Here is a 56,081-nt window from a genome sequence, read left to right on the forward strand (position 1 = left end):
ACCTGCGACCGCGACACGCGCTCGGCCGGCAGCGGCATCTCGCGCTTCGTCGAGGGCAGCGGCGGCAGCCTGCAGCGCGTCGACTTCCAGCTGCGCCCGACCGGCCTTGCTCCCGTCGCTCAGGACGCCCTGCCGATCACGCCCGAGGATGCCGGCATCGCTGCGGGCAATCGCACCGACTGGCTCGACCGGGCCGAACCGGGCATCGCCTTCCTCTTCCCCGAGATCGACCACAACCCCCGCGCCCCCGCGATCCGCGTGGTGATCCGTCACCTGCCGGGCCAGCGCGTCGCGCTCACCATCGATGGCAAGCCGGTCGACGCACTCAGCTTCGACGGCACCGACACCGATCTCCCGCGCGGCGTCGCCGTCTCGCGCTGGACCGGCCTGCCGATCGTCGAGGGCGACAACCGCCTCCAGGCCCGCGTGCTCAATGCCGATGGCAGCGTCGCCGCCACGCTCGACCGCACCGTCCATTATGCCAACACCCCTTCGCGCGCGGTCTACGCCCCGGAAAAGTCGCGCCTGACTGCTGACGGTCTCGCCCGGCCGCTGATCGCGGTCCGCGTCACCGATCGCAGCGGCCGCCCGGTCCGCGCCGGCACCATCGTACCGTTCCGCGTCGACCAGCCCTATCAGGCCGCCGTCGAAGGCGCCGCCCAGCAGGGCCGCCAGCTCGCCGGTCTCGAACGCACCCAGGCCACTGCACAGGTGGTCGGCGACGACGGCATCGCCTTCATCGCGCTCCAGCCGACCCGCCAGTCGGGCATGGTCCGCGTCACCATCACGCTGGCCGACCGCGAGCGCGAGCAGGTGAGCGAGGTCAAGGCCTGGCTCGCAGCGCCCGCACAGGACTGGGTCGCGGTCGGCTTCGGCAAGGGCACAATCGGCTACGAGACTCTGTCCGGCGCCGAACGCCTCGACGCCGGGCAGGACCATGAAGTCATCACCGATGGCCAGCTCTCCTTCTATGCCAAGGGCCGGATCAAGGGTTCGTGGCTGCTCACCATGGCCTATGACAGCGACAAGGATACCGAGCGGATGCGCGAGCGCGGTATGCTCGGCAATATCGATCCGAACCGCTACTATACCGTCTATGGCGACGGCACCGAACAGGGCCTCGACACGCCCAGCCGCGGCAAGCTCTATGTCCGGCTCGAACGCCCCGAATTCCAGGCGCTGTACGGCGACTACGAGACCGGCTTCGTCGATACCCGCCTCGGCCGCTACAGCCGCACCATGAACGGTGTCCGCGCCGAATATACCGGCCGCACGCTCAGCTTCTCGGTCTTCGCCGCGAACGACGACAGCCGCTATGGCCGCGACGAGATCCAAGGCAACGGCCTGTCGGGTCCCTATCGCCTGTCGGCCCGTGACATCGTGCCCGGCAGCGACAAGATCATGCTGGAAACGCGCGACCGCTTCCGCTCCGAACTGGTGCTGGAAAACCGGCTGCTCACCCGCAATGTCGATTACGATATCGATCCGCTGGCCGGCACGATCCGCTTCCGCGAGCCGATCCTCAGCCGTGACGAGAAGCTGAACCCGGTCTTCATCGTCGCCGAGTACGAGACCCGCAGCGGCATCAACGCGCTGGCGGCCGGCGCCCGCGCCACCGCAAAGCTCGGCCCGGCCGAGATCGGCGCGACCGTGCTGCGCGACGAGAGCCAGGGCAACGCCACCGTCGCCGCGGTCGACCTGAAGGTCCATGTCTCCGACACCACCGAAGTCCGCGCCGAAGCAGCCACCGGCGGGCGCCAGGGCATCGAGCATGGCCGCGCCTGGCTGGTCGAAGTCGAGCATCACTCGTCGAGCGCCGATCTGCTCGTCTATGCCCGCCAGCAGGACCGCGTGTTCGGTCTCGGCCAGCAGAACGGCGCCGAAGCCGGTGCCCGCAAGATCGGTGCGGACGGCCGCCTCAAGCTCGGCTCGCGCTGGAGCCTGGTCGGCTCGGCATGGCACCAGCAGGACCTGACCGGCCCCGCCAGCCGCATCGCCGCCGATGCCCGTATCGAATATCGCCGGACCAGCGGCACCCTCTATGCCGGCGTCCGCATGGCGTTCGATCAGGGCGTGAGCGGCGCCGAGCGCAACTCGCTGCTGTTCACGCTGGGCGGCACCCAGAAGCTGTTCGGCAACCGCCTCGAACTGACCGCCGAGGCTCAGCTTCCCATCGGCGGCAAGGACGACAGCACCGATTTCCCGGCCCGCCAGCATCTTGGCGCGGCATGGCGCTTCAACGACTGGCTGCGCCTGATCGCCGATGTCGAAGTGGCCAAGGGCGACAAGTTCACGGCCCAGAATGCACGCGTCGGCTTCGATGTCGCGCCCTGGGGCGGCGCGCGCCTGCTCGCCACCGTTAATCAGGGCGAGATCGGCGAGAATGGCCGCCGCACCTTCGCCCAGTACGGCCTCAGCCAGTCGCTGCCGATCGGCAAGCGCTGGACCGTCGACGTCACCCTCGATTCCGCCAGCACGCTGTCGGGCCATATCCCGGCCGCCGAGGTGGTGAACCCGCTCCAGCCCGCATCCTCGGGCGGCTTCCTCGATCGCAGCGGGCTGCAGGAGGACTTCATCGCCGTCACGCTGGGCGCGACATATCGCGGCGAGCGCTGGAGCTGGAACGGCCGCGCCGAGTATCGCGCTGCGGGCGAAGAACAGCGCCTCGGCCTCACCTCGAACCTGCTGCGTACCTTGGGCGAAGGCGCCACGCTGGCCTCGGGCGTCCGCGCCTTCCGCCTGCGGGAAGAGAATGGCTCGGTCTCCAGCTCGGTCAACGCCGATCTCGCCTTCGCGCTGCGCCCGATCGACAGCCGCTGGTCGCTGCTCGAACGCTTCCAGCTGCGCCACGAAAGCGCGAGCGGCGCGACCAGCCCGACCAACAGCCTGGGCATCCCGACCTTCGCCAACGGCACCCTCGCCACGCTGCGCCTCGTGAACAATCTCGCGGTCAACTATCGCACCGGCAGCGAAGGCGCGGGCCATGGCTTCGAAGCCAGCCTCTACTACGGCATCAAATATGTCCGCGGCCGCTATGCCGACGAACGGATCGACGGCCTGATCGATGTGCTCGGCGTCGAGGTCCGCAAGGACGTCACCACCCGCATCGATATCGGCGCACAGCTGGCGATGCAGCACAGCTGGCGCAGCGGCGCGGTGGCCTGGTCGTTCGGCCCCTCGATCGGCTTCTCGCCGGTCCGGAACCTGTGGATCACCGGCGGCTACAACATCGCCGGCTATCGCGACCGCGATTTCGAGGGCGCCCGCTGGACCCGTCAGGGCTTCTACGTCACCGCGCGGATGAAGTTCGATCAGGAAAGCCTGAGCGACCTCATCTCGCCACTGCTGGAGAGAGGGCAATGAACAAGGCGATCCGCTTGCTCCCCCTGGTCCTGCTGATGGCGTTCGCGCCGCTGACCATCGTCAAGAGCTCCGCCGTCGTGTCGGACCCGCAGGGCAATCTGCTGCCCAAGCGCGTTCCCGGCTCGCTGGTCGATTACACCGTGTCGATCACCAACCCGAATAGCGCGCTGACCACCGTCAACGGCGTGACCTTCACCGATGCGATCCCCGCCAACACGATCCTGCGCGTTGGCGATCTCGGCCTGCTCGCCGGCTCGGGGCCGGTCGTCTATACCGACGGCCTCGTCCCGCCGAGCCTGCTGACCTACAGCTTCACCTCGCTCGGCAGCACCACCGACCGGCTCGACTTCTCGAACGATAACGGCGCGACCTGGACCTACACGCCCAGCGGCGAGTTCGACGCGCACGTCACCAATATCCGCGTGCGGATGGGCGGCAATCAGGTCGCCGGATCGTCGTTCACCCTCCGCTTCCGCGTGAAGGTGAAGTGAGTCTCAATCGACGCTGAAGCAGTTGGCGATGCGCATGTCGCGCTCGACCACGCGCGCGGTAAGCCGCAGGATCAGGTTCTGGGCCTGCTGCCAGGCACTCGCCTCGCCATCCCACCCTTCTTCGACGAAGCGGCTGCCCCAGCCCTCGGCCAGCGCCAGCACGCGTTCGTCCAGCGCACCCGCATCCGCGCGGATGATCACCGATGGGAAAGGCAGCACGATTCGCGGGGCGGCGAACTTGTCGCCCTCGTCCTGACGCCCCTGCGGCGCGAACAGCAGTGCACCGGCGACGCGTGACACATAGGGTGTCGGCGACAGGCGGGCCCACCATGCCGTCGCGTTGCAGCTCTCGCCGCTGGCGACCAGCAGCACGGGCTTCTCCGCGCGCTTCACGGCTTCGTCCATGCGGACGGCCCACAGGTTGCGCTGTGCGGGGGTCTCCGCGTCATAATCGACATGATCGTCGCCGAATCGCGGCCAGTTGAGCAGCGACTTCCACGTCGCGGCGCGGGCATCGCGACCGGCAGTGGTCACGACCGAAAACAGATCACCGGCGGGCAGAGCAAGGGACGTCATCGCGCATCTCCATCTCAAGCAGGCTCACGGTTATTCCTACCGCGTAACTATGCAATGGAGTTGCGCCAAAGGGCCGTCAGGCTGCGACGAGTGATTGCCGACGCCCTGGCGCGCGCAAGATTCGCAAAGCCAAAGCCGCACATCGCCGGACCGGAACCGGTTTCGAATGACGATGTGGGGAAATGGCGCACCCGGAACGATTCGAACGTCCGACCCTCAGATTCGTAGTCTGATGCTCTATCCAGCTGAGCTACGGGTGCTTGGGAGTGGCGCTCTTAGAAGCCCCTCCGGATCGGCGCAACCCATTTTTCCAGCTTTTTACGCTTTTGCTCAAGCGAGTTGCCACTCTACCCGCTCGGGCATAGACCAGCGCCCATGCGAGCCCTTGCTTTCCCCCTTCTCGCGCTGGCCGTCAGCGGCTGCGTCGATGTCGACAGCAAATATCCGTCGCTGCTGCCGCGGCCCATCGAATCAACCGGTACCGCGGAGCCGCCCGCTCGCCCCGAGCCAGTCGCCACGCCCGATCCCGTGCTCGACAAGCGGATCGCCGATATCGTCGCCACGCTCGACAAGGCCCAGCGCGACTTCACCGTTGCCTCGCAGGATGCCGAAGCGCGGATCGCGGTCGCCCGCGGTCTACCGGAAGGGTCCGACCCTTGGCTCGACGCCCAGTCCGCACTGACGACGCTCGGCGCCGCTCGCGGCCCGGTGTCCGAAGCGCTGGTCGATCTCGAACGGCTGGCAGTCGATCGCGCACAGGAAGGCAAGCCGCCCTACCCTGCGCTCGACGCCGCGATCGCACGCGCGTCGAAGCTCAACGACGACCAGAGCGCGCGCATCGGGCTACTTGAGGGCGCGCTGAAGCCCTAGCACCGACCCGCTTGAAATGTTGGATATCGCCTGTTGAAGTCAGGGCACAGCCCTAGTCGTCGCTGTCCCAAGGCATCTTGGCGGGCCGCAGCACCGGCACGATCGACGCATAGTCGTCGGTCCAGCCGGGCACGCCGAACTCGGGCACCAGCACCTTCCACTCGCCACCGCGCGCGACCAGCCGGTCGAGGACCTTCGGATCACGCGAAAGGGCGATCCAGTCCGACGCGCCCGCTTCGTCGACCAGTTCCTCGTCGGGGCTCGGATTGTAGTAGAGCCGCTCGGCATACCAGCCGCCACGCCGCGCCGCTTCGGCCACGATCGGATCGAGCGCCAGGTAGCGGTTCGAGATATGGACCATCAGCAGCCCGTTGGGCGCCAGCACCCGGCCATAGGTGGCATAGGCTTCGGCGGTCATCAGGTGCATCGGCACCGCGTCCGACGAAAAGGCGTCGAGCGCCAGCAGGTCGAGGCTGTTCGCCCCCTGCTCGGCCAGCCGCAACCGGGCGTCGCCGATCACGATGTTCGCGTTGGGCAGGCACTGCGACAGGAAGGTGAACTTCCCCGAATCGCGCGCGATGCGCACCACTGCGGGGTCGATCTCGTAGATCCGCCATTGCTGGCCCGGCTTCGCGTAACAGGCCAGCGTACCGGTCCCGAGTCCGACCACGCCGATGCGGGCATGCGGGCCGTACAGTTCCGGTGCGGCGGCCATCGCCAGCCCGACGCCGGACTTGGTGAAATAATAGGTCGTGGGCTGGCGCGATTTCGCGCCCTTCAGCTGGATGCCATGCAGCGTCGTCCCATGCGCCAGCCGCACCTGATCGGGCAGGTCGGTGATGGTGTAGACCCCGAAATAGCTGCGCGTACGGTCGCCCCCGGCCGAAACCTGGATCGCCTGATAGCCGCCATAGAGGAACATCGCCGCCGCCAGCGACGCGAAGAAGGCCAGCGGCTTGCCGATCGAGAGCAGCCCGAAGATCGCGACGCCAAGGAAGGCGAACTGCACCGCGCTAGGCCCCATGCCGAACGGGTCGCGGATCCCGGCCACCAGCAGCAGCGACACGACCAGCGCGACCACCAGCACCTTGATCCGCACGATCTGCGTATCGCCGCTCCACAGCTTGCCGATGATCGGGAACAGGAACACCTGCGGCACCAGCGCGCCGGCGGCGAGGATCAGCAGCGGATATTCATAGGTCCAGTCGAAGACGATCGGCGCGATCAGCGCGGAGAACACACCGCCCAGCACACCGCCGACCGACATCGCCAGATAGAAGCCGGTCAGCCGGTCCGGCGCCGGCCGCAGCGCATACATGCGCGCGTGGCAGGCGACGGAGACCACGAACAACAGCATCACGCCGATGAACGCGTTCAGATAGGCATATTCGTGATGGCCCGAGATCAGCGTGGCGCCGAACAGCAACAGGCAGATCGGCGCGAACTTGCCGAGCAAGTCGGCCAGGATCCGGCTGTCCGAGAAGGCGACCGAGAAGCTCAGCAGGTACAGCCCCAGCGGCACGACCCACAGCAGCGGCACCGCAACGATATCGGTGGTGAGGAAGGTCGTCGTCGCCAGCATCAGCCCCGAGGGGACCAGCGCTAGCACGATCCAGTGCAGCACCATCCGGCGGCTGGGCGGCTCGCTGCTATGCACGACATGGGGCACGTCCGCCGACTTGCGCGGCAACAGCAATGCGCATCCGGCCACCAGCAGGAACACCAGCGCATAGCCGCCGGTCCACATCCAGCTCTGGCTGCGCAGCGCCATGTTGGGCTCGACCAGGATCGGATAGGTGATCAAGCCGCCAAAGCTGCCGATGTTCGACGCGGCATAGAGTGCGTAAGGATCGCGCCCGCCGCTCGCCACGCTATACCAGCGCTGGAGCAACGGCGCCTGCGCGGCAATGGCGAAGAACAGCGGCCCGATCGACGCGACCAGCAGCCACGGCACCCAGATGGTCGGCTCGGCATCGGCGGGCAGGTTCATCGAGATCAACCCGATCGGTAGCCACAGGGCCGCAACCGCCAGCACGCCCAGATGGATCGCCGCCTGCCGCCTCACCGGCACCCGGCCCAGCCAGTGCGCATAGGCATATCCACCCAGCAGCAGCGCCTGATAGACCAGCATCGCCGAGTTCCACACCGCCGGCGCACCGCCCAGCTTGGGCAGCGCCATGCGCGCGACCATCGGCTGGACGAGGAACAGCAGGAAGGATCCGGCAAGGATCGCGAGGACGAACAGCTTGTGCGTGACGCCGGAGGCCTTGCCCTGCGGAGCCTCTGCCATCTCGTCCACCTGATCCGTCATCAAAATCGTCCTCCCCGTAATACGGGATTAGGGCTGTATGGTTTCCCTGCGATTAACCACGGCAGCTATTTGGCAGGGCGGGCAATCCGATAGGTGATATGCGGGATCAGGTCACCCACCGCCTTGGGATGATCGAAATCGTCGTCCGGCGCGCGGGTCATGCCCAGCCGTTCCATCAGTCCCCAGCTGTTGGCGTTGCCCGGCGTGGTGATCGCCGCGACGCTGCCCACCTCCAGATTGGCCCATACCCAGTCGAGGCTGGCCTGCGCCGCTTCGCGGGCATAGCCCTTGCCCCAATGCTCGTGCGCCAGCCGCCAGCCGATCTCGATCTCGCCTTCGATCGGCGTGTTCTCGGCGCCCGGTTTCACGCCGCAAAAGCCAAGGAACGCGCCATCCTCGCGCCGCTCGACTGCCCAGAAGGTGTAGCCGACCGCCTCGCGGATGCCGTCGATCCGCGTGATCGCCGCTTCGGTCTCCTCCCGGCTCATCAGCGGACCGAGCGTCGCCATCACGCGCGGGTCCTGCCCCATCGCCGCGAACGGATCGAGATCGCTGTCCTTCCAGCCGCGCAGGATCAGGCGTTCGGTCTCGATCATGCCGACCTCTCGATGGCGTAGACGATCATCGCGCCGAACGGATCGCCCGCCGCATAATCGGGATGATGGAAGTCCAGATCGGTCCGCCGCGCCATGCCCAGCCGCACCATCAGTCCCCATGACGACGTGTTGCCGATCACCGTCCAGGCCGAGATGCGCGGACGGCTGGTATTCGCCCAGCCCCAGGCGATGCTCGCCTGCGCCGCCTCGCGCGCGATCCCCTGCCCCCAATGCGCCTCGCCGATGCGCCAGCCGACTTCGAGCTCCTCGGGCACCGGCGTTCCGGCATGCCCGCCGATCCGCACCCCGCACACTCCGGCCAGTTCGCCGCTGTCGCGCTTCTCGACCGCCCACATGCAATGGCCGTCGCGCGCCTGCAGCGCCATCTGGCGATCGATCAGCAAATCATGTTTCTCGCGCGTAGTCGGCCCGCCGAAATGCGCCATCATCGCAGGCGTGTTCACCAGCGCGTGAAAGCCCGGCTTGTCCGCCTCGCGCCACGGACGGAGCAGCAACCGCCCGGTCTCGATCATGTAGCAGGGCGTTCGATCACGAACATCACCGTGGTGCGCAGCCGATGCCCCTCGGGAAAGCTCGCGCTCTGGAAGGTCCGCTCGGGCAGACGCTGCATGCCCAGCCGCTCCATCAGCCCCTGGCTCTTCACATTGACCTGAGAAGTAATCGCATAGATGCGGCCGGCGTCGATCCGATCCCACACCCCATCGAGGATCGCCGCCATCGCTTCGCGGGCATAGCCATGGCGCCACCACGGCTTGTCGATGATCCAGCCGGCCTCGACCTCGTCCTTGATCGGCGAATGCGGCTCGCCGCGCTTTAGCCCGCAAAAGCCGACCACCACGCCATCCTCGCGCCGCTCGACCGTCAGGAAGCCCAGCCCCTCGCCACGATATTTGTCATGCTTGGCCAGCACCGCGTCCGCCCCAGCCTCGTCCAGCCCGGGAAACAGCTCGGCCATCACGTCCTGATCGGTGAACATGCCGACCAGCGCATCCCGATCACGCGGTTCGGGCAGGCGCAGGATCAGGCGTTCTGTCTCGATCATCCGTTCAGCAGTCGCGCCGCCACCGGCGCATGATAGGTCAGCACGCCGGAGGTGCCTGCCCGCTTGAACGCCATCAGCGTCTCGAGCACCAGCGCGTCGCGCTCGCCAGCGCCGGCCGCAACCGCCGCCTCGATCATCGCATACTCGCCGCTCACCTGATAGGCGAACACCGGCACCTGGAACTCGCTCTTCACCCGCAGGATGATGTCGAGATAGGGCAGCCCGGGCTTCACCATCACGCTGTCCGCGCCTTCGGCCAGATCGAGCCCGACCTCGCGCAGCGCCTCCTCGGCATTGGCCGGGTCCATCTGATAGGTCTTCTTGTCGCCCTTCAGCAGCCCGCGCGATCCCACCGCATCGCGGAACGGGCCATAGAATGCCGAGGCATATTTCGCGGCATAGGCCATGATCTGCACATTGACGTGCCCAGCGCCTTCCAGCGCCTCGCGGATCATGCCGACGCGGCCGTCCATCATGTCCGAAGGCGCAACGATATCCGCACCCGCCTCGGCCTGCACCAGCGCCTGATCGACCAGCACCTTGGCAGTCTCGTCGTTCAGCACATAGCCCGCGGCATCGACCAGCCCGTCATGGCCGTGGCTGGTATAGGGATCGAGGGCGACATCGGTCAGCACGCCCAGATCCGGCACCGCGTCCTTGATCGCCCGGATCGCCCGGCACATCAGATTGTCCGGATTGAACGCCTCGCGTCCATCGTCGCTGCGCAGTTCGTGCGGGGTGTTGGGGAACAGCGCGACGCAGGGAATGCCCAGCGCCGCCGCTTCCTTCGCCCGATCGACAATCCCCTTCACCGACCAGCGCGACACGCCCGGCAGGGTCGCGATCGGCTCCTCGTTATCACCTGACGTGACGAACAGCGGCCAGATCAGATCGGCCGGGGTCAGCACGGTCTCGGCATGCATCCGCCGGCTCCACGCGGAAGCCCGGGTACGGCGGAGACGGAGCGCGGGATATTGGGACATGGCTTATCCTAGACGCGCCAGCGCGGCGCTCAAGCGCTCGGCCTCGGCAGCCTTTTCGGCATGGTCGGCACGAGCCTTCTCGACCGCCTCGGGCTTGGCCCGCTCGACGAAGCTCGGGTTGTTCAGGCGTCCCGCGAGACCATCGCGTTCCTTCTCGGCCGCAGCGATCGCCTTCTTCAGACGCTCGCGCTCGGCTTCGAGATCGACCACGCCCGCAATCGGCAGGACGAACGTCGCCTCGTCGACCACGATCTGAAGCGCGCCACCTTCCGGGGCATCGCCGCTCGCCTGATCGACACGCGCGAGGCGAGCAATAGCCGCATCCTGCCGCGACAGGCGCGCGACCGTTTCCGCCGAAGCGTCACGGACATGCACCGGCAGGCGCGCGCCCGGCGGCACGTTCAGCTCGGTCCGCGCAGCCCGGATCTCGCTGACCAGCCGGATCAGCCAGTCGATCTCCTGCGCCGCCGCCGGATCGAGCGCGCGGGCGTCGGCCATCGGCCATTTCGCGACGATCAGCTCATGTTCGCGCGGACCCATCTTCGACCACAACTCTTCGGTGATGAAGGGCATGAACGGGTGGAGCATCACCAGGATCTGGTCGAGCACCCATCCCGCCACCGCGCGGGTCTCGTCGGCGCCCTCTGCGCCTTCGGTCTGGAGCACCGGCTTGATCAGCTCGAGATACCAGTCGCAGAAGCGGCTCCAGGTGAACTGGTAGATCGTGTTCGCGGCCTCGTCGAAGCGCAGATCGGCCAGCGCCAGATCGAGCGCCTGCACTGTCGCGACCGTCTCGGCGATGATCCAGCGATTGACCGCCAGGCTGGCCTCGGGCGCTTCCAGCGTCGCCGAAGCACCGATGCCGTTGGACTGGGCGAAGCGCGCGGCGTTCCACAGCTTCGTCGCGAAGTTGCGGTATCCCTCGATCCGCTTCTCATCCATCTTGATGTCGCGGCCCTGGCTTTCCATCGCCGCCATGAAGAAGCGCAGCGCATCGGCGCCGTAATTCTCGATCAGCCCCAGCGGGTTGACGACATTACCCTTCGACTTGGACATCTTCGCGCCATCGGCGGCGCGGACGAGGCCGTGGAGATACAGGGTCTTGAACGGTACCGCCTGCGGCAGCGGCAGCTTGCCCTGCTGGCCCATGAAGTGGATGCCCTGCATCATCATCCGCGCATCCCAGAAGAACAGGATGTCGAAGCCCGAGATGAGGACGTCGTTGGGGTAGCGGCCCGCGAGCGGATTGGGCTGGTCCGGCGGCAGGAATTGCGCATCGGGCCATCCGAGCGTGGCGAAAGGCCACAAAGCGGACGAGAACCAGGTGTCGAGCACGTCCAGGTCACGCTTGACGTACAGGGTCTGAAGCCCGTCGGCGTCTTCAACCAGACGCGGCTGCTCGTCATCGGTGCATTCGATGATCTGCTCGGAATCGAAGAAATCGCCCGAGGCGGTGGTCCAGTTCTCGATATAGTTGGCGATCGCCTCTTCGAAGGTCTCGCCGACCAGAATCAAGCCGTCCGGTCCGAACCATGCCGGGATGCGATGCCCCCACCACAGCTGGCGGCTGACGCACCAGGGCTGGATATTCTCCATCCAGTTGAAATAGGTCTTTTCCCAGCTCTTCGGCACGATCTTGGTCGCGCCCGAGCGCACCGCTTCGATCGCGGGCTTCGCCAGCGTCGCGGCATCGACATACCACTGATCCGTCAGCCACGGCTCGATCACCACGCCCGAACGGTCGCCGAACGGCGTCGCGATGGTGCGCGGCTCGGCGTCATGCTCGTTGCCGTCCTTGTCGATATGCGGGATCAGGAAGCCCTGTTCCTTCAGCAGCGCGACCACCGCCTTGCGCGCGGCAAAGCGCTCCATGCCAATGAGGTCGGCGGGGATCAGTCCGTCACTGGTCTGCGCGATGTTCGCCTTGGCATCGAGCATGTTGAGCATGTCGCCGGCCTTGATGCCCGAGCGCTTGCCCACTTCGAAATCGTTGAAGTCATGCCCCGGCGTGATCTTCACCGCGCCCGAACCCAGCTCGGGATCGGCATGCTCGTCGGTGATGATCGGGATCAGGCGGCCGGTGATCGGCAGGCGCACCTGCTTGCCGACCAGCGCGGTGTAGCGCTCGTCGGTCGGATGCACCGCCACCGCCATGTCGGCCAGCATCGTCTCGGGCCGCGTGGTCGCGACTTCGATGAAGCCCGAACCGTCCTCGAGCGGATAGCGGATGTGCCAGAAGCCGCCCTTCACATCGGTGGTCTCGACCTCGAGGTCGCTGATCGCGGTGCCAAGGCCCGGATCCCAGTTCACCAGCCGCTTGTCGCGATAGAGCAGCTTTTGCCGATACAGCTCGACGAACACCTTGAGCACGGCCCTCGAGAAGCCTGGGTCCATGGTGAAACGCTCATTGGCCCAGTCCATCGAGCAGCCGAGGCGGCGGAGCTGCTGCGTGATCTCGCCGCCGCTTTCCTCCTTCCACTCCCACACCTTCGCGACGAACTCGTCGCGGGTGAAGTCGGTGCGCTTCTGCTGCTTGGCGTTGAGCTGGCGCTCGACCACCATCTGGGTCGCGATGCCGGCGTGATCGGTGCCGACCACCCAGCGGGCATCCTTGCCCTTCAGACGGGCATGGCGGACCAGGATGTCCTGCAACGTATTGTCGAGCGCATGGCCGATATGCAGGCTGCCGGTGACGTTGGGCGGCGGGTTGACCAGCGTCCACGGGTCCGCACCGGGGCGTTCGGGGGCGAACAGGCCCTTGTCCTCCCAATGGGCGTACCAGCGGGATTCGATTTCGGCGGGGTCGAAGGTCTTGGGAAGCTCGGTCATGGCGCTCGCCTTAGCGGCGTGCCCCCTTCCGGGTCGATGAAAAAGTAACTTTGCGCTACATGGAGTCGATACAGGGGAGGAACGATATGTTGCGCATCGAAAATGCCGTGCTGGCCTGGGGCTGTGTGCTGGCCTTCATTCATATCTTCGGCACTGCCCAGGTGCGGACGCGGCAATATGGCGCGAAGTGGAACATGGGCGCACGCGACGAGGTGCTCCCGCCCGCCTGGCCGGTCGTCGGCCGCATGGAACGCGCGCAGGCGAACTTCTTCGAAACGTTTCCGATCGTGATCGCCGCGGTCGCGCTGCTGGGCATCACCCAGCTCTATTCGACCAACACCGCGATCGGCGCGCTGCTGTGGCTTGCCGCGCGGGTGCTTTACCTGCCGATCTATGCCGCCGGGGTACCGGTGGTGCGGACCTTCGTATTCCTGGCAGGCCTGGTCGGTATCGTGATGATGCTGTGGCCGGTACTGAGCGCCGGGATCGGTACCTTCGGTACGCTCAGCCTCTAAGACGTTTCCGCCGCCCCCGGACGCTGGGTCCGCGGGCGGCGGAGAACCTCAGTTGCTGGTCTTGCCGGTATATTTGCCGAGCCAGCCCAGCACTTCGCCATACCATTGCATCGAGTTCTTGGGCTTCAGCACCCAGTGATTCTCGTCCGGGAACACGATCAGGCGCGACGGGATGCCACGGCGCTGGAGCGCGGTGAAGCTGGCGAGACCCTGGGTATAGGGAATGCGGAAATCGCGCTCGCCGGTGATCACCAGCATCGGCGTCTTCCACTTGTCGACATGGTTCACCGGGTTCCATTTCTCATATTCTTCCGGCGCCTCGTAGTAGGGCTTGCCGCCATGCTCCCACTCGTCGAACCATAGCTCCTCGGTCTCGTACGCCATGGCGCGCGCGTCGAAGACGCCGTCATGCTGGACGAGGCATTTGAACCGGTCGGGCCACTGGCCAGCGATCCAGTTCATCATGTAACCGCCATAGGACGCGCCCAGCGCGCAGGCATTGTCGCCGTCGAGCCAGGTGAACTTGGTCGTGGCTGCCGCCAGCCCCTTCTGGAGATCCTCCAGCGGCCAGCCGCCCCAATTCTTGTTGATCGCGTCGGTGAAGGCCTGACCGTAGCCGGTGGAGCCGTGGAAATCGACCGCGACCACCGCATAGCCGCCGCCCGCGAACACCGCCGGGTTCCAGCGATAGGACCAGCTGTTGTTCATCGTGCCCTGCGGACCGCCATGGACGATGAACGCCACCGGTGCCTTGGCGCCCTCAGCGAGCGAGGCCGGCTTCACCGCATAGCCCCACACCGTATCGCCATTGGCACCGGTGAAGTTGAAGCGGGTGATGGACGGCATGGCGATGCCTTCCAGCTTCGCTGCGTTGACGCTGGTCAGCTGCACCGGGGTCTTGCCGGTCAGGCTGTAGAAGTCGTCGGGCGCCAGCAGGCTGTTCATCGAGAAGATGACGCCCTTCTTCGTCGGGATCACTGCCGAGACGACGCCTTCCTGCGTCAGCCGCGTGACCTTGCCGCTCTTCACCTCGACGACGAAGATCGGCTCTTCCTGCGTATCCTGTGCAGTGACGTAGATGCGCTTGCCATCGGGTGCCCATGCAATCGAGGCGACCGAACGGTCCCAGCCCTCGGTCAGCGCACGGACATTGCCGGTGGCCAGATCGCGCAGCATCAGCACCTGCCGGTCGGCTTCGTAGCCGGGGCGCTTCATCGCGAAATAGGCCAGCCACTTGCCGTCAGGCGACACGGTCGGGAGATTGTCGGTCCCGTCATTGTCGGCGGTCAGGTTGACCGGCGCGGCCGAACCGTCCGAAGGCACCGAGAAGATGTCGAGATTGGTCGACAGCGGCTCGGTCGTACCCGCTTCGCGAAGGGCGAAGAACACGGTCTTGCCATCGGGCGACCATGCCAGTTCCTCGCCGCCGCCAAAGGGCTTGGACGGCGTATCGCCATCCATCGTCTTGGTCAGCGGAGTCGAGAACGCATTGTCCTTGCCCAGCGGCAGGACGAACAGTTGCGAACGGTCACCATTGGCCCAGCTGTCCCAGTGGCGCACGAACATCTTGTCGTAGACGCGGGCCGAACCGGCATTGGGGTCCTTCTTGACCATCGCCGGCTCGATCGTCGGCGCGCCGGGCTTGCGATCGGCCCAGACGAGGACGCGGCCGCCATCGGGCGACAGCTTGAAGCCGGAGAAACCGCCGGCCGGGACCGACTGGACGGTCTGCGCGCCGCCGGTGACGGGGATCGACACGATCTGATCGGTGCCGCCCTTGTCCGACTGGAAGAACACCATATTACCCGGGCCGAACTGCGGGCCGGTTTCGTTGACATCGGGTTCGGCAACCAGCGGCTCGGGCACCGCACCCTTGGTGGTCAGGTCCAGCCGCCACAGGTCGTACCGGCCGCGATTGGCGGCCAGATCGGTCTCGCGCTGCTGCCAGACGAGCCAGCGCCCGTCCGGCGACACGACCGGCGCGCCGACACGCGACAGCTTGGCCACATCTTCGATGGTGAGATCGCGACCCGCCGGCTTTGCGGCCTGGTCTTGAGCCGCGGCAGGCGCAGCAACGGAGGCGAGCGCAACGCCCGCGAGCAGGAAATGCTTCATGCGCCGGGTTTTAAGCAGATGGTGACGGCGGATACAATCGCGCCGCCAGCCAAAATCGCCAGTAAATTAGCGTCCGGTGATCCGCGAAATCTCGCGCGCGACCATCGTCTCGACGACCTGCGGCAGATTTTCGTCCAGCCACTCGCGCAGCATCGGCTTGAGCAGCTCGCGGACAAGCCCTTCGAGCGTGTCCGAACCGGCCACTTCGGGCTTCACCACCATCCGCGAAAGCGCTTCGAGCGGGCCGCGCGTGGCTTCCACGGCGCGTTCCGACAGGATCGGCTCCGCAGCGCGCAGGGGCGCACCGGCGGTTTCGGGACGGTTGGTTTCCGGGCGAGGCGGCACGTCGGGGGCTCCAATCGGCAGCGGCGCGGGCGTCGGCTCGCTCACGGCTTCCTCAGCCGCCAGCTCGCTCAGCTCGAGCACTTCATCCACCCCCAGCGGGTCCGCACGAGGCGTTGACGGTGCCGTCTTCACCGAGCCGGGACGGCGCGAACGCGTCCCCGTCGCAGCATCGCCTTCCTCGGCGATGATACGTTTGATGGACGAGAGAATCTCCTCCATCGAAGGCTCGGAACTGATATCCCCCATATGCACCAGCACCTTCTACTCGAAAGTTGCGAGCGCGCTCAATCAGGGATTAGTACGGGTACTGTCAACAGGCCTGGTTAACAAAGGATCGGTTCCCGGCGTAACCTCCGGATTTTGCACCGGAGTTTGATTCGTCCGGGTGCCCTTCGTACTCTCTGCCGGACCGTCCGACCAGTCCGACCAGCCGCGACGCACCTGATTATAGTTGGTCGTCGGGTCGTAAAGCGGCCCGCCATCGAGGCCCAGATCCTCCGCTTCGGCCTTGCCCATCGCCGCCAGCAGGGTGAATCCGGCGACATAGGCGTCGCGCTCCGCGGTCACATAGGTGACCTGCGAATTGAGGAATTCCTGCTCGGCATTCAGGATATCGAGGATGGTGCGCGTGCCGACGCTGTTCTCCGCACGGACGCCTTCGAGGCTCAGCCGGTTGGCATCGACTGCGACGCGCGAGGATTCGATCACCCGCAGCGACGACTGGTAGAGCGCGAAGGACGAGCGCGTCTGTGCGATCACGCCGCGTTCGGTGAAGGTGACGCCTTCCAGCGCAGCTTCGCGTCGCGCCTTGGCCTGACGCACCTGTGCCGCCGGACGGCCGCCCTGGAACAGCGGCATGGTGAAATTCACGCCCGCGCTGGTCGAGAAGCCGTCGCTGCCGAAGCCTGCAGCGTTCGAACGCGCCGTGGTCGATCCGAGATAATTGTAATAGTCGCCGCCAAAACCGACGCTGACGCGCGGCAGGCGGCCAGCCTCGGCCACGCTGACGTCATAGCGGGTGGCTTCGCCCGACTTCACCGCGGCTTCGAGGTTCGGATTGTTAGCCAGCGCGATATCGGTCGCGCCCTCGACGGTCGTGGGCAGGCCCGGCAGCGCCGGCGGCGGCGCGAGCACGCCCGGGGGCGTACCGACGACACGAATGAAATTCTCGCGGCTGCCGATCAGCCGTGCCTCGGCGCCGCGCAGCTGCGCCTGTGCGAGCGCATAGCGCGCTTCGGACTGTGCGACGTCGGTGCGGGTCAGATCGCCCACTTCGAACCGGTCGCGCGTCGCCTGCAGGTTGACCTCGAGCACGCGGACATTCTGCTGGTTCAGCCGGACGATCGCTTCGTCGCGGATCACGTCGACATAGACGGTCACCACCTGGGTGAAGATATCGGCTTCGGCGGCACGCAGCAGCGAACGGCCCGCCTCGACGCGGGTCTCGGCCGCGCGCACCGAATTGCGGACCGAACCGCCGGCGTAGATCGGAACCGACAGATCGGCGCCCACCGAGCCGCGACGGCTGGGCGAAAGGCCCTGATCGGTATTGTACAGGCTCTCGTTGACCCCGGCGCTCGACGTCACGCCCGGCAGGCCCGAGGAGCGCGCGATCGGCACGCCTTCGTCGGTGGCGCGCAGATTGGCGCGCTCGCCGGCGAGATCGGGATTGCTGTTATAGGCGAGGACCAGTGCGTCGCGCAGCGTCATCGTCGGCTTCGGCGCGGCCTGAGTCGCCGCCGTGGGCGCGGTCTCGGTCGTCTGCGCCGCCGCGGGAACCGCGATCGCCACAAGGCTCACGCCCAGGAACAGGGAGGAAAGTCGCATGGGCCTCATCTTCTGGTCTTTCAAAACTGAAACGTCCGTGGCTTCGCGAAGCCGGGCAGCACCGCGCATTCGATATCGGCGAATTCGGTCAGCCCGAAGCCGCCGCCGGTCTTGCGCCCGGTCGCGAGCCGCGTGATCCCGCGATCCTCGATACCGGTGGCGATCCGACCGCCATCCTTCAGCTGGGCGATCAGCGTGTCGGGGATATGTCCGGCAGCGCCATCGACCACGATCACGTCATAGGGATCGGCCTTGGCCCAGCCCTGGGCGAGCGGTCCTTCGACGATGGTGACGTTGGCGGCACCGGCAAGCGCGGTGCGCGCGATCGCCAGCAGATCGGCATCCTCTTCGAGCGCCACGACGTTGGCCGCCATCTCGGCGAGCACCGCCGCGGCATAGCCACCGGCCGCGCCGATCAGCAGCACGTTGTCGGTCGAGCGAATCTGCGCCTCGGTCAACAACCGTCCGGTCGCGAGCGGCGAATTCTGGCGACGTCCGCCGCCCAGCGGCAGCAGCGTGTCGCGATAGGCAATCTCGCGATGTTCCGCGGGGACGAAGTCCTCACGCGGAAGTTTGGCCATGGCTTCCACCACCCGGACATCGCTGACCGAGTTGGTGCGCAGCTGGCTGGCCACCATCGAATGGCGCATCGAATGCGCGGGATCGACCATCGGGGTCATCATCACTCCGCTTCTTCGCACAACCGTATTAGTTGCGCAATACACTTGTTGGGTTCGGCGCTATGTATCGCGCCGCAGCACGAACGCCAAGCGACGTTCTTGGCGTTCGTGCTGCGGAAACATCCGCGCGCGTTCCTGGTGCGGCTCTACGGAAACATCCGCCGCCGGTACGCAATTTTATACCGGCGAATGTTGACATGCGCAGGGCACCCTGCGCAAAGCCGCCGCTCGCTCCGAGGCCCGATGGCGGAGTGGTGACGCAGAGGACTGCAAATCCTTGCACCCGGGTTCGATTCCCGGTCGGGCCTCCATTCCGACAGAAGCAAAAAGGCGCCCGCGATTTCCGCGGACGCCTTTCTTGCGTGACTTCGTTCGTGCGGCTCTGCGGGAACACCCGCCGCCGTCATGCGACTCAGCGGCGGTAATAATTGTCCTGGCAATTGCCGCGATCGATCTCGCTGCCGATCACCGCGCCGACACCGGCGCCCACGACCGTACCGACTCCGCTGCGGCGATTGTAATAACCACCGCGCCCGGCTTCGCCGCCGACGATCGCGCCCAGCAGTCCGCCGACAATCGCGCCGGTCGTGCCCGAGCAGCGCTCGCTGCGGTAATAGCGGCGGCGATCCGCACGATACGGGCCGTTGCGCAGCGTGCCCTGCCCGTCACCGCGATAATAGTCGCCCGGACGATAGCGGCCGCCATCGCGATACTGGCCGCGATCATAACTGCCCTGATCCTCATAATAGGGTTCGGCGTCCTGGCCTTCGTCATAATAGCCGTCGTCGCCATTCTCGGGGCCGGCATAGGTATAGGGCTGTGCAGCCGCCGAAGTGGCAGTCAGCGCGCCGCCCAGTGCAGCGGCGGCGATCGCAGCGGAAACAAGAAACTTCTTCATGATCGGTCTCCCCCGGGCCGCTTTGATCGCCCGATGCGCGCTCTTTGTATGAACGGCGGTGCCGCGAGGCTGAACGGCGCTGTTATCCTGCGTTCAGCTTATCACGTCCGCGCAACCAAAATCGTGACAATTTGGCAACTCATCGACGATATATAACGGTTCATCGCTGCCAACGCGGAACAAAGGACGATTCCCGCCCGTTGGCTCCGGACTATTACGGAGATGTACCATGTACGATTTCGGCATCCGACAGCCCCGCACCGGCTACCGTATCGGCTATCGCGCCAATGAGACCAACCATTGCCCGGGCTGCGGCCAGTCGCACTGGATGATCGGTCGCATGACCGCCGAATGCGCCAATTGCGGTACCGCACTGCCGCTGATCGCGGGAAGCGCCACGGGCATCGGCACGCTGCGTCCACGCGGCACGGGCACCCTCGCCGCTGCATAAGCGCGGCGGGGCCTTGCCCCACTGCCCGCCTCCGCCCGCAATGGCGGAGGGCGGCGTTCCTTTGAAAAGCGGCGATGTGGCGCTATGGCCCCGCCGATGAACGCCGCGCCCCTCACCCTTTACAATTCGATCACCCGCAGCCTCGAGCGGTTCGAACCGCTCGATCCTGCCAAGGGCGTGCGCGTCTATTCGTGCGGACCGACGGTCTATTCCGATCCGCATCTAGGTAATCTGCGCGCCTATGTGTTCACCGATACGCTGAGCCGGGTGCTGACGTGGAAGGGCAATGCGCTCACCCATGTGATCAACATCACCGATGTGGGCCATCTGACCTCCGACGCGGACGCGGGCGAGGACAAGATGGAGGCCGCCGCGCGCAAGCAGGGGCTGAACGCCTGGGATATCTCGCGCCACTATGCGGACGTGTTCCGCCGCAACCTGGCCGACCTGAACATCCGCAAGCCGACGCACATGCCGCTGGCCACCGAATATGTGGAGCGGATGATCGCCTTCGCCGCGGAGATCGCGCCGAAGCATTGCTACGAGATCGAGTCGGGCCTGTATTTCGACAGCCGCACCGTGCCCGACTATGGCCGCCTTGCCGGATCGCAGGGCGATATCGGCGAGGGCCGGATCGATCCGGTCGAGGGTAAGCGCCATCCGCAGGACTTCGCGATCTGGCGCAAGACGCCTGTAGGCGAGACGCGCCAGATGGAATGGGATTCGCCCTGGGGTCGCGGCGCACCGGGCTGGCATCTCGAATGCTCGGTGATGAGCAGCGAACTGCTCGGCCTGCCGTTCGACATCCATACCGGCGGGATCGATCACCGCGAGATCCACCATGTGAACGAGATCGCGCAGAACCAGGCGCATTGCAGCTGCGCGGACAGCGGCGCGCATTTCTGGATGCACAACAACTTCCTGGTGGACCGCGACGGCAAGATGTCGAAGTCCAAGGGCGGCATCGCCACGCTCGACGCGCTGGTCGCACGCGGCGTGCATCCGCTCGCCTATCGCCTGATGTGCCTGAGCGCCCATTATCGCAGCGAGCTGGAGTTCAGCCCGGACAATCTGGGCGCGGCGCTGACCCGGCTGAAGCGGCTGGTGATGACCGTCTCCGGCCTGAAGGCTCGCATCGGCGACGGCGGCAGTGTGGCCGGGGCCTATCGCGCGCGTCTGGACGAGGCCGTTGCCGACGATCTCAACACGCCCCGCGCCCTGCCGGTGCTGGACGAGCTGCTCGCCGACAAGAAGCTGTCGGCCGAGGACCGGATCGCCACGCTGGCCGAGTTCGACGCGGTGCTGGGGCTGGATCTGACGAACCTCACCCGCGAAGCGCTGCGCGTCCGCCCGGCCGAGGCGACGCTGACTGCCGCCGAGATCGATCTGCGTCTCGCCGATCGCAAGCAGGCGCGTGTCGACAAGGACTTTGCCCGATCCGACGCGATCCGCGACGAGCTGGCGGCGTCGGGTGTCGAGGTGATGGACGGCGATCCGCTGGGCTGGGACTGGAAGGCCGCGCTCTAGCCTCACGGAGACATTCCAGACACGCGCGCGTTGCACGCTCCGAAAAAGGGCCATCCGCATCGGTGGCGCTGACCGGAGAATGAGATGATCCGCCTGCCCCTTATCGCCTTCGTGCCGGCATTGGCGCTTGCCGCCTGCAATCAGGCCGAACAGACCACCGACAATGCGCTGGTCGATGTCGGCAACGCGACCGATGTGAACGACTCGGCCTTCGAAGACGGCACGCTGGTCGAGGATGCCGGGGACGGCGATACCGCGGCGGTGACCGTCGCCGCGGTCCCTGCCCCGGCGGCCGGCGCCTCCGCCGGCGAAAGCGCGCCTTTGGTCGAGGCCAGCGATATCGAAGCCGAGATCCGCGGCGGCAGCGGGATCGAGCGTATCCGCTATGGCGATGGCTGGGCCTGGCGCCGCGAGGGCCGCATCGTCCGCACTGCCGATCGCGACGGCGGCAATGTCGCCTATTTCCGTCGCGGCGAGGATCGCCCCTTCTTCGTCCAGCGCGGCGACCGTTCCTATGCCTATCAGGGCGACAAGCCGGTCCGCGAGTTCGACCGCGACGGCCGCGCCCGTACGCCCGACGCGGATCGCACGCGCGAGGCAGTGGAAGCGTCGCGCGATGCCGGCGAGCGCCGCAATCGCGCCGAGAATGCCCGGAACCGTGCCGGATCCGGGGACCGCGACGATCGCGGCCCGCGCCGTCCCGGTGCCACGCCATCGCCCAGCCCCACCCCTTCGGCTTCGCCCACGCCGCGCGGGCGTGACGGGCGGGAAGGACGACCCGACTGGAAGGACAATCGCCCCACGCCCTCGCCCCAGTCCGGCGACCGTCCGCGCCGCGACCGGGAGGAGTGAGCCTTTCGGGAAGGATTGCTTCGTCATCGATCCACGCTAACGTTGACCGATGAAAGCCGTTCTTCCCGCGCTCGCCCGCCCGCTGCTCGAGCCCCATCTTCCCGCCGAAATTCAGGTTAGCTGGTTCACCAGCCGGGAAGAAGCCATGGCCATGGTGCCGGATGCCGAGATCGGCTGGCTCGACATGAACAAGTCCGCCGACTGGGCCGCGGCGGTCGCCGCCGGTACGAATCTAAAATGGCTTTCGACCATCTATGCCGGCCTCGACGCGCTCGACACCGGGCTGCTGCGCGAGCGCGGGACCCGCGTTACCAATGGCAGTGGCGTCAACGCCCATGCCGTCGCCGAATATGCGGTGATGGGCGCGCTGGTCGCCGCCAAACGCTATGACGAAGTGCTTCGCGCAGCCGACCGGCAGGAATGGCCGATGGATGCGCCGGGCAAGCAGGAGCTGTTCGAAGCCGAAGCACTGATCATCGGCTATGGCGCGATCGGCAAGCTGATCGGCCAGTATCTGAAAGGCTTCGGCACCAATGTGACTGCGGTCACTCGTTCTGGATCCGACGGTTCGCTCACGCCGGACGAGTGGCGCGAGCGGATCGGCAGCTATGACTGGATCTTCCTCGCCGCCCCATCGACCAGCGAGAGCAAGGCGATGATCGGCGCGGACGAGCTGGCCGCGATGAAACCGAGCGCGTGGATCGTGAATGTCGGCCGCGGCGACCTGATCGATCAGGATGCACTGATCGAGGCGCTGACCAAGCGGCGGATCGGCGGTGCGTTCCTCGACACCGTCACACCCGAGCCGTTGCCGCCTGAGCATCCGCTGTGGCGCGCGCCCAATTCGATCCATTCGATGCATCTGTCGGGCCGCAGCCAGACCCGCATGTTCCTGCGCGCCGGCGCGCTGTTCGTCGAGAACCTCAAGGCTTATGTCGAGGGCCGGCCGATGAAGAACGAGGTCGATCTGGAAGCGGGGTATTGATGCGTTTTCTGGTCTCCATTGCCGTTGCCCTGATCGCTGCGACGCCCGCGGTGGCGCAGCGCATCGATACGCGGCGGATCGATATCCGCGAGATGACATCGAGCACATTGTGCACCTTCAACGCCTATCGTGAGCTGACACTCGTGGACGCCAGCAAGGAGGGCAGGACGAGCGTCGCGCGCTGGAAGGCGCCGAGCGAGATCGGCGACCCGCGCCCGGCGCATCTCGAAGCAATCTTCACCGCATCGAAGGGGCGCTGGTCCGACGCGCCGTTCCTCGGCATCGCCTTCATCGTCGATGGCGACGAGGCGCTATCCAAAACATCTGTCTCGGGCGCCCGCGCGGTGATCGACGAGGAAGCGCCGGTCGATCTGCTCTACCATGCGAGCGGCGAGCGGATGACCTTTCCGGTCGGCGGAGACCCGGGCGGGTTCGGGCGGCAGTTGATCGACGGCGACACCGTGCGGCTGGAAGTCCTTGGCAAAGACGGTGCGGTGATCCGCAGCTATCGCTGGAACGTCAAAAGGTTCGACGAGGTGGTGGAGGTGGTCTCAATCGTCGGCTGGAGTTGCACCTCGCCATAACTCCGCGGTCAGCATTTACCCTTGCGGGGTGACAAAAGTCACAAGAGTCACACTGGCATAGCGTAGCGGAATTTGTGACTCTTCGGTCCGGGGTTTTACCCGATCGAGGAAAATCCTCTGCGTTCGTGGTCATGTCAAAGAGCGGCCGGGCGCTGACCCGACGCGCCGAGTGCAGCAGCCGAAATCCTACATTTCAAGTCGTGCCAGCCATCGCCGCGCTTGCATCCGCGCAGCCAATATAATAGCTAGCCATATGGCTAACCAATCCCTTCCCATCGAGCCGATGTTCGCGGCGCTGGGCGATCCGACGCGGCTTTCGGTGGTCGAGCGGCTCGGTCGCGGCCCGGCAAGCGTCAGCGATCTTGCCGGCAACTATGCGATGGCCCTGCCCAGCTTCCTCAAGCATCTGAAGCAGCTTGAGGCGAGCGGGCTGATCCGCACCGAGAAGCAGGGCCGTGTCCGCACCTGCACGCTCGAGCCGCTGGCGCTCACCGCGGTGGACCGCTGGATCGCCGAACGCCGCCGCGACGCTTCGGCCCGGCTCGACCGGCTCGGCGCCTATCTCGATCGACAGGAGACCTGAAATGGCTGGCCCCGACGCCGTGCATGACAGCTTCACGCTGGAACGCATCTATCCCACCGCCACCCCTGCCCGCACCTTCGCCGCCTGGTCGACCGAGGCCGGGAGGTCGGCATGGTTCTCCACGCCGAACAACGAGCTTTGGGACATGACCGACCGCCATTTCGATTTCCGCATCGGCGGCAGCGAAGTGCTGGAGGGCCGGTGGAAGAGCGGCGTCGTATCGCGCTTCGACGCGACCTATCACGACATCGTCCCCGACCGGCGCATCGTCTATGCCTATCGCATGCGGATCGACGGCAAGCCGATCTCGGTCAACCTCGCCTGTGTCGAGTTCCACCCGCATGACGACGGCACGCGGCTCGTGCTGACCGAGCATGGCATCTATCTCGACGGGTTCGAAGATGGTGGCGGGCGGGCGCATGGCACGGGCGAGCTACTCGACCGGCTGGGCGTGGCGCTGGGTGTCGCGCGGCCGGACGGCACGCCCGAATGGGAAGCCTGCCACTAGAGCAAGATGAGATGAGGTGGGATCACTTCTCCACCCGTTCGTTTCGAGCGAAGTCGAGAAACATTGACTGACGGCTGCGGGGCGGTTTCTCGACTTCGCTTGAAACGAACGGATCAGGTTTACGCCATCGCGCTCTAACGGCTCCGCCGCTTACCCCTTTCGCGGATCGAACCCGCCTACGACCGCATCGATCTCGGAATCGTCGAGCGAGATCTGGCCATCGAGGATCAGCAGCGCGAGGCCGTGGACCAGTGCCCATGCCTTGAGCGCAGTCACGCGCGCCTTGGCTTCGCTGCCCGAGAGACGCTCGGCATTTTCGCGCAGCAGCGCCGCGGCGTCATTGTCCGGCGTATCCCAGCCGCCCGGCACCCATTTCGGGGCCTCGCAGCCACCGCTGGCCGAAAAGGCCAGCCGGAACAGCGCCGGATTGGCGATGGCGAAGCGGACATAGGCCGCGCCGGTCGCCGCGAAACCCGCATCGCCGCCGCCCACAGCCTCCGACGCCGCGCGTTGCGCCGCGCCGAGCTGACGTAGCCCCTCCTGCGCGAGGGCGGCCAGGAACGCGCCCTTGTCGGGGAAATGGCGATAGACAGCGGTGGCGCTGACCCCCACCGCGCGCGCGACTTCGCGCAGCCCGAGTTCGTCGGCTGAGCGCTCCGCGAGCAGCCCCAGACCGGCCTCGATCAGCGCCGCGCGCAGATCGCCATGATGATATTTCTTCGGTTCGGCATTCGACATGTTGACACTGTTACCATCAAGGGTATGTATACATCGTCAACATCTAGCCCGGAGTCGGCAAATGGCAAGCACGATCGAGACCGCAATCCGCTCGGCAGTGACCGGCGGCGTGATGACGCTGGCGAAGGTCAACCGCGCCCTCGCGTCGAACAGGCCCAACCCCTTCACCCAGGGCATCCACACCCCGATGGCGGCCGAACTGACGCTCGAGGATCTGCCCGTCACCGGCACCATCCCGGCGCAGCTCGATGGCCGCTATCTCCGCATCGGGCCGAACCCGATCGATCCCCAGCCCGGCGGCCACTGGTTCACCGGCGACGGCATGGTCCATGGCCTGCGCATCGAGGGCGGCAAGGCGCTGTGGTACCGCAACCGCTGGACCCGCTCGGCCGATGTGTCGCAGGCGCTCGGCGAGGCGCCGATCCCCTCGCCGCGCGGCGACACCAGCATCGTCAACACCAACGTTCTCGGTCATGCCGGGCGGACCTGGGCGCTGACCGAAGCCGGCGTCGCCCCGATCGAGCTGGGTGAGACGCTGGAGAGCATCGCCTACAATGCGTTCGACGGCACGCTGCAGCACAGCTTCACCGCGCATCCGCATCTCGATCCGCTGACCGGCGAACTCCACGCGATCTGCTACAAGGGTACCGAGCAGAACAAGGTCTGGCACACCGTCGTCACCGCCGAAGGCGAGGTCCGCCGCGAAGAGCCGATCGCGGTCGAGCACGGCCCCTCGATCCACGACTGCGCGATCACCGCGCGCTACGTCATCGTCCTCGATCTCCCCGTCACTTTCTCGATGCGCGCCCTGATCGGCGGCGCGCGCTTCCCTTATAAATGGAACCCGCAGCACCGGGCCCGCGTCGGTCTGCTACCGCGCGAAGGCCGGGGCGACGAGATCATCTGGTGCGATGTCGACCCCTGCTACGTGTTCCATGTCGCCAATGCCTATGACGCGCCCGACGGTACGGTCATCCTCGATGTCGCCGCGCACACCAGCATGTTCGCCGAGAGCGCGGTCGGCCCGGATTCGCCGCACAGCGCGTTCGAGCGCTGGACGATCGTTCCGGCCGCTGGTCGCGTCACCCGCACGGTGGTCGACGACAATCCGCAGGAATTCCCCCGCCCCGACGAGCGGCTTTTCGGCCAGCCCTATCGCTATGCCTATGCGATGGCGCTGAACGAGGGCACGACCTTCCTGCCCGCCAGCCACCTGATCAAGCATGACCTGAAGACCGGCACGCGGCAGATCCACGAGTTCGGCGCGGACCGCTATCCCGGCGAGTTCGTCTTCGTCCCCGCCCATGCGGATGCGGGCGAGGACGAAGGCTGGCTGATCGGGCTGGTGGTCAACTACCCCGCCGAGACCACCGATCTGGTGATCATCGACGCGGCCCGGTTCGAAGCCGAGCCGGTCGCCAGCGTCCGTATCCCGCATCGCGTCCCGCCCGGCTTCCACGGCAACTGGGTGGCGAGCGCCTGAACCTGCCCTACCCGGCCGGCGGGCAGATGCGCACGATCCGCAACAGCCGGTCGTGCCGTCCCCGGTCGGGCCACAGGATCGAGTTGCCCGCGCGCATGCCGAGCAGGGCCGTCCCGACCGGCGAGAGGATCGAGACGCGGTCCGCGGCGATATCGGCATCCTGCGGCCAGACGAGCTGCACGGTGCGGAGTGCACCATTGTTGTCGTCGATGAACTCCACCCGGCTGTTCATCGCCACCACGTCCGGCGGCATGCCCGCCGCCGGACAGGTTTCGGCGCGGTCGAGTTCGGCCAGCAGCATTGCTGCACGGCCGGGCCATTTGGGCTGGATCGCCAGCGCGAGCGCATAGAGCGCGTCGCATTCGCTATCGATGATGAGGATTGCGGGGCGGCTCTCGCCATCCCGCACAATTTCCGTGTTTTCCACGCGTGTTCGCTTTCACTGAAGTCAGGTGCGCCGCCGGATCGCGCTGACCCGCGGCAGGATATGTTCGTGAAAACCCCGGACCTCGCGGCAACAGCCAGCCGAGACCCGGGCTAGGCGCGCGCGGCGAGCTGCCCGGAATGGACGCGAAAGCGCAGAAAAATGGCGGTGGCGTCCATGCTGTAATGATGGGGACGCGTGCGCGCCCTGTCAAATTACCCAAATCAGGACAGTATCGATTTACCGGCTTGCCATCACTTACCCCTTATGGGTAAAGGCCGCGCATGACGACACTAGCAGGCACCAAGATCCGCCGCTTCCGCGAGGAACGCTCCCTTTCCCGAGCCGCATTCGGCGCGTGGTACGATACGCCCGGCTCGACCGTTCAGGGCTGGGAGGACGAAGGCAAGCGCGCCAATACGCAGGTGGTCAACCAGATCGCCGCGAACGGCATCGCGCATCATGCCGACTGGTATGTTCAGGTTCGCGCGGCGGACAATGACGCCAATGGCGAATGGAAGCCGTCGAGCTGGGCCGAGCCCGCGTTCAAGGCGCTCCAACTGCCCAATTATCCCGACAAAGGCGCACTCGACGCCGCCACCACGCAGCTTGCCTCCTATCCGCCGCTGGTGTTCGCAGGCGAGGCACGCAACCTCACCGCCGATCTGGCGCGGGTGGCAGAGGGCAAGGCGTTCCTGCTGCAGGGCGGCGACTGCGCCGAGAGCTTTGCCGAGTTCCACCCGAACAATATCCGCGACACGTTCCGCGTCATCCTGCAGATGGCGGTCGTCCTCACCTATGCGTCGAAGCTGCCGACGGTGAAGGTCGGCCGCATGGCGGGCCAGTTCGCCAAGCCGCGCTCGGCCGATACCGAGACGATCGATGGCATCGAGCTGCCCAGCTATCGCGGCGACAATGTCAACGGCATCGAGTTCACTGCCGCCGATCGCGTTCCCGATCCGCAGCGGATGATCCAGGGCTACAGCCAGTCGGCCGCGACGCTCAACCTGCTGCGCGCCTTCGCCAGCGGCGGTTATGCGAACCTGCATCAGGTCCATAAATGGACGCACGATTTCATGGGTCAGAGCCCGTGGTCGGACCGCTATGCCGAAATGGCGGGCCGGATCGGCGAAGCGCTGGACTTCATGCAGGCCTGCGGCATCGATGCCGACAGCGTGCCGCAGCTCAAGGCGACCGATTTCTACACCAGCCATGAAGCGCTGCTGCTCCCGTACGAGCAGGCGCTGACCCGGCAGGACAGCCTGACCGGCGACTGGTACGACACCAGCGCGCATATGCTGTGGATCGGCGATCGCACCCGCTTCGAAGGGTCGGCGCATGTCGAGTTCCTGCGCGGCATCGGCAATCCGATCGGGATGAAGTGCGGCCCGACGCTCGAGCCGGAAGCGCTGTTGCGCCTGCTCGACACGCTGAACCCGCATCGCATTCCGGGCCGCATGACGCTGATCACCCGCTATGGCCATGACAAGATCGAGGCGGGGCTTCCCAAGCTGGTCCGCGCGGTCAAGGCCGAGGGGCATCCGGTGGTGTGGAGCTGCGACCCGATGCACGGCAACGTGATCAAGGCCGCCAATGGCTACAAGACGCGGCCGTTCGAACGCATCCTGGCCGAAGTTCGAGGCTTCTTCGCAGTCCATCGCGCGGAGGGCACCTTTGCGGGCGGCATCCATGCCGAGATGACCGGCCAGAACGTCACCGAATGCACCGGCGGCGCGGTCGATATCACCGAACATGGCTTGGCCGACCGCTACCACACCCATTGCGACCCGCGCCTGAATGCCGGTCAGTCGCTGGAACTGGCGTTCCTGCTGGCGGAGATGCTCAACGCGGAAATGGCGGAGCGACGCAAGGCTGCGGCTTGACGCTCGCCCCATCCGCCCCTAGTAGCCCGCTTCCGCGCAAGCACGGCCCCTTCGTCTAGCGGTCAGGACGTCGCCCTCTCACGGCGAAAACACGAGTTCGATTCTCGTAGGGGTCACCAGCGGACTCGAAATCATGCGGGGCATGATTTCGGCCGCGGTGACGGGAGCGAGGCTCCCTCACGCCAGAACAGCAGCAGCAAGGGTGGCGACGCCGCCGAGCGCCGATCTTGCCGGCCTGCTCACTCGTCCAAAAGACGCCGCAACAGCAGTTTCATTGCCTCCGCCTGATCGGCCGTAAGCCCGGCAATCGCGTCTGTCGCCAGCGCGAACCTCTGGTCGATCAGTTGCTCGACAAGATCATATCCCGCCGGGGTCAGTCTGGCCGACAAGCGCCGGCGGTCGTCCGGATCTGCGGAGCGCGAGACGAGCCCGGCCGCTTCCAGCCGGCGCAGGCAAGCGGTCATCGCTCCGGACGTGAGCACCACGTTGCGCTGCAATTCGCTCGGCGCCTGCTCATAGGGCGCGCCCGATCGGCGCAGCGTCGCGAGGACATCGAAATCCGAATAGGCCAGACCGTAAGGCTGCAGCAGCCGCGCGACCTCGCTTTCGTAAATATGACCCAGCCTGATGATACGGCCGACCACGTGCATCGCATCGGGCTTTGTTCGAGGACGCTCCGTTCGCCAATCGCCGACGAGATTGTCGATAACGTCGGGAGGGCGGCGCTCTGTCACCCGTTCGATATAGCGCCGCGCAGCACTCCAAGGAAGCCTTGACATAAAGTATCTTTATATGAAGATATCTGTGTATTGTCGCATATGGATCGGTACCCCGCTGCCGGCGTCTCAGGGAGAATAGGAATGTTCAGGTCGATGTTCGAAGCGGGAATGCTCGCATCGATTCTGGCCGCTTCCTGCGCGGCCACGCCGGCCGAGGCGCAGTCGAAGCGGAAGACCAGCAGCACCGTGTCTCCCGTACGAAACGACCGTGCGCTGCCGGCCAGGGTCGCAACCTATATGCAGGCCGCCGTGCGCAACGATCAGTTCACCGGTGCCATCCTTGTCGCAAGGAATGGCGTGCCGATCGTCAATACGGCCTATGGCATGGCCAGCTACGAGCTGGGGGTGCCGAACACGCCCCGAACCGTCTTCAACATCGCCTCGATCACGAAGCAGTTCACCGCGATGGCGATCATGCAACTGAGCGAACGCGGCAAGCTGAACGTCGGCGACTCGATCTGCGACTATCTGAGCAATTGTCCGGCGGCGTGGAAGCCGATCACGATCCGCAACCTGCTGACCCACAGCTCGGGCATTCCGAACGCATCGAGGCTGCCCGATTGGGACGAGAGCCTGAGCATGAGGCGCTATCGTCCCGAGGAATTCGTCGATCTGTTCCGCCGATTGCCGCTGCGGTTCGCGCCGGGCGAGAAATCCGCCTATTCGAACTCCGGCTATTTCCTGCTGGGGCTTATCATCGAGCGCGCCTCCGGCATGCCCTATGGCGAGTATCTGAAAGCGAACATCTTCGCGCCGCTCGGCATGACGCACTCCCGGCACAACGATAACCGGGCCGTGATTCCGGGTGCTGCGACGGGCTATTACTCCAGGGGAACCAACTTCATCACCGCCACCTATGTCGATCCGTCGACCAGCCTGGGCGATGGCGGCATGGTATCGACCACCGGGGACCTCCTGCGCTGGGATCAGGCGCTGTATTCGGAGAAGCTGGTGTCCCGCGCGTCGCTCGACGCCATCTTCACTCCGTACAAGGATGGCTATGGCTATGGCTGGGAGATCGGCACCCGCTTCGGCAGAAAGACGATCAGCCATTCGGGAAGCGATGCCGGCTTTTCGTCGTTCATCCTGCGCGTTCCGGACGAGCGCCTGACGGTCATCATTCTCGGCAATGGCGACAGGATGTCTGCAGCGAGAGCGGCCTATGGCCTTATGGCCATCGTCCTGGGCGAAACCTACAAGATCCCTGCGCCGCAACTTGTCGATATGTTGTGGAACACGATCTCGCAACGCGGCGTCGATGCGGCCATCGCGCAATATCGTCAGCTTCGCAGCGCAAACGCCGCGGACTATAATTTCGGCGAAGAGACGCTGCTGGATCTCGGCTATGCGCTGATCGATGCGCGCGAGCTGGATAAAGCCGAAGCGATCTTCAAACTGAACATCGAGATGTTTCCGAAGGCACCGTATAATTATGACGGCCTGGGCGATGTCGCCGACCGCAGAGGAGACCGGAAAGCCGCAATCGCGCATTTCGAACGATCGCTGGCGATGGACCCGACCAACACCTATGCGAGTGACGCCCTGAAACGCTTGTCGCGCTAGCCCCTCCCCTCAGATCAACCCTCTCCGGATCGCGATCACCGCGGCGTGGATCTTGTTCGCCGCGGACAGCTTGCGCACCGCGTTGACGAGGTGGAATTCCACGGTCCGCTGGCTGCGATCCATGATGATCGCGGTCTCCCACGCAGTCTTGCCCACGCTCACCCAGCTAAGGCACTCCAGTTCCTTGCTGCTCAAATGCGCGTCCGGCTCCTCCTCGGCGATTTCGGCTTCGGCGGGGTCCGGCTGGCCGGCGGCCGGCGTAAGGCTGGGTTCGATAAGCCGGAATTCGCTGTTGTCGGTGATGCAGCCGACGGCCCGGCGATGCCCGGTCGCGGGATCGACCAGCAGGCACGCCACCGACCGTATCCATTTGAACGCGCCACCGGTCATGACGCGGAAATCGATATGATAGCGCTCGTCCCGCGCAATCATCGCCATGATCATGTCGGGATCTGCGTTGGTGGCGAGATCGGCATCGTCGGGATGGATATGCGGGCGAAACTCGGCGACGCTGCGGATCGAACCAAGCGGTAGTCCCACCAGCTCATACCATCGCGCGTCGCAGCTCAGCTGGCCTGAGTCGATGTCATAGTCCCACAAACCGACATCCAGAGCCTTCAGGCAGAGTTTCAGGTTCTCGTAATGACCTCGTTCCAGCGCGTCTCTGATTGGCATCAAAGCTTCTCTTACTCTCGTGCGACCGGAGCCTGAAACTCTCCCTGGCTCCGAGGGTATTCGATCCGTTTGCGGTGCCGTTCCTCCCGACTGATCCTGTGGGTTACCGCTCAGTGCTACGCTCATAACGGCATGGCGCAAGCCCTCGTAAATTTACGAGTTTTGCGAACCTCCACGCAGCAACATGCTTCGTTCGCCCCGGATCGCCGGCTTCGCTGGCGGCAGGGCGCGTATGAAGGTGAAATGGCCAATGCAACCGGCGGAAGAGCGCGAAGACGGCCTGGCAGCGGAACGTGCAAACAAGCCGGCGCCGCTCTCACTCCACCAGATCGCCACCCTGTCCGGCGAGGAGCTGATCCTGCGATACGGCAGGGGCGTTCAGCAGCAGTTGATCGACATGATCGTCATCGCCATCCGCCACGGCGAGGACGATGAAGTGAAGGCGATCGACGGCCGTTTGCGCGAGGTCGAGGCGCTTCTGACGCGCTGAACCGCAACACTGTGTCGGGACGGGTACGGTCCCCAGCCCATCCCGGCACAGTCATCGTGCAGATTTATGCAAATATGTCATGACATGTTCATAAGTCTGTGGATAACTTGCATCCATGTCCCAGCGGATCGATCATGCACTGGCACTTGAGGCACGCGCGGCAGCGGCATCTTCGCTCGCCGAGGCGCAGTCGCTTCAGCACGCCGCCAATCGCCTGCGCAGCGGCGGCGGGCATGGCGAATTCTACCTGCGCTGGGCCCGCCTGCCGCTGTTCCGCAACTAGGGCGAAGCGCTTCCCTTTCCGCGATATTGCCTGCGCCCCTGCGCGCGTGGCATACTCGGTCTTCGAACAAGACGAAGGAGAGGATCATGGCCACTGCACTGCAGACCCGGCCCACCATGTCGGAAGCCGAGGCAGAGGCGCGGCAACAGCTCGCCGCCTGCTACCGCGTGTTCGACATGCTCGGCTGGTCCGAGATGATCTACAACCACATCACACTGAAGATTCCGGGTGAGGAAGGCGCGTTCCTGATCAATCCGTTCGGGCTGCATTTCAGCGAGGTGAAGGCGTCGAACCTCGTCAAGATCGACATCGACGGCAACAAGCTGGACGACAGCCCTTATCCGGTGAACCGCGCGGGCTTCGTCCAGCATGCGCTGTTCCACCGGCATCTGCCCGACGCGCATTGCATCGCGCATACCCACACCACGGCGGGCATGGCGGTGAGCAGCGTCGAGGGCGGCCTGCGCCCGGTCAATTTCTATGCGTGCAACTTCATCGGCCAGATCGCCTATCACGACTTCGAAGGCGTGACGGTGCGCGACGAGGAAGGCGAGCGGCTGCTGGCGAACCTTGGCGACAAGCGGATGATGCTGCTGCGCAATCACGGGATCCTGGTGATGGGCCGCAGCGTACCCGAGGCGTTCGTGAAGCATTGGGCGCTGCAACGCGCCTGCGAGATCCAGATCGCCACGGCCAGCATGGGCGCCCCTCTGGTGGTGCCGGACGAGGTCGTCGCGGTGCACCAGCGCGACCTGCACATGGCGCAGGTCCCGGGCGGCCCGGGCGCGGCGGACTTCGCGGCGATGGTGCGGCTGGTGGACCGGACGGACAAGAGCTGGCGGGATTGAGTCTTGTCTCACGAGTGGAGCCAGCGGAAGGCGCTATTGCCGCTGGATCGGTGGTTGCGGGTATCGGGAGATACCGCCGCACAAGGCAAAGACTCTTTTCACGAAGGCGACAGGGTCATCCTGCGCCGGGTCGAATATAGCCGGTACGACAGCTCCCATGTCTATTGCTTCGAAACGGAGGATGGAGAGAGCAAGTTGTTCTGGCTTCACGACGATGTGCCGGCGACGCAGCTAACCGGCATTTTCACGTCCTGATCACCCAAACCGGTAGCCGCTCACCACCCAGCCCATCACCGTATCGCGATAGTCGCGCACCGCGGGACCGTCGCCGCCGGCGCCCAAAGCGACCATCAGCGGCAGCAGATGCTCCTCGCGCGGGTGCGAGAAATGGGCGTGGGGAAGCTGGTCCCAGGCCGAGACGCGTTCCGCCCGGCGCGCGGGATCGGGATCGGTCACCGCTGCGGTCAGCGCGGCATCCCATTCCTCCGAAGGGGCCGTCGCCGGCACGCCGCGGACGCGGAGGTTGTGGAAACTCATGCCGCTGCCAACGATCAGCACGCCCTCGTCGCGCAGCGGGGCGAGCGCCCTGCCCATCGCGATATGCGCGGCGGGATCGAGATCGTGGCGGAGCGAAAGCTGGGCCAGCGGGATATCCGCACCGGGCACCGCGACCTTCATCGGGATGAACACACCATGGTCCCATCCGCGCTCGCGCTCGATGCCGACGGGGAAGCCGGCGCCTTCGAGCAGTTCCTTCGCGCGCATCGCGACGTCAGGCGCGGACGGCGCATCCCAGCGCAGACGATAGGTATGTTCGGGAAAGCCGCCATAGTCGTACAGCAAGGGCTGGCCGGTGCCGGCATGGACCGTCGGCATCGCCTCTTCCCAATGGCCGGAGATCAGCAGGATCGCCTTCGGCCGCTCGGGCAGGCTGTCGATCAGCCCGGCGAGATAGGCTTCCATCGGCTGCCACATCGGATCGGGCGGTCCGCCATTCGGGTCCATGAAGAAGCAGGGGCCGCCGCCGTGCGGGATGAAAAGGGTCGGTTGGGTCATGGGTTGCATGTCGCCCTCCCCTCGCCGCGGCGCAACGCCCGGAATGGAAACGGCCCGTTTCCTTTTCTCCCCTTCCGCTTGCGGGAGGGGTCGGGGGAGGGCATGGTGCCTATATGGCTAGGATGAACAGGCCCTCCCCTAGCCCCTCCCGCAAGCGGGAGGGGAATTCGTGACTCGCTTCACCGTCAACGACAAGCCGGTCGAGTATAAGATGGACCCGCGCACGCCGTTGCTCTGGGCCCTTCGCGACGCGTCCAACCTGACCGGTACCAAATATGGCTGTGGCACCGGCGAATGCGGCGCGTGCACCGTCGATGTCGACGGCCAGCCGGTGCTGGCCTGTCAGGAATCGATCGCCTCGCTGGAGGGCAAGTTCGTCGTGACGATCGAGGGCCTTTCCGAGAATCGCAACCATCCGGTGCAACAGGCGTTCATCGCGGCCAATGTGCCGCAATGTGGCTATTGCATCCCCGGCGTGGTGATGGCGGCAGCGATCCTGCTGCGCGCCAATCGCTCGCCATCGGAGGAGGATATCAAGGCTGCGATCCCCAATATCTGCCGTTGCGGCATCTATCCGCGGCTGATCGATGCGATCGATCAGGCGGCCCGCATCGCGCGCGGCGAGCAGAGCACGCCCGGCTTCGGAAATTAACAAAGCTTTCAATAGGCTGTCAGTGCAATTCAGCCTCACGACATTCTCGTTCACCTAAAAGGGCATCACAGAACACCGGCGTCATGCCGAGTGTCGGGAGACCAGAGGAATGTATAAGCCCATCATCGCGGCGCTGATTGCAGCAACGGCCCTGGTGCCGCCTGCTCTCGCGCAGGATCGTGGCCGCGGCGATCGCGGCGGCGAAGCGCGTCAGCGCTCGGACAGCGGCAACCAGGGCCAGCGCGGCCAGTGGCGCCAGCAGAATGAAAGCCGTCCGCAGGCACAGCAGGAGGCTCCGCGTCGTGAGTGGCGCCAGTCCCAGCCCCAGCAGACCCAGGCACCCCAGCAGCAGGCTCCGCAGCGCAGCAATGGCGACCGCGGCAACAATGGCGGCTGGAACCGTGGCCAGCAGGCCGCTCCGCAGCAGCAGGCAGCCCCGCAACAGGCCCCGCGCCCGTCGCAGCGCTGGCAGGGCAACCGCGGCAACGGCAACACCGGCGTCGCCGGCCCGCAGCAGGGCTCGCCGCGTCGGGACTGGAACGATAATCGCGGCCAGCAGGGCCAGACCCGCAACCAGCAGTTCCAGCGTCGCGACCGCGACAATGGCAACAACGGCGGCAACTGGTCGAACAACGGCAACCGCGGCAACGACAACCGTTACAACAACGGCGGTCGTGACCGGGACAATGACGGGCGCTGGAACAATGGCGGCCGCAACGACACCCGCTGGTCGAACAACTGGCGTCGTGACAGCCGCTACAACTGGCGCTCGTATCGCAATTCGAACCGCAACACCTATCGCCTGCCCCGCTATTATGCGCCGCGTGGCTATAATTACGGCTATAACCGCTTCTCGATCGGTCTGACGCTGGGCTCGATGCTCTACTCGTCGAACTACTGGATCGAGGATCCGTTCTACTACCGCCTGCCCCCGGCCTACGGCCCGTATCGCTGGGTGCGCTATTACAACGACGCGCTGCTGGTCGATATCCGCACCGGCATGGTCGTCGACGTCGAGTACGACATCTTCTGGTAAGCGGACGCGCTTGCTCGAGGAGGCACCGGAACCCGGTCGCGAAAGCGGCCGGGTTCTTGTCATTTCACGGGACCACGCCAAACTCTGAGTTATGGCCAGCGATCCGCATCTGACCGGCGAACCTTCCCGCAAACGTGCGATGGTCACCCGCATCGTCGAGACGCGGCTGGACGCCAATCCGCTGGCGCAGCGCATTCCGGTGCCCGGCGCCGCGATCTGGCACTATCCGGATTTCCTGAGCGCCGCGGAATGCGCCGCGCTGATCGGGCTGATCGATGCCGATCCCTTCCCCTCGAAACTGTACGAACCCGATCAGGACCCGGAATTCCGCACCAGTTCGACTTGTGACCTGAAGGCGGATCGGGTGCTCGCCATCGACGATCGCCTGTCGAACCTGCTCGGCATTCCGTATGAATATGGCGAAGGGCTTCAGGGGCAGCGCTATGCCCCGGGCCAGCAGTTCCGCGCGCATTGCGACTATTTCCGCGAGGGCCAGGCCCATTGGGAGTCGATCAGGGCACAGGGCGGGCACCGCACCTTCACCGCCATGGTCTATCTCAACCAGGTCGAGGGCGGCGGCGCGACCTTCTTCCCGCTCGCCGGCCTGCGCATCGCGCCGCGCCCGGGCCTGTTGATCGTGTGGAACAACATGATCGCGGACGGCCGCTTCAACTATCGCACGCTGCACGAGGGCGAGCGCGTGACCAGCGGCACCAAATATGTCGTCACCAAATGGTATCGCGAGGACCCGTGGAACCGCGCCTGGATCGCGCCGCAATGATCGCCGCCCCTTGCCTTCCGGCGCCCGCGCGGCAATTTGCAGCACGATGAGTCTGTTTTCCCGAAAGAAGGACCCGGTTCTCGCCGAGCGCGCCCGCGCCAGCAAGCTGGTGACCGATCGCCTCGAAGCGCTGCCCGGCGTTCGCCGCGCGCCGATCGAGGCTGCGCAAATGTATCTGTTCGAAAATTATCTGACCGATGACGAGTGCCAGCGGCTGATCGAGCTGATCGACCAGAATCGGCGCCGCTCCACCCTGCTCGCCACGCATGACGATCCGGAATTCCGCACCAGCGACAGTTGCGACCTCGATCGCTGGTCGCCCGATGTGATGCCGATCGACGAGCGGATCGCGCACCTGATCGGCGTGCCACCCGAACATGGCGAGACGCTGCAGGGCCAGCGCTATGCGCCGGGCCAGCAGTTCAAGGCGCATTGCGACTATTTCCATGAGACCGAGGATTACTGGCCGGCGATGCAGAAAAGCGGCGGCCAGCGCACCTGGACCGCCATGGCCTATCTCAACGATGTCGAGGAAGGCGGCGCCACCTGGTTCCCCCGCGCCGGCATCCGCATCGCGCCCAAGAAGGGCCTGTTGCTGCTGTGGAACAACATGCTGCCCGATGGCCGGTCGAACTATGACACCATGCATGAGGGCATGCGCGTGATCGCCGGAACCAAGTACATCGTCACCAAATGGTTCCGCGAACGCCCCTGGATCCGCACCCAGATCCAGACCTATTGAACGCAATCCTCCCCCGCCAGGGGGAGGTGTCAGCGCAGCTGACGGAGGGGGAGGCAAGCGACTCACTGGCTCTAGTGGTTCCGCCCCCTCCGTCGCCTTCGGCGCCACCTTCCCCCTGGCGGGGGAGGATTTGATTTCCGCCAGATACGCCCCCAAGGTCCCTCCGATGTCCATCGTCCTCAACGTCCAGCGATCGCTCTCCGGCCAGGCATGGCGCTGGCGGGGGCTGGCGGCGGATGCGCGCGATCCCGGTTTCGCGCCCGACGATCTCGTCACCCAGTTGCTGCTGACCCGCGGCTGCCCGCGCGAAGCGCTCGACGCGCATCGCTCGCCCAGCATCCGCGCCTTCATGCCCGATCCCTCGATCTTCCGCGACATGGACAAGGCCGCAGAGCGCCTCGCCGACGCCGTCGCGGCACAGGAGAAGGTCACGATCTTCGGCGATTATGACGTCGATGGCGCGACTTCGGCGGCGTTACTGATCCTGCTGCTGAGGGACCTCGGCCTCGAAGCGAAGCCCTATATCCCCGACCGGCTGATGGAAGGCTATGGCCCCTCGGGCGAAGCGCTGGTCCGCCTGCACGGCGAGGGCGCGTCGCTGATCGTCACCGTGGATTGCGGGGCGCAAGCGTTCGAGGCGCTGGAGATGGCGAGCGAAGCGGGTGTCGATGTGATCGTGTGCGATCACCACAAATGCGCCGCCGAGCTGCCGATCGCGCATGCGCTGGTCAATCCGAACCGGCTCGACGAGGATGAAGGCGCCGCGCACGGCCATCTCGCCGCGGTCGGCATGGCATGGCTGCTCGGCGCGGCGCTGATCAGGACGCTGCGTACTCGTGGCCACTTCGCCAACCGGCCCGAACCGCGCCTGCTCGACCTGCTCGATATCGTCGCGCTCGGCACCGTCGCCGATGTCGCCAGCCTGAAGGGGCTGAACCGCGCGTTCGTCGCACAGGGCCTCAAGGTCATGGCGCAGCGCCGCAATCTGGGCCTCAACGCGCTGATCGAGGCTTCGCGCCTCACGCGCGCGCCGACCGCAAGCGATCTCGGCTTTGCGCTCGGTCCGCGGATCAATGCCGGGGGACGCGTCGGCCGCTCCGATCTCGGCGTACGCCTGCTCACCACGCGCGATCCCGAAGAAGCCCGCGCCATCGCCGCCGAACTGAGCCTGCTCAACGAGGACCGCCGCGCAATCGAGGCCGAGGTCCAGCGCGAGGCCGCCGAACTGAGCGAACGCCAGTCCAATCGCGCCGTGGCGGTGATCGCCGGGCGCGGCTGGCATGCCGGGGTGATCGGCATCGTCGCAGGCCGGATCAAGGAGAAGCTCGGCCGCCCGGCGATCGTCATCGCGCTCGACGAGAACGGGATCGGCAAGGGATCGGGCCGCTCGATCCCCGGTGTAGACCTTGGCGCCGCGATTCTTGCTGCCAAGGATTCCGGGCTTCTCGTGGCCGGTGGCGGACATGCCATGGCGGCGGGCGTGACCCTGTCCGAAGACAAGTTGGAGGCCTTTGCCGACTTCCTCGAGGAGCGCCTGTCCGAGCGCGTGACCCAGGCAATGGGCGACCGCGCACTGCTGCTCGACGCCGTGGTCGCGCCGGGCGGGATCAACCCCGATCTGGTCAATGCGATGGAGGAAGGCGGCCCGTACGGCATGGGCTGGCCTGCCCCTCGCGTCGTTGCAGGGCCGGTCCGCGTGATCAAGGCCGATGTGGTCGGCAGCGGCGGCCATGTCCGGCTTGTCGTGGCAGGCGAGGATGGCCGCAGCCTCAAGGCCGTAGCCTTCCGTCAGGCCGATACCGAACTGGGCCAGGCGCTGCTCTCCGCGCCGCGACACCGCAAGCTGTGGCTCGCCGGCCGCGCGAAGATCGACGACTGGGGCAGCCGTCCTGCCGCCGAACTCCATATCGACGATGCCGCCTGGGCAGACTGAGCATGGCCGCGCCCGATCCGTTCGAACTTCTGGAACAGGTCGTGGATCAGACAAGCTTCCTCGCCTTTCTCGAAGCGCTGGAAGCCGATTTCCGTACCGGCGCATCGAACTGGCAGAATGATCGCGTCGATACCGTGATCGAGGCCGCCGCGGCATGGGGCCGCGCGACCGGTGCGCACTGGCATGCTACGGGCGACGGCAATGTCTGGCGCCGATGCGCGGAAATTCTCTACTGCGGCAAGATATACGAATAGAAGGCGCCGACAGCGCTTGACGAGCCGCGAGCCTTTCCGTAACGCGCGGCTCCACGCTTCGGCATGGCCCCTTCGTCTAGCGGTTAGGACGCGGCCCTTTCACGGCTGAAACACGGGTTCGATTCCCGTAGGGGTCACCATCTCCAAGCGGCTTCCACGCACAAATCCTTGAGTCGTTGATGACCGGATCGGCAACCGCCGTTCCGGCGCGGTGCGATTCCGCAGGTCGCCCTTTCAAGCGATCATCGCTCTCCCGGCGCCTGCGCAACGTTGCAATTTTATGTATTGTACTACTCTTATAACAAATATATTGTCCTATTCGTATAGCAATTAAAGCACCCTGCTCGCAGGGCGCAGAACAGCTCGATGGGGACGATGGAAGACCACACCTGCCTTTTGCCCACGGATGAATCCGTTCGGAAAGCGCAGGCTGGCCTGACCCTGTTCGACAAGCTTTGGGCCGGGCATCTGGTCGCGGCGATCGATGACGCGACGGATCTGATCCTGATCGATCGCATCCTGTTGCACGAGCGCACCGGCGCGGTTGCGCTGCGCGGGCTGGCCGAGGCCGGCCGCGCGGTGATGGCGCCGGATCAGGCGTTCGTGACGATGGACCATGTCGTCGATACGCTCCCTGGCCGATCGGACGCGACGCAGGTTCCCACCGGAACCGCCTTCATCACCGCCACCCGCGAAGCGGCGGCGCAGGCGGGCCTGACGGTCTTCGATCTGGGCGATCCCGATCAGGGCATCGGCCATGTCATTTCCCCCGAACTCGGCATTGTCCTGCCCGGCGCGACATTGGTCTGCCCGGATAGCCATACCTGTTCGCAGGGCGCGCTGGGCGCACTCGCCTGGGGCATCGGCTCGACCGCGGCCGAACATGCCCTCGCCACCTCGACGCTGCGCGTGAAGCGGCCGCGCACGATGCGCGTCACCGTCGATGGCGTGCTGGCGAGCGGCGTCACCGCCAAGGATCTCGCGTTGCATCTCCTCCACCGCCTCGGTGTCGCTGGCGGAGCCGGACATATCGTAGAATATGCCGGCTCCGCCATTACCGCTCTGGATGTCGAGGCGCGGCTGACGCTGTGCAACATGGCGACCGAGTTCGGCGCCTTTTCCGCGATCATCGCGCCGGACGAGAAGGTCTTCGATTATCTCAAGGGCCGTCGCTACGCCCCCGCCGGCGCGGACTGGGATGCGGCGCTGGCGTCATGGCGGCTGCTCCGCACCGACTCGGATGCGGTCTTCGATGCCGAGCACCGGGTCGATGCGGCCGATGTCGCGCCGATGATCAGCTGGGGCGTCAGCCCCCAGCAGTCGGTGGCGCTCGACGCAAGCGTGCCCGACTTCGCCGCGGTTGCGGAGCGCGATACGCGCGAACTCTATGACCGTGCGCTTGCCTATATGGACCTGGCGCCGGGCCGGTCCATGATCGGGTTGCCGATCGATGCGGCGTTCATCGGCTCTTGCACCAACAGCCGCATTTCGGACTTGCGCCGGGCGGCGGCGCTGCTGGAAGGCCGCAAGGTCGCTCCCGGCGTGACCGCGATCTGTGTTCCCGGATCGACCCGCGTTCGCGAACAGGCGCGGCGCGAGGGGCTGGATCGCATCTTCCTCGACGCCGGCTTCGAGTGGCGCGAATCCGGCTGCTCGATGTGTTTCTATGCCGGGGGCGAGAGCTTCGGCCTGCGGCAGCGCGTCGTCAGCTCGACCAACCGCAATTTCGAGAGCCGTCAGGGGCCCGAAACGCGCACCCATATCGCATCGCCCGAAACAGTTGCCGCATCCGCGGTGATGGGTGCGATCGCCGATCCTCGGACGCTGTCATCATGACGCCGTTCACCACCCTCACCGCGATCGCCGCGCCGCTGCTGCGCGACAATGTCGATACCGACGCGATCATCCCCTCGCGCGAGATGCGATCTGTCACCAAGACCGGGCTGGCCGACGGGCTGTTCGCGGGCTGGCGCTATGCCGAGGTGGGTTCGCGCGATCCCGATCCCGGCTTCATCCTCAACGATCCGCGCTTCGCCGCGGCGCAGATCCTGCTGTCCGGCGCCAATTTCGGCTGTGGATCGAGCCGCGAACATGCCGCATGGGCGCTGGCCGAATATGGCTTCCGCGTGGTGATCGCGGAATCGTTCAACCCGATCTTCCGCGGCAACTGCGTCAACAACGGCATCGTGCCCGTCACGCTGCCCGGCGAAGCCATCGGCGCGATCGCCGCATCGCTGGGCGACTGGCCCGCGGGCCGGCAGGTCACCGTAGATCTGCAGCGCTGCGCGATCACCATCGCGAAGGGCGATTGCTGGCAATTCGAAATCGATGGTGAGGCCCGGGCGATGCTGCTCGGCGGCATGGACGCGATCGAACTGACGCTCAGCCAGCGCGACGCGATCGAACAGGTGCGCGCTGCCGACCGGCTGCGCCGGCCATGGATCTATCTCAACCGACAAACCCAAGACCCCGCCAAGGGGCACACAGCTGCGTGATCAGGAACAAATAAAACATCATATTCAGTGGAGGTCGCTCGTCATGAAACTACGTAAAACCGGTTCGTTCCTCACTGTAATGTTGCTCGCCAGCGCGCCGCATTACGCATTTGCACAGTCGACCCCGGAGACCGCCGCTCCGGCGCAGGACGAGGCTGCAGAGCAGGATTACGGCCTCACCGAGATCACCGTGACTGCCCGGCGCGTGTCCGAGCGCCAGCAGACGACGCCGATCGCCGTCACGGCGCTGGGCGGAGAGATGCTGACGCAGCTCGCAACGTCGGACACGATCGACCTCTCGGGTCGCGCGCCCAACGTGCAGGTGATCCAGACCGGCGCTGGTGCAGGCGCCGCATCGGTCTTCATCCGCGGCATCGGCAACAACGCGCTGGGCTTCAACCTCGCCAATCCGGTCGGCGTCTATGTCGACGACGTCTATATGCCGCGCCTTCAGGGTTCACTGGTCGATCTGCTCGATCTGGAGCGGGTGGAGATCCTGCGCGGGCCGCAGGGCACGCTCTATGGCCGTGACTCGACGGTCGGCGCGCTGAAATATGTCAGCCGGGCGCCAAACCTGAACGAGGCCCATTTCCTCGGCCGCGCCGTGATCGGCAATTTCGACCGTCGCGACGTGCTGCTGGGTGCTTCGGTGCCGATCGTGCCGGGCGAGCTGGCGGTGAAGGTCGACCTCTCGTCGCGCAGCCAGACCGGTTACATGATCGGCGTCAACGCCGCGGGTGTGGACGATGGCCAGCGCGGCAACGGCATCGATCGCCAGAGCGGCCGCGTGTCGCTGCTGTGGCAGCCCAGCGCCGCCTGGTCGATCAACCTGTCCGCCGACATCAGCAACGACGATTCCGGATCGACCATCCCGACGCGCATCTCGTCGCCCAGCAACGGCACCTGCGCGCCCGCCGTCGCGGCCTGCATCGATCGCTTCGGATCGCCGTACAAGACCGGCATCAACGTCATGCCCGCGGGCTACGCCCATGCGTGGGGCACCAGCCTGCGCGTCGAATATGATGCGGGTCCGGTGGTCTTCAAATCGATCACTGCCTATCGCAATCTCGACTCGCTCGACGTGATCGACCAGACCCGCCTTCCCGGCGCCGGCGTGCTGCTGAAGGATCTCAAGCTGCAGGACCAGTTCTCGCAGGAACTGCAGATCTCGTCGAACACCGACAGCCGCTTCAGCTGGGTCGCCGGCCTCGTCTATTTCCACGAGAAGATCGACCACGACGCGAATCTCTACACCACCCACAATATCGACGATACGCAGACCGCGGACAGCTATGCCGCGTTCGCCAACCTCAATTACGAGCTGTTCGACGGCCTGCATGTCGAAGCCGGCGGCCGGATCAGCAAGGAGCGGCGCTCGATCGATCGCATCCTGTTCCCGATCGGCGGGTCCGCCGCTGCGCCGCTGACGACCGGGAGCGCGACGTTCAGCGAGTCCAAGGGCACGTACAAGTTCGGCATCGACTATGCGATCACGCCCGACGTGATGATCTATGCGTCGCACTCGACCGGATATCGTCCGGGCAGCTTCGCCAGCACCTATGGTTCGCAGGTGCCTCAGATCCTGCTGGGCCATACGGGCGCAGAAACCGCGATCAACAACGAGGTGGGCCTGAAGTCCGAATGGTTCAACCGGCGCCTTCGCGTGAACATCGCCGCGTTCGACACCAAGTACGACAATATGCAGACCCAGCTGACTGCCGTGCCGTACAACGTCACCGCGACCGACTTCAAATTCAAGGGTGTTGAAGTCGAGATGGAAGCGCGTCCGACGCGCGGCCTCTCGCTGTTCGCCAGCGGCGGATATCTCGATGCGCAGACGCTGTCCGGCAGCAACATCGGCAAGCGTCCGCGCCTGACGCCGGAGTTCCAGTTCTCGATCGGCGGCGAATATCGCTACACGCTGCCGACCGGGACCGAACTCTTCTTCAACATCAACAACGTCTACACCAGCGCCTATTCCACCGATCCGTCGAACGTCTCGTCGGCGCAGCAGAAGGGCTATTCGCTGCTCGGCGCGAATGTCGGGGTCGAGTTCGACGGCGGGAAATATCGCCTCGCGGTGGGCGGCAAGAACCTGACCGACGCGGTCTATTTCAACGGCACGTCGCTCAACGTGTCGAAGTATTACGGCATGCCGCGCACGGTGTATCTCGAACTGCAGGTGAAGCTATGACATCCGACCATGTCCTGATCGACATCGACACGATGCCGGCGGAGGATGATCCGCGTAATCCCGGCAAGCTGACCCAGCTCCTCCTTTCGCGGGAGGAGACGGGCGGCGGCGTGGTGCGGATCAGCTATTGGCCGGCCGGCTTCACCGAGAAGATCCGGGCGATGGCGACCAATGGCCACCGCCATTATCACCGCAGCGTCAACGAGCGGCACTATGTGCTCGGCGGCGACTGGACCGCACTCTACTGGCCGGACCCCGCAGGGGGTCCGGTTCCCACCCGGCTGACGCGGCACCATTATCTCGAGAACCCGCCGATGGCGTTGCACGGGATCGACCGCGACACCGGCCCGGAAACTGGCACCAAGTTCCTGGTATGGACCAGCGGCCCCGGCACCGACGTGCATGAGCCCGAGGCCGCGACCGAGAGCTTCGACGTCGAGTTCGAAGGCGAAGTGCCCAGCGAAGTGAACGGCAAGCCGATCCTGTTCAACGCGCAGGACGTTCCGTGGCAGCCGCATCCCTGGCAGTCGGGCTGGCTGGTGAAGGAATTGTCGCCGACGCAGGAAAACCTGCCCGGTGTCACGCTGGTCAACATCCCGGCTGGCGCCCGCGGGCCGGTCCGCGTGCCGTCCCCCGAGGGTCTCGTGCAACGCTGGTTGTTCCTCGTCTCGGGCGATCTTGCGCTCGAAGTGCGCGGCAAGGACGGCGTCACGCCGGCCGCGATCCGCGAGAACAACTTCCTCGCCTGGCGAGATCATGCCGAAGTGACCGGCGGGGATCGCGTCATCACCGAAGGCGGCTGCACCGCGATCTGCATCGGGCATGTGCTGGGCGACGAACCCGCACAGGCTGCTTGAAGGACCTGATCGAGATGGATTTCCATACGCTGGCGGTCGAACCCGCCACCCGTGAGAATTTCGCGCCCTATGGCGTGCTGGTCGGCGTCGACGAGACGGTCGGTTCGCGCACCGGGCAATTCTATGGCGACAAGGTCGAGTTGTGGGCGCCCGGCGGCTTCGTCAGCGACGAAGATACGCGGCTCAGCGTCGCCCGCATCCATGCGCGTGCGCCGCAGGTGATCTGGATGGAGCGGCACTTCAAGCACACCCAGACCTTCCTGCCGCTGGGCGGAAGCGACTTCATCGCGGTGCTCGGCGCGCCGACCGACACCAACGAACCCGATCCGGCCACGGTCCGCGCCTTCTATTTCGACGGCAAGGCGGGCGTGCAGCTGCACCTGGGCACCTGGCACGAATTCCCCTTCCCCGCCGGCGATCACGCCGATGTGGTCATCATCATCCGCGCGGAGACGCAGGAAAATCTGGAAGTGAAGGAGAATGACGAGGCGATCGGTGCCGATCTGGAGAAGCGCAATCTCGAGGTCCGGCTCGGTTACGGCTTCGACTATGAGCGCTGAGTCCGTCCGCGGCAGGTCCGGGCCCATGTACCGCTGGTACGTGGTCTGCCTGCTGCTCATGATCTTCATCCTGTCGTATCTCGATCGCTACATCCCGACGCTGCTGATCGAGCCGATCAAGAAGTCGATGGGGCTCAGCGATTTCCAGGTCGGGCTGCTGCTCGGCCCGGCCTTCTCGCTCTTCCACGTACTCGTCGGCATTCCGCTCGGCTGGTACGCCGATCGCGCCAACCGCAAATATCTGCTGATCGCGGGCATCGTCACCTGGTGCGCGATGACGGTGGGCAGCGGGCTGGTGAACACCTTCATCCTGCTGCTGCTCTTCCGGCTGGGCCTAGGCATCGGCGAAGCGGTGGTCAGCCCCAGCGCGGTGTCGATCATCAGCGACTATTTCGACCGCAAGGATCGCGCGCGGGCGATCAGCCTGTTCATGGCCGGGCCCTATCTCGGCGCCGGGCTGGCGTTCCTCGGCGGCGGCATGCTGGTGCGCTGGCTGGAGACGCTGGGGCCGATCCAGTTCCCTTTGCTCGGCCCGATGGAGCCGTGGCACATGGCGTTCGTGCTGGTCGGCCTGCCTGGTTTCCTGTTCGCCGCGCTGATGCTCACCGTGCGCGAGCCCGAGCGGCAGGAGAAGCTCGCCCGGCAGCAGAATTTCGGCGCGGCCTTCGTCTATATCGCGAAGCGCTGGCGTGCATTCGGCGGGCTGTTCATCGGTTCGTCCTGCAACTTCGCGATCAGCACCCTCGCCTTCTGGAACATCCCCCTGTTCCAGCGGATCTGGGGCTGGAACGTTGCGGAGATCGGCGCGGTCACTGGCCTGTTCTATTTCACCGCCGGGCCGATCGGCACCGCATTGGCGGTCTGGGCGCAGCGCAAGTTCGCACAGAACCATGTCGACGGATCGATGCGCGTGCTGATCCTCGGCCTGCTGATCGGCGTGCCGGCGAGTGCGCTCTACCCAATCATGCCCAGCGCCGAATTCGCCGTCGTCCTGATGTTCGTCGCCTTTATCGGCAAGTCGGTCGCGACCGCAGGCGGACCTTCATCGATGGCGTTGATCACGCCGGGCGAGATCCGCGGCCAGTCGCTGGCGATCTACAGCACGGTGATCGCGCTGATCGGCCCGCTGTTCGGCCCACCGCTGGTCGGCTGGGCGATCGACGCGAGCGGCGATCCGAAATCGATCGGGATCATGCTGTTCGGCTTCGTGACGCTGATCGGCCTGCCTTCGATCCTGCTGATCTGGCTGGGCCTCAAACATTACCGGACAGAGGTTCAGACGCTGGAACGCACCCTCGCGCTCGAGCCGGATGCAAGCCGGCCGGCATAGCGTATCGCTGGAGGACCCCATGGATTTGACACTGGATGAACGCAGCCGGCTGGACTTCGTCCTGACCTTGCGGCGGCGATGGTCGGATACGGTCTATCCGGCGCTGCAGGCGCAAGTGGATGCCGATGGCGATGTCGCCGACATGCGCGCCGCGGCACATCGCCAGCCCGGCTATCCGTGGTTCGCGTTTCTCGAGCGTACCTCGCAGAAGATGCTGTGGCGCGACGTCACCGATGCCGTCACCGCACATCCGTCGCAGGGGCGCGGCGAAAGCAAGGGTCCCGCGACCCTGACGCTCGATCCCCAGCTTCAACTGCCGGCATGGTACACCGACTGGGACATCCACCTCCAGCCCGGCGGCGTCTGGCGCGACGATCGGTCGGCCGATGTCTATGAGTTGGGCGCGAAGCTCGTGATGCTCGGCGACAATGACGATTACACCTTCCACCGCGCCTTTACCGAGACCGCGGTGCCGCAGCGCGACTATCGCCGCATCGTCGATCTGGGCTGCGGCTTCGGCAAGTCGGCATGGCCGCTCAAGCGCCGCTTTCCCGATGCGGAGGTTATCGGCGTGGATCTCGCCGCACCGTGCCTGCGCCTTGCCCATGACCGCGCCAACGCAGCCGGGCTGGGCGTGGACTTTCGCCAGGCCGATTGCCAGTCGACCGGGCTGGCCGACGCTTCGGTGGACTTGGTCACCTCCACCATGCTGATCCACGAGATCCCGCGCCCGGCGCTGATCGCGACACTGGCCGAGGCGATGCGCATCCTTGCGCCCGGCGGGCTGCTCCGCTTCCTCGATTTCACCCGCACCGGCGATGCGTTCCGCGATCTCGCGATGATGGAGCATGGCGAACGCAACAACGAACCGTTCATGCCCGGCTCGCTTTCCGCCGACCTCCCTGCCCTGTGCACTGCGGCGGGCTTTCGCGATGCGCGCTGGGTGGCGTTCGACGAGCGCGGAGCGGGGCGCCTTCCCGCGGCCGAGTGGCCTGAGCGTGCCGAGTGGCACTTCCCATGGGCCGTGTTGGAAGCGGAGAAGCCGGCATGACGCTGCCCATGAGCGACCACAGCTATCTGGACGATGTCACGCCCGATCGGCTCGCCGCGCTGATCCTCGAACTGGCATCGCAGCTCCATGTCGAGCGTCAGCGCCGTATTGCGCTGGAGACGCTGCTCACCCGCAACGGTGTGATCGGAGACGAGATCGATGGCCTCGCCGGCGATGCGGAGATCGGCGAAAAGGGCCGCGCCGCGCTTGATCAGTCGATGCGCCGGATGCTGCGCATCATGACCGAGGCCGGAGATCCCCGCCGACCGCTATAGCGGCTCTTGTGGGCTCATGTTCGAAGACAAAGCCCCATCCGGTGACATCGCCCGGCGAAGCCAAAGTGCCGAATTGCACCCGGCTTTCACATCTGAATCGGGCGAAGGCGAGGATCATCGCCTTCGGCCACGCCTTCACGCCAATGAGTCCGCTATCTCCCCGGTCGTATGAAATGCGGTGGCGGGTTGCTTCGCGAGCCAGTCGAGCAGACTTTCCAGCGCATCGATCCGGTACGGCAACCCCATAACATAGGGCGTGACGTTCAGCGGCAGCATCCGTCCGCCGAAACGGCCGGCTTCGCCTGCCAGCAGGCGATAGGCGTCCTGCATCTGCTCGACATAGCTGTCGGCCGAGTTCTGCTGAACCGTGATGATCTGGCGGTCCGACAATTCCTGGTTGATCGGCACGTTCACGAGCGAACCGGCAGGCGTCGCGAAACGATAGGGCAGTTCGTCGTTCACCCAGTCGCACATATAGGCGAGGCCCGCTTCAGCCAGCAGCTGTGGCGTGGCGAAGGATTGCGAGCGCGCGATCGACATCCAGCCGCGCGGGCGCGTGCCCGATACCTTCTCCAGCGCGTCGAGCGACGCCGCGATCAGCGCGCGTTCCTCATCCTCGGGAAGGCCGGTCGCGATGGTGCCGTTCATGTCGGTCGAATGCGCGACGATCTCGTGCCCGGCCGTCAGGATATCCGCGATGATCGAGGGATAGCGCTCGGCAATCGCGGCGTTGGTCGCGACCGACACCCGCGCACCGACCTTCGCGAAGGCATCGAGCATCCGGTAAAAGCCGACCCGCGTGCCATATTCGCGCGACGTGTAGTGGCGGTAATCGGGATAGGGCGTAACCATATGTCCGGGCGCCCGGAACGGCTTGTCGTTCGGCAGGATCGGAAACCATTCGAGGTTGACCACGATCGCCACCGCCACGCCCTTGCCAGAAGGCCAGGCAATCGGCGCACGCTCGAACAGATTCGAGAAGGCATAGGCGTCATGATCCATCCCGCGCTTGCGCTTGGGATATTCGAGATAGCTCGGGTCCAGGCTCATGCGGGCACCTGCTGCATATAGTGATCGGCGATATCGCCGCTTCGGGTGATCCAGGCGCGGCCATCGGCGGCGATATGCTTCAGCACCTCCTCGAACGGGCCGATGCGATGCGGCTGTCCGATCAGATAGGCGTGGAGCGGGATGCACATCACCGTGCCGCCTTCGGCCGCCAGCCGCTCATATTGCCGGATCAGCGTATCGGCATATTCGCGCGGAGACATGTTGTAGACGAAGAACCCGTAATGGTCGTTCACCTCGAGGCTGTAGGGCATCGAGATCAGCCGGCCCGACTGCACATGCACCTCGCCCGGCTGGTCGTCATGATACAGGTCGCAGGTGTAGCTGAGGCCATATTCGGCGATCAGGTCGAGCGTGCGCGGGGTGTGGGTCAGCGCCGGTGCCAGCCAGCCCTTGATCGTCTGTCCGGTCGCGTCGCGCACGGTGCGGATCGAATCCTCGATCAGCGCGCGCTCCTGCGCCTCGTCCATCCCATAGCTGTAGCGGGTGTTGTAGATGCCGTGGCTGAAGAACTCCCAGCCGCGCGCATTCGCGTCCTCCACCACTTCGGGCAGATGCTGGCACATCGCCACCGACAGGCTGACCGATCCGGGAAAGCCGTGCTTGCTCATCGCCTCGGCCAGCCGCCAGTGGCCGACGCGGTTGCCGTAATCGCGATGGCCATAGCCGACCACGTCGGGATGCGGCTTCGCCCAGCTCTTGCGATGCGGATTGGCGGGCGGATCGAGTTCGTAGAATTCGATGTTGGGCGAAATCCACACCGCGACCTGCTTGCCGTCCGGCCATTCCAGCGGCGGCCGGTCGCGATAGGGGCGGAAATCGTAGAGGCCCGGATCCTTCTCGCCCTCACGCATCGGCCTGGGCCTCCAGCCAGTCGATCACGGTCTGGACCGGTTCGACATCGGCATATTTCAGCTGGAGGTCGGTCAGGTTGGCGAAGTGATAGCTCTCATGCTTGTCGGCGCACGTCTCGATCGGGACGATGGTGCGGTAGCCGCGGCTGAGGCTGTCCACCGCGGCGGCGCGGACGCAGCCCGAAGTGGAGCCGCCGGTGATCACCACCGTATCCACCTTGTGCCACACCAGCAGGCTCTGCAGCGGCGTCTCGAAGAAGGGCGACGGCATCCGCTTGGTGTAGATCGTGTCGCGCGCCGCATCGATCTCGCAGCGATCGTCGAAGGCGTGGCGGCGGCTGTCGTACTTGATGTTCTGAAGACTGTCCGGCGTATCGGTGCGCGTGCCCCACACGCCCGCATCGCTGGCATCCTCGGCATAGGCGACATGGGTCCACACCACCGGCATGCCCTTCGCCCGGGCCAGCCGCGAGATGGTGTTCACATATTCGATCTGGCGCGGATCGGTCTCATACGCGGTCTTGAACTCGTCGATGCGTGTATAGGCGTTCTGGAAATCGACGTTCACAATGGCGAGCTTGCTGCCGAAGCCGAACTTGGCGCGAGCGGGATTGGCCATCACCTCCTCGAAGATCTGGCGCGCGGTCTTGCCGTCGCTGACCATGCGCGTGCCCACCGTCTCGCTCATTACAAATACTCCATCTGACGGGCCGGCGCGAAGCCAAGCGGCAGCTTCGCATCCGGCAGGAAACCGTACATCGCCTCGCCCGGCAATGCCGCGGCGACGATCGCTCGCACCTCGATCAGCGCATCGATGTCGATGCCGGTGCGAAGCCCCATCGCCTCGAGCATGAACACCAGATCCTCGGTGACGATATTGCCGCTGGCGCCCGGCGCGAACGGACAGCCGCCCAGCCCGCCAAGCGACGCATCGAGCGTGGTCAGACCGCACTCCAGCGCCATCAGCGCGTTGGCCAGCCCCAGCCCGCGCGTATTGTGAAGATGGATACCGGTCAGTGCCCCCTCGCCCACCACGCCGCGCACCAGATGGATCATCCGCTTCACCGCCGAAGGATCGGCATAGCCCGTGGTGTCGGAAAGCCCGACCTCGTCGCATCCTGCATCCATCAGTGCCGCGGCCAAGCGAGCGATCTGCGCATCGGGGATCGCACCTTCCAGCGTGCAGCCGAACACGGTCGACAGGCTGCCCTCGAAATGCGGGCGCACATTGGCGGGCAGCGCGCGAATCATTCCGGCGATGGCGATGGCTTCGTCGATCACCTGCTCATGGGTACGGCGCAGATTGGCGAGGCTGTGAGTCTCCGACACCGACAGCGGCAGCGTGATCTTGTGTGCGCCGGCCGCGATCGCAGCCTCGGCACCGCGCGCATTGGGCACGAGCACGGCAACGGTCAGGTCGGGAATATTGCGGGCATAAGCGACCACCTCGGCGGTGTCGGCCAGTTGCGGCAGCAGCTTGGCGGGCACGAAACTGCCCACTTCGATCTCGCGCACCCCGGCTGCGGCTTCGGCAGCGATCCACGCCTTCTTCGCCTCCAGCGGCATGACCGCCTTCACGCTTTGAAGCCCGTCGCGAGGCCCCACTTCGCTAACCAGGATATCGATGGTGCCGTTTCGGTCGGTCACATTCCAGCCCTTGCTTATTTGTCCTATGTATATATCAAAATAAGCACTGTCGAGTAGGGGATGCAACAAGTGAACGACGAAAACCTCCCATTGGCCGGGATCCGGGTGGTCGAATTCTCGCACATGGTGATGGGGCCATCGGTGGGGGTCATCCTGGCCGATCTGGGTGCGGAAGTGATCAAGGTCGAGCCGCTGGGCGGCGATCCGACGCGCAAGCTGCTCGGATCGGGCGCGGGCTATTTTCCGATGTTCAATCGCAACAAGCGCAGCATCTGCCTCGACCTGAAATCAGCGGAAGGACTCGGAGTCGCCCGCCGCCTCTCGGCACGAGCGGACGTGCTGATCGAGAATTTCCGGCCGGGCACGCTGGCGAAACTGGGACTGGGCTACGAGGCGCTGGCGGCCGACAATCCCGGCCTGATCTACTGCTCGGCCAAGGGGTTTCTGAAGGGGCCGTACGAGCATCGCACCGCGCTCGATGAAGTGACCCAGATGATGGGCGGCCTCGCTTATATGACCGGCCCTCCCGGACGTCCGCTGCGCGCCGGATCGTCCGTGGTCGATATCACCGGCGGCATGTTCGGCGTGATCGGCATCCTCGCCGCGCTCGAACGCCGCCACCGCACCGGCACGGGCGGCGAGGTGAAGTGCGCGCTGTACGAGACCACGGCATTCCTCGTCGGCCAGCATATGGCGCAGAAGGCAGTGACCGGAAAAGCCGCGCAGCCGATGCCGGTCCGCGTTTCCGCCTGGGCGATCTACGACGTGTTCGAGACTGCGAATGAGGGCGAGCAACTGTTCGTCGGCGTGGTGAGCGATGGCCAGTGGAAGACGTTCTGCGACGCCTTCGGGCTGACCGAACTGGGCGCCAATCCCGACTTTGCGATCAACAACCAGCGCGTGCTGGCGCGCGATGCGATCCTGCCGCAGGTGCGCGCGCTGTTCGGTTCGATGCCGCGCGAGGCGCTGGTCGAGAAGCTCGAATCGCTCGGCCTGCCCTTCGCGCCGATCGCGCGGCCCGACGAACTATTCGACGATCCGCATCTGGTCCAGTCGGGCGGCCTGATCGATGTGCAGATCCCCGATGGCGAGGCGACTCGCCTGCCCGGCCTGCCGATCGAATTCGACGGCGAGCGCATGGCGCTGCAGCGCGACATTCCGGCAGTGAACCAGCACGCCGAAGCGATCCTGCGCGAGCTGGGCTATACCGAGGCGGAGATCGGCGCGCTGGCCTGACCGGCCAGCCCGCTGTGCAGGTCGAAGCTCAGGCGGTAGCGGTCGGCGCGATAGCTGGCGACGGTGCGCAGGATCGGCATGCCGCCCTCGCCGGTCACCACCCGCTCGATCCGCAAAACTGCGGCGCGCGGCTCGATGGTCAGGCTGGTCGCCAGCACCGGATCGGCCGAGAGGGCCGAGATGGTCTGGCGCCCTCCGGCGATGCGGCAGCCAAGGTCGCGCATCACCGCAAGGATCGGCTTGGCCTCGAGCACCGCGCGGTCGATCCGCCCCTGTGCCACCACGGCAGGGATATGGCTCACCACTTCGCCCACCGGTTCGCCATCGAGCATGCGCAAGCGAACCGCGCGGACCACCTCGTCGCCCTCCCCGATCCCCAGCACGCTCGCGACTTCGGCATCGGCGGGCACCTGCTCGACCGAGATCACGCGGACCTGCGTATCGCGACCGAACGCCAGCAGCGCTTCGACCGCCTGTTCCAGATTGGCCTCGATCGGTGCAGTCGCACCGCGATAGGTCACGCGAGTGCCGATCCTGCGACGGCGCTCGACCAGGGCATGTTCCGCAAGCTCGTCGAGCGCGCGGCGGGCGGTGATCCGCGATACATCGTACAGTGCGGCCAGCTCGTGCTCGGTGGGCAGGATCGTGCCCTCGGCCCGCGCGCCGGTGAGTATCTCGTCGCGGAGCGCCAGGAATATCTGATGATAGAGCGGCACCGCGTCGCCGCGTGCGAGTTCACCGATCCCGTTCATTCACCCGCCCCTTTGTTATGACGACATAGCAAAATATGCGCCTCGCGCTATCGAAGATCGACGGGAGGCAACCATCTGGTCGCCGACCCCGGACCGGCATGGCCCGACGCAAAATGGGCCGCTCCCGATACTCTGGAAGCGGCCCGTGCCCGAACGCGGCTCGTCTCGCGCTCAGGCTTTCTCGGTTTCCAGTTCCTCGTGCAGTTCTTCCGAGCTGCGCTCGTTCGCGACGGCAGCTTCCACCGCTTCGGCTTCCTGCTGGATGATGCGGAAGATCCGGGCGACATATTCCTGGTTCCATAGCCCGCGTTCGGCATGATCGGTTTCGGAAGGCACGAAATTGTCGATTTCGTCCTGCGCGACCACGCCTTTGGCGGCCAGCAGCCGCTCGACCGTGTCGAGCCGCTGGCGGGTCACCGCCAGTTCGGCCGACACCGCCAGCGTGATCGCCAGCACGCGCTCGACTTCGGGCGTGAAGGAATAGGGGCGCTTGCCCGCGGGCTTCGCCGATGCCTTGGCGATGGCGTCCTGAATGCTCATGTCGTCGTAATCCTTACTTCTGCGCGCCGGCGAGCTGGACACCGAAATCGGTCGAGCTTTCGGGCGGGAAGCGGCCGTCCAGCACGCGGGTCCGGTCCTCGTCGCCCCAATAGCGATCGAAGATCGGCGCGGCGTAGAAGAAGCTCTCCTCGGCGAAACCCGCTTCCTTGAGATAGTCGTGCTGGTCGAGATCGCGCAGCGACTTCCAGAACGGCTCGTTGTTGAAATAGCTGTCCCAGTCGCGCACCGCCTGGGTGCACAGACTGACGGCCGATGTGTTGCCGGTCACATCGGCATGGGCGACCACGCCGCCCTTGCGCAGCAGCCGGTGCGTCTCGGCAAAGATCTTGCGCAGCGCCGGGAACGACACTTCGTGCAGTAGCGTCAGCGAAGTGATGAGATCAACGCTACCATCCTCGAACATCGACAGGTCGGTCGCGTCCGCCTGGACGAACTTGATATTCTCGACGCCGAGCGATTTTGCGCGGGCCAGACCGTAGCGCAGCATCGGTGCGCCGACATCGATCGCGATCACTTCAGCATCGGGGAAGGCGCGCGCGATCGACAGCGCGTTATGGCCTAGCGTGCTGCCCAGATCGACGATCCGCCTGGGGTTCAGGTCGGGGAAGCGCTGCTTGATGGCACGCGCG

Annotated in this window: 56 protein-coding genes and 4 tRNA genes (1 of these 60 running past the window's edge); 35 read left to right on the plus strand and 25 right to left on the minus strand. The window is 65.6% G+C overall.

The genetic code is table 11. The annotated features are described in order from the left end of the window. Positions 1–3,363, plus strand: a 3,363-nt coding sequence (locus P1X14_RS09555; protein WP_277315119.1) for a hypothetical protein, incomplete at its 5' end; no start/stop codon positions are given. After that, complete coding sequence (locus tag P1X14_RS09560) at positions 3,360–3,854, plus strand: hypothetical protein (RefSeq protein WP_277315120.1); 495 nt, start codon at positions 3,360–3,362, stop codon at positions 3,852–3,854. The genes P1X14_RS09555 and P1X14_RS09560, both read left to right, overlap by 4 nt. A 3-nt stretch (positions 3,855–3,857) precedes the next feature. Here P1X14_RS09560 and P1X14_RS09565 read toward each other — a convergent pair whose 3' ends face one another. Together P1X14_RS09565 and P1X14_RS09570 are read right to left on the minus strand one after the other, a co-directional pair. Continuing rightward, positions 3,858–4,430, minus strand: a complete 573-nt coding sequence (locus P1X14_RS09565; RefSeq protein WP_277315122.1) for an alpha/beta hydrolase — start codon at positions 4,428–4,430, stop codon at positions 3,858–3,860. A gap of 183 nt (positions 4,431–4,613) precedes the next feature. Next, positions 4,614–4,690 (minus strand) — tRNA-Arg (locus P1X14_RS09570). A 115-nt stretch (positions 4,691–4,805) separates the two neighbouring features. Between P1X14_RS09570 and P1X14_RS09575 the strand changes: the two genes are divergently transcribed. Continuing rightward, positions 4,806–5,300 (plus strand): hypothetical protein, encoded by a 495-nt coding sequence (locus P1X14_RS09575; RefSeq protein ID WP_277315123.1) that lies wholly within the window; start codon positions 4,806–4,808, stop codon positions 5,298–5,300. Positions 5,301–5,352: 52 nt separating this feature from the next. Here P1X14_RS09575 and P1X14_RS09580 read toward each other — a convergent pair whose 3' ends face one another. The 6 genes from P1X14_RS09580 to P1X14_RS09605 all read right to left on the minus strand — a co-directional run bounded on the left by P1X14_RS09580 (position 5,353) and on the right by P1X14_RS09605 (position 13,082). Further along, the gene (locus P1X14_RS09580) at positions 5,353–7,590 is read right to left on the minus strand and encodes a fused MFS/spermidine synthase (protein ID WP_277315191.1); all 2,238 of its coding nucleotides are present in this window, start codon (positions 7,588–7,590) and stop codon (positions 5,353–5,355) included. Between the two features lie 86 nt (positions 7,591–7,676). After that, entirely contained in the window at positions 7,677–8,207 is a 531-nt protein-coding gene (locus tag P1X14_RS09585; RefSeq protein ID WP_277315124.1) for a GNAT family N-acetyltransferase, read from the minus strand. Further along, positions 8,204–8,740: a GNAT family N-acetyltransferase gene (locus P1X14_RS09590; protein ID WP_277315125.1), complete on the minus strand. Its 537-nt coding sequence runs from the start codon at positions 8,738–8,740 to the stop codon at positions 8,204–8,206. Before P1X14_RS09590 ends, P1X14_RS09585 begins: the two co-directional genes overlap by 4 nt. Further along, positions 8,737–9,270 (minus strand): GNAT family N-acetyltransferase, encoded by a 534-nt coding sequence (locus tag P1X14_RS09595; RefSeq protein ID WP_277315126.1) that lies wholly within the window; start codon positions 9,268–9,270, stop codon positions 8,737–8,739. The genes P1X14_RS09590 and P1X14_RS09595 overlap by 4 nt, the downstream gene beginning before the upstream one ends. Then, complete coding sequence (hemB, locus tag P1X14_RS09600; RefSeq protein WP_277315127.1) at positions 9,267–10,253, minus strand: porphobilinogen synthase; 987 nt, start codon at positions 10,251–10,253, stop codon at positions 9,267–9,269. Before hemB ends, P1X14_RS09595 begins: the two co-directional genes overlap by 4 nt. Before the next feature lie 3 nt (positions 10,254–10,256). Continuing rightward, the gene (locus P1X14_RS09605; protein WP_277315128.1) at positions 10,257–13,082 is read right to left on the minus strand and encodes a valine--tRNA ligase; all 2,826 of its coding nucleotides are present in this window, start codon (positions 13,080–13,082) and stop codon (positions 10,257–10,259) included. A gap of 89 nt (positions 13,083–13,171) precedes the next feature. On the opposite strand from P1X14_RS09605, the gene P1X14_RS09610 reads away from it, so the two are divergent. Beyond that, on the plus strand, positions 13,172–13,597 hold the full coding sequence (locus P1X14_RS09610) for an MAPEG family protein (protein WP_277315193.1): 426 nt from the start codon (positions 13,172–13,174) through the stop codon (positions 13,595–13,597). A 48-nt stretch (positions 13,598–13,645) separates the two neighbouring features. On the opposite strand, the gene P1X14_RS09615 is transcribed toward P1X14_RS09610, so the two are convergent. The 4 genes from P1X14_RS09615 to P1X14_RS09630 all read right to left on the minus strand — a co-directional run bounded on the left by P1X14_RS09615 (position 13,646) and on the right by P1X14_RS09630 (position 18,567). Beyond that, positions 13,646–15,712 carry a S9 family peptidase gene (locus P1X14_RS09615; RefSeq protein WP_277315129.1) on the minus strand — a complete coding sequence of 689 codons (2,067 nt, stop codon included), beginning with the start codon at positions 15,710–15,712 and terminating at the stop codon, positions 13,646–13,648. Positions 15,713–15,778: 66 nt separating this feature from the next. Continuing rightward, positions 15,779–16,303, minus strand: coding sequence for a DUF2497 domain-containing protein (locus P1X14_RS09620; protein ID WP_277315194.1), 525 nt, complete (start codon positions 16,301–16,303; stop codon positions 15,779–15,781). A 42-nt stretch (positions 16,304–16,345) separates the two neighbouring features. Then, entirely contained in the window at positions 16,346–17,884 is a 1,539-nt protein-coding gene (locus P1X14_RS09625; protein ID WP_277315130.1) for a TolC family outer membrane protein, read from the minus strand. Between the two features lie 20 nt (positions 17,885–17,904). Next, positions 17,905–18,567 (minus strand): rRNA adenine N-6-methyltransferase family protein, encoded by a 663-nt coding sequence (locus P1X14_RS09630; protein ID WP_277315131.1) that lies wholly within the window; start codon positions 18,565–18,567, stop codon positions 17,905–17,907. A gap of 234 nt (positions 18,568–18,801) precedes the next feature. Here P1X14_RS09630 and P1X14_RS09635 point away from each other — a divergent pair. Next, positions 18,802–18,875, plus strand: a tRNA-Cys gene (locus P1X14_RS09635). Positions 18,876–18,976: 101 nt separating this feature from the next. On the opposite strand, the gene P1X14_RS09640 is transcribed toward P1X14_RS09635, so the two are convergent. Continuing rightward, entirely contained in the window at positions 18,977–19,462 is a 486-nt protein-coding gene (locus P1X14_RS09640) for a hypothetical protein (protein ID WP_277315132.1), read from the minus strand. 229 nt (positions 19,463–19,691) lie between these two features. Between P1X14_RS09640 and P1X14_RS09645 the strand changes: the two genes are divergently transcribed. The 7 genes from P1X14_RS09645 to P1X14_RS09675 all read left to right on the plus strand — a co-directional run bounded on the left by P1X14_RS09645 (position 19,692) and on the right by P1X14_RS09675 (position 24,952). Next, on the plus strand, positions 19,692–19,913 hold the full coding sequence (locus tag P1X14_RS09645; protein WP_277315133.1) for a hypothetical protein: 222 nt from the start codon (positions 19,692–19,694) through the stop codon (positions 19,911–19,913). 96 nt (positions 19,914–20,009) lie between these two features. Further along, positions 20,010–21,440 carry a cysteine--tRNA ligase gene (cysS, locus tag P1X14_RS09650; protein WP_277315134.1) on the plus strand — a complete coding sequence of 477 codons (1,431 nt, stop codon included), beginning with the start codon at positions 20,010–20,012 and terminating at the stop codon, positions 21,438–21,440. Between the two features lie 84 nt (positions 21,441–21,524). Then, positions 21,525–22,292 (plus strand): hypothetical protein, encoded by a 768-nt coding sequence (locus tag P1X14_RS09655; protein WP_277315135.1) that lies wholly within the window; start codon positions 21,525–21,527, stop codon positions 22,290–22,292. 49 nt (positions 22,293–22,341) lie between these two features. Beyond that, entirely contained in the window at positions 22,342–23,277 is a 936-nt protein-coding gene (locus P1X14_RS09660; RefSeq protein WP_277315136.1) for an NAD(P)-dependent oxidoreductase, read from the plus strand. Continuing rightward, on the plus strand, positions 23,277–23,861 hold the full coding sequence (locus P1X14_RS09665; RefSeq protein WP_277315137.1) for a hypothetical protein: 585 nt from the start codon (positions 23,277–23,279) through the stop codon (positions 23,859–23,861). The genes P1X14_RS09660 and P1X14_RS09665 overlap by 1 nt, the downstream gene beginning before the upstream one ends. 253 nt (positions 23,862–24,114) lie before the next feature. Continuing rightward, on the plus strand, positions 24,115–24,444 hold the full coding sequence (locus tag P1X14_RS09670) for a metalloregulator ArsR/SmtB family transcription factor (protein WP_277315138.1): 330 nt from the start codon (positions 24,115–24,117) through the stop codon (positions 24,442–24,444). Position 24,445: 1 nt separating this feature from the next. After that, complete coding sequence (locus tag P1X14_RS09675) at positions 24,446–24,952, plus strand: SRPBCC family protein (RefSeq protein ID WP_277315139.1); 507 nt, start codon at positions 24,446–24,448, stop codon at positions 24,950–24,952. 150 nt (positions 24,953–25,102) lie between these two features. On the opposite strand, the gene P1X14_RS09680 is transcribed toward P1X14_RS09675, so the two are convergent. Further along, complete coding sequence (locus P1X14_RS09680) at positions 25,103–25,690, minus strand: TetR/AcrR family transcriptional regulator (RefSeq protein WP_277315140.1); 588 nt, start codon at positions 25,688–25,690, stop codon at positions 25,103–25,105. Positions 25,691–25,751: 61 nt separating this feature from the next. Here P1X14_RS09680 and P1X14_RS09685 point away from each other — a divergent pair, with 61 nt between their 5' ends. Continuing rightward, a complete protein-coding gene (locus P1X14_RS09685; RefSeq protein WP_277315141.1) occupies positions 25,752–27,173 on the plus strand; it encodes a carotenoid oxygenase family protein in 1,422 nt (473 codons plus the stop codon). A 7-nt stretch (positions 27,174–27,180) separates the two neighbouring features. Here P1X14_RS09685 and rnk read toward each other — a convergent pair whose 3' ends face one another. Further along, on the minus strand, positions 27,181–27,600 hold the full coding sequence (gene rnk / locus P1X14_RS09690) for a nucleoside diphosphate kinase regulator (RefSeq protein ID WP_277315142.1): 420 nt from the start codon (positions 27,598–27,600) through the stop codon (positions 27,181–27,183). 281 nt (positions 27,601–27,881) lie between these two features. Here rnk and P1X14_RS09695 point away from each other — a divergent pair, with 281 nt between their 5' ends. Further along, positions 27,882–29,480, plus strand: a complete 1,599-nt coding sequence (locus P1X14_RS09695) for a 3-deoxy-7-phosphoheptulonate synthase class II (protein WP_277315143.1) — start codon at positions 27,882–27,884, stop codon at positions 29,478–29,480. A gap of 44 nt (positions 29,481–29,524) precedes the next feature. Then, positions 29,525–29,599, plus strand: a tRNA-Glu gene (locus tag P1X14_RS09700). Positions 29,600–29,719: 120 nt separating this feature from the next. Here the strand turns inward: P1X14_RS09700 and P1X14_RS09705 are convergent. After that, positions 29,720–30,259, minus strand: coding sequence for a MarR family transcriptional regulator (locus P1X14_RS09705; protein WP_277315144.1), 540 nt, complete (start codon positions 30,257–30,259; stop codon positions 29,720–29,722). An 81-nt stretch (positions 30,260–30,340) separates the two neighbouring features. On the opposite strand from P1X14_RS09705, the gene P1X14_RS09710 reads away from it, so the two are divergent. Continuing rightward, positions 30,341–31,822, plus strand: coding sequence for a serine hydrolase (locus tag P1X14_RS09710; RefSeq protein WP_277315145.1), 1,482 nt, complete (start codon positions 30,341–30,343; stop codon positions 31,820–31,822). A 9-nt stretch (positions 31,823–31,831) separates the two neighbouring features. Here the strand turns inward: P1X14_RS09710 and P1X14_RS09715 are convergent, their stop codons facing one another. After that, positions 31,832–32,497 (minus strand): LuxR C-terminal-related transcriptional regulator, encoded by a 666-nt coding sequence (locus P1X14_RS09715; protein ID WP_277315146.1) that lies wholly within the window; start codon positions 32,495–32,497, stop codon positions 31,832–31,834. A 184-nt stretch (positions 32,498–32,681) separates the two neighbouring features. On the opposite strand from P1X14_RS09715, the gene P1X14_RS09720 reads away from it, so the two are divergent. The 3 genes from P1X14_RS09720 (at position 32,682) to P1X14_RS09730 (ending at position 34,118) form a co-directional block, all read left to right on the plus strand. Then, a complete protein-coding gene (locus P1X14_RS09720) occupies positions 32,682–32,987 on the plus strand; it encodes a hypothetical protein (protein ID WP_277315147.1) in 306 nt (101 codons plus the stop codon). A 115-nt stretch (positions 32,988–33,102) separates the two neighbouring features. Then, positions 33,103–33,270, plus strand: a complete 168-nt coding sequence (locus P1X14_RS09725; RefSeq protein ID WP_277315148.1) for a hypothetical protein — start codon at positions 33,103–33,105, stop codon at positions 33,268–33,270. Positions 33,271–33,356: 86 nt separating this feature from the next. Further along, positions 33,357–34,118, plus strand: coding sequence for a class II aldolase/adducin family protein (locus tag P1X14_RS09730; protein ID WP_277315149.1), 762 nt, complete (start codon positions 33,357–33,359; stop codon positions 34,116–34,118). A 255-nt stretch (positions 34,119–34,373) separates the two neighbouring features. On the opposite strand, the gene P1X14_RS09735 is transcribed toward P1X14_RS09730, so the two are convergent. Further along, positions 34,374–35,174, minus strand: coding sequence for a class III extradiol ring-cleavage dioxygenase (locus P1X14_RS09735; protein WP_277315150.1), 801 nt, complete (start codon positions 35,172–35,174; stop codon positions 34,374–34,376). Between the two features lie 169 nt (positions 35,175–35,343). Between P1X14_RS09735 and P1X14_RS09740 the strand changes: the two genes are divergently transcribed. The 15 genes from P1X14_RS09740 (at position 35,344) to P1X14_RS09810 (ending at position 49,334) form a co-directional block, all read left to right on the plus strand. Next, on the plus strand, positions 35,344–35,826 hold the full coding sequence (locus P1X14_RS09740) for a (2Fe-2S)-binding protein (protein WP_277315151.1): 483 nt from the start codon (positions 35,344–35,346) through the stop codon (positions 35,824–35,826). A gap of 109 nt (positions 35,827–35,935) precedes the next feature. Beyond that, complete coding sequence (locus P1X14_RS09745; RefSeq protein WP_277315152.1) at positions 35,936–36,862, plus strand: RcnB family protein; 927 nt, start codon at positions 35,936–35,938, stop codon at positions 36,860–36,862. Positions 36,863–36,953: 91 nt separating this feature from the next. Next, positions 36,954–37,643, plus strand: coding sequence for a 2OG-Fe(II) oxygenase (locus P1X14_RS09750; RefSeq protein ID WP_277315154.1), 690 nt, complete (start codon positions 36,954–36,956; stop codon positions 37,641–37,643). Positions 37,644–37,689: 46 nt separating this feature from the next. Further along, positions 37,690–38,385, plus strand: coding sequence for a 2OG-Fe(II) oxygenase (locus P1X14_RS09755; RefSeq protein WP_277315156.1), 696 nt, complete (start codon positions 37,690–37,692; stop codon positions 38,383–38,385). Between the two features lie 166 nt (positions 38,386–38,551). Beyond that, the gene (gene recJ, locus P1X14_RS09760; RefSeq protein ID WP_277315157.1) at positions 38,552–40,318 is read left to right on the plus strand and encodes a single-stranded-DNA-specific exonuclease RecJ; all 1,767 of its coding nucleotides are present in this window, start codon (positions 38,552–38,554) and stop codon (positions 40,316–40,318) included. A 2-nt stretch (positions 40,319–40,320) separates the two neighbouring features. Next, on the plus strand, positions 40,321–40,572 hold the full coding sequence (locus P1X14_RS09765) for a hypothetical protein (protein WP_277315159.1): 252 nt from the start codon (positions 40,321–40,323) through the stop codon (positions 40,570–40,572). A 65-nt stretch (positions 40,573–40,637) separates the two neighbouring features. Then, positions 40,638–40,712: transfer RNA gene (locus tag P1X14_RS09770), tRNA-Glu, on the plus strand. Positions 40,713–40,947: 235 nt separating this feature from the next. After that, complete coding sequence (locus tag P1X14_RS09775) at positions 40,948–42,408, plus strand: 3-isopropylmalate dehydratase large subunit (RefSeq protein WP_277315160.1); 1,461 nt, start codon at positions 40,948–40,950, stop codon at positions 42,406–42,408. After that, positions 42,405–43,067: a 3-isopropylmalate dehydratase small subunit gene (gene leuD, locus P1X14_RS09780; RefSeq protein ID WP_277315161.1), complete on the plus strand. Its 663-nt coding sequence runs from the start codon at positions 42,405–42,407 to the stop codon at positions 43,065–43,067. The genes P1X14_RS09775 and leuD overlap by 4 nt, the downstream gene beginning before the upstream one ends. A gap of 43 nt (positions 43,068–43,110) precedes the next feature. Then, positions 43,111–45,261 carry a TonB-dependent receptor gene (locus P1X14_RS09785; protein ID WP_277315162.1) on the plus strand — a complete coding sequence of 717 codons (2,151 nt, stop codon included), beginning with the start codon at positions 43,111–43,113 and terminating at the stop codon, positions 45,259–45,261. Further along, a complete protein-coding gene (locus P1X14_RS09790; protein ID WP_277315163.1) occupies positions 45,258–46,118 on the plus strand; it encodes a hypothetical protein in 861 nt (286 codons plus the stop codon). The genes P1X14_RS09785 and P1X14_RS09790 overlap by 4 nt, the downstream gene beginning before the upstream one ends. Continuing rightward, positions 46,115–46,678 carry an ureidoglycolate lyase gene (locus tag P1X14_RS09795; protein WP_277315164.1) on the plus strand — a complete coding sequence of 188 codons (564 nt, stop codon included), beginning with the start codon at positions 46,115–46,117 and terminating at the stop codon, positions 46,676–46,678. Before P1X14_RS09790 ends, P1X14_RS09795 begins: the two co-directional genes overlap by 4 nt. A gap of 25 nt (positions 46,679–46,703) precedes the next feature. Further along, positions 46,704–48,008: an MFS transporter gene (locus P1X14_RS09800; RefSeq protein ID WP_277315165.1), complete on the plus strand. Its 1,305-nt coding sequence runs from the start codon at positions 46,704–46,706 to the stop codon at positions 48,006–48,008. Positions 48,009–48,027: 19 nt separating this feature from the next. Next, complete coding sequence (locus tag P1X14_RS09805) at positions 48,028–49,059, plus strand: class I SAM-dependent methyltransferase (protein WP_277315166.1); 1,032 nt, start codon at positions 48,028–48,030, stop codon at positions 49,057–49,059. Then, complete coding sequence (locus P1X14_RS09810) at positions 49,056–49,334, plus strand: hypothetical protein (RefSeq protein ID WP_277315167.1); 279 nt, start codon at positions 49,056–49,058, stop codon at positions 49,332–49,334. The genes P1X14_RS09805 and P1X14_RS09810 overlap by 4 nt, the downstream gene beginning before the upstream one ends. Positions 49,335–49,469: 135 nt before the next feature. Here the strand turns inward: P1X14_RS09810 and P1X14_RS09815 are convergent, their stop codons facing one another. The 4 genes from P1X14_RS09815 to P1X14_RS09830 are packed head-to-tail and all read right to left on the minus strand — an operon-like array spanning position 49,470 to position 52,903. Next, the gene (locus P1X14_RS09815) at positions 49,470–50,384 is read right to left on the minus strand and encodes a polysaccharide deacetylase family protein (protein ID WP_277315168.1); all 915 of its coding nucleotides are present in this window, start codon (positions 50,382–50,384) and stop codon (positions 49,470–49,472) included. Continuing rightward, positions 50,381–51,256 (minus strand): polysaccharide deacetylase family protein, encoded by an 876-nt coding sequence (locus tag P1X14_RS09820; protein WP_277315169.1) that lies wholly within the window; start codon positions 51,254–51,256, stop codon positions 50,381–50,383. Before P1X14_RS09820 ends, P1X14_RS09815 begins: the two co-directional genes overlap by 4 nt. Beyond that, complete coding sequence (locus tag P1X14_RS09825; protein WP_277315170.1) at positions 51,249–51,944, minus strand: isochorismatase family protein; 696 nt, start codon at positions 51,942–51,944, stop codon at positions 51,249–51,251. Before P1X14_RS09825 ends, P1X14_RS09820 begins: the two co-directional genes overlap by 8 nt. Further along, on the minus strand, positions 51,944–52,903 hold the full coding sequence (locus P1X14_RS09830) for a hydroxymethylglutaryl-CoA lyase (protein WP_277315171.1): 960 nt from the start codon (positions 52,901–52,903) through the stop codon (positions 51,944–51,946). The genes P1X14_RS09825 and P1X14_RS09830 overlap by 1 nt, the downstream gene beginning before the upstream one ends. Positions 52,904–52,963: 60 nt before the next feature. Here P1X14_RS09830 and P1X14_RS09835 point away from each other — a divergent pair, with 60 nt between their 5' ends. Continuing rightward, on the plus strand, positions 52,964–54,139 hold the full coding sequence (locus P1X14_RS09835; protein ID WP_277315172.1) for a CaiB/BaiF CoA-transferase family protein: 1,176 nt from the start codon (positions 52,964–52,966) through the stop codon (positions 54,137–54,139). Here P1X14_RS09835 and P1X14_RS09840 read toward each other — a convergent pair. The 3 genes from P1X14_RS09840 to P1X14_RS09850 form a co-directional block, all read right to left on the minus strand. Then, the gene (locus P1X14_RS09840) at positions 54,106–54,891 is read right to left on the minus strand and encodes a GntR family transcriptional regulator (RefSeq protein ID WP_277315173.1); all 786 of its coding nucleotides are present in this window, start codon (positions 54,889–54,891) and stop codon (positions 54,106–54,108) included. The genes P1X14_RS09835 and P1X14_RS09840 overlap by 34 nt on opposite strands. Positions 54,892–55,062: 171 nt before the next feature. Further along, on the minus strand, positions 55,063–55,431 hold the full coding sequence (locus P1X14_RS09845) for a hypothetical protein (RefSeq protein ID WP_277315174.1): 369 nt from the start codon (positions 55,429–55,431) through the stop codon (positions 55,063–55,065). 13 nt (positions 55,432–55,444) lie between these two features. Further along, positions 55,445–56,081 carry the 3' portion of a class I SAM-dependent methyltransferase gene (locus tag P1X14_RS09850; protein ID WP_277315175.1) on the minus strand. It continues 596 nt past the right edge of the window, so only the last 637 of its 1,233 coding nucleotides appear in the window; the start codon falls outside the window, past its right edge; its stop codon occupies positions 55,445–55,447.

It is taken from the genome of Sphingomonas sp. AOB5 (assembly GCF_029433115.1).
GTDB lineage: Bacteria > Pseudomonadota > Alphaproteobacteria > Sphingomonadales > Sphingomonadaceae > Sphingomonas.

Coding starts and splice junctions, on each gene's coding strand:
- P1X14_RS09560 (WP_277315120.1), top strand. CDS start 3,360: ATGAACAAGGCGATCCGCTTGCTCCCCCTGGTCCTGCTGATGGCGTTC.
- P1X14_RS09565 (WP_277315122.1), bottom strand. CDS start 4,430: ATGACGTCCCTTGCTCTGCCCGCCGGTGATCTGTTTTCGGTCGTGACC.
- P1X14_RS09575 (WP_277315123.1), top strand. CDS start 4,806: ATGCGAGCCCTTGCTTTCCCCCTTCTCGCGCTGGCCGTCAGCGGCTGC.
- P1X14_RS09580 (WP_277315191.1), bottom strand. CDS start 7,590: ATGGCAGAGGCTCCGCAGGGCAAGGCCTCCGGCGTCACGCACAAGCTG.
- P1X14_RS09585 (WP_277315124.1), bottom strand. CDS start 8,207: ATGATCGAGACCGAACGCCTGATCCTGCGCGGCTGGAAGGACAGCGAT.
- P1X14_RS09590 (WP_277315125.1), bottom strand. CDS start 8,740: ATGATCGAGACCGGGCGGTTGCTGCTCCGTCCGTGGCGCGAGGCGGAC.
- P1X14_RS09595 (WP_277315126.1), bottom strand. CDS start 9,270: ATGATCGAGACAGAACGCCTGATCCTGCGCCTGCCCGAACCGCGTGAT.
- hemB (WP_277315127.1), bottom strand. CDS start 10,253: ATGTCCCAATATCCCGCGCTCCGTCTCCGCCGTACCCGGGCTTCCGCG.
- P1X14_RS09605 (WP_277315128.1), bottom strand. CDS start 13,082: ATGACCGAGCTTCCCAAGACCTTCGACCCCGCCGAAATCGAATCCCGC.
- P1X14_RS09615 (WP_277315129.1), bottom strand. CDS start 15,712: ATGAAGCATTTCCTGCTCGCGGGCGTTGCGCTCGCCTCCGTTGCTGCG.
- P1X14_RS09620 (WP_277315194.1), bottom strand. CDS start 16,303: ATGGGGGATATCAGTTCCGAGCCTTCGATGGAGGAGATTCTCTCGTCC.
- P1X14_RS09625 (WP_277315130.1), bottom strand. CDS start 17,884: ATGCGACTTTCCTCCCTGTTCCTGGGCGTGAGCCTTGTGGCGATCGCG.
- P1X14_RS09630 (WP_277315131.1), bottom strand. CDS start 18,567: ATGATGACCCCGATGGTCGATCCCGCGCATTCGATGCGCCATTCGATG.
- P1X14_RS09640 (WP_277315132.1), bottom strand. CDS start 19,462: ATGAAGAAGTTTCTTGTTTCCGCTGCGATCGCCGCCGCTGCACTGGGC.
- P1X14_RS09645 (WP_277315133.1), top strand. CDS start 19,692: ATGTACGATTTCGGCATCCGACAGCCCCGCACCGGCTACCGTATCGGC.
- cysS (WP_277315134.1), top strand. CDS start 20,010: ATGAACGCCGCGCCCCTCACCCTTTACAATTCGATCACCCGCAGCCTC.
- P1X14_RS09655 (WP_277315135.1), top strand. CDS start 21,525: ATGATCCGCCTGCCCCTTATCGCCTTCGTGCCGGCATTGGCGCTTGCC.
- P1X14_RS09660 (WP_277315136.1), top strand. CDS start 22,342: ATGAAAGCCGTTCTTCCCGCGCTCGCCCGCCCGCTGCTCGAGCCCCAT.
- P1X14_RS09665 (WP_277315137.1), top strand. CDS start 23,277: ATGCGTTTTCTGGTCTCCATTGCCGTTGCCCTGATCGCTGCGACGCCC.
- P1X14_RS09670 (WP_277315138.1), top strand. CDS start 24,115: ATGGCTAACCAATCCCTTCCCATCGAGCCGATGTTCGCGGCGCTGGGC.
- P1X14_RS09675 (WP_277315139.1), top strand. CDS start 24,446: ATGGCTGGCCCCGACGCCGTGCATGACAGCTTCACGCTGGAACGCATC.
- P1X14_RS09680 (WP_277315140.1), bottom strand. CDS start 25,690: ATGTCGAATGCCGAACCGAAGAAATATCATCATGGCGATCTGCGCGCG.
- P1X14_RS09685 (WP_277315141.1), top strand. CDS start 25,752: ATGGCAAGCACGATCGAGACCGCAATCCGCTCGGCAGTGACCGGCGGC.
- P1X14_RS09695 (WP_277315143.1), top strand. CDS start 27,882: ATGACGACACTAGCAGGCACCAAGATCCGCCGCTTCCGCGAGGAACGC.
- P1X14_RS09705 (WP_277315144.1), bottom strand. CDS start 30,259: ATGTCAAGGCTTCCTTGGAGTGCTGCGCGGCGCTATATCGAACGGGTG.
- P1X14_RS09710 (WP_277315145.1), top strand. CDS start 30,341: ATGTTCAGGTCGATGTTCGAAGCGGGAATGCTCGCATCGATTCTGGCC.
- P1X14_RS09715 (WP_277315146.1), bottom strand. CDS start 32,497: ATGCCAATCAGAGACGCGCTGGAACGAGGTCATTACGAGAACCTGAAA.
- P1X14_RS09720 (WP_277315147.1), top strand. CDS start 32,682: ATGCTTCGTTCGCCCCGGATCGCCGGCTTCGCTGGCGGCAGGGCGCGT.
- P1X14_RS09725 (WP_277315148.1), top strand. CDS start 33,103: ATGTCCCAGCGGATCGATCATGCACTGGCACTTGAGGCACGCGCGGCA.
- P1X14_RS09730 (WP_277315149.1), top strand. CDS start 33,357: ATGGCCACTGCACTGCAGACCCGGCCCACCATGTCGGAAGCCGAGGCA.
- P1X14_RS09735 (WP_277315150.1), bottom strand. CDS start 35,174: ATGACCCAACCGACCCTTTTCATCCCGCACGGCGGCGGCCCCTGCTTC.
- P1X14_RS09745 (WP_277315152.1), top strand. CDS start 35,936: ATGTATAAGCCCATCATCGCGGCGCTGATTGCAGCAACGGCCCTGGTG.
- P1X14_RS09750 (WP_277315154.1), top strand. CDS start 36,954: ATGGCCAGCGATCCGCATCTGACCGGCGAACCTTCCCGCAAACGTGCG.
- P1X14_RS09755 (WP_277315156.1), top strand. CDS start 37,690: ATGAGTCTGTTTTCCCGAAAGAAGGACCCGGTTCTCGCCGAGCGCGCC.
- recJ (WP_277315157.1), top strand. CDS start 38,552: ATGTCCATCGTCCTCAACGTCCAGCGATCGCTCTCCGGCCAGGCATGG.
- P1X14_RS09765 (WP_277315159.1), top strand. CDS start 40,321: ATGGCCGCGCCCGATCCGTTCGAACTTCTGGAACAGGTCGTGGATCAG.
- P1X14_RS09775 (WP_277315160.1), top strand. CDS start 40,948: ATGGAAGACCACACCTGCCTTTTGCCCACGGATGAATCCGTTCGGAAA.
- leuD (WP_277315161.1), top strand. CDS start 42,405: ATGACGCCGTTCACCACCCTCACCGCGATCGCCGCGCCGCTGCTGCGC.
- P1X14_RS09785 (WP_277315162.1), top strand. CDS start 43,111: ATGAAACTACGTAAAACCGGTTCGTTCCTCACTGTAATGTTGCTCGCC.
- P1X14_RS09790 (WP_277315163.1), top strand. CDS start 45,258: ATGACATCCGACCATGTCCTGATCGACATCGACACGATGCCGGCGGAG.
- P1X14_RS09800 (WP_277315165.1), top strand. CDS start 46,704: ATGTACCGCTGGTACGTGGTCTGCCTGCTGCTCATGATCTTCATCCTG.
- P1X14_RS09805 (WP_277315166.1), top strand. CDS start 48,028: ATGGATTTGACACTGGATGAACGCAGCCGGCTGGACTTCGTCCTGACC.
- P1X14_RS09810 (WP_277315167.1), top strand. CDS start 49,056: ATGACGCTGCCCATGAGCGACCACAGCTATCTGGACGATGTCACGCCC.
- P1X14_RS09815 (WP_277315168.1), bottom strand. CDS start 50,384: ATGAGCCTGGACCCGAGCTATCTCGAATATCCCAAGCGCAAGCGCGGG.
- P1X14_RS09820 (WP_277315169.1), bottom strand. CDS start 51,256: ATGCGTGAGGGCGAGAAGGATCCGGGCCTCTACGATTTCCGCCCCTAT.
- P1X14_RS09825 (WP_277315170.1), bottom strand. CDS start 51,944: ATGAGCGAGACGGTGGGCACGCGCATGGTCAGCGACGGCAAGACCGCG.
- P1X14_RS09835 (WP_277315172.1), top strand. CDS start 52,964: ATGCAACAAGTGAACGACGAAAACCTCCCATTGGCCGGGATCCGGGTG.
- P1X14_RS09840 (WP_277315173.1), bottom strand. CDS start 54,891: ATGAACGGGATCGGTGAACTCGCACGCGGCGACGCGGTGCCGCTCTAT.
- P1X14_RS09845 (WP_277315174.1), bottom strand. CDS start 55,431: ATGAGCATTCAGGACGCCATCGCCAAGGCATCGGCGAAGCCCGCGGGC.